The sequence below is a fragment of the Streptomyces sp. NPDC059092 genome (assembly GCF_042756365.1).
In the GTDB taxonomy this organism is placed as follows: domain Bacteria; phylum Actinomycetota; class Actinomycetes; order Streptomycetales; family Streptomycetaceae; genus Streptomyces.
Map to the genome: position 1 here is coordinate 1 of NZ_JBHZEJ010000059.1, position 54685 is coordinate 54685.

Sequence of the window (54685 nt, forward strand, 5' to 3'; positions counted from 1 at the left end):
GACCAGGTCCGCGCGGGGCGCCTCTTCTCGTTACCGGGGCGTTCAGTCCTCGCCGATGTCCTCGTGCCACAGCCCGGGGCTCCGCGCGATGAACTCCCGCATCAGCGCCACGCACTCCGCCGAGTCGAGCAGCACGATCTCCACCCCGTGCTCCGCGAGCCAGTCATGGCCGCCGTGGAAGGTCTCCGCCTCCCCGATCACCACCCGCGAGATCCCGAACTGCCGCACCAGCCCGCTGCAGTACCAGCACGGCGAGAGCGTCGTCACCATCGTCGTGCCCCGGTACGAGCGCTGCCGCCCCGCCGCGCGGAACGCGGCCGTCTCGGCGTGCAGGGACGGATCGCCGTCCTGGACACGCCGGTTGTGGCCCCGGCCCAGCAGCGTCCCGTCCGCGCCGTACAGCGCCGCGCCGATCGGGATGCCGCCCTCGGCCAGCCCGGCCCGCGCCTCCTCGACGGCGGTCGCCAGCCACGCCCGCGCCCGCGCCTCGCCTTCGCCGTTCCCGTACATGAGCCGTCAGGGCTTCGGCGGGGTGTCGTCGGCGCTGCCGCCGCCCTTCTCGCGCCGCTCGATCTCCTCCTCGCGGCGGCGCAGGTCCGCCTCCCACCGCTGGAGGTGCCCGGAGTCGTCGTCCCCGGCGGTCTTGTCCTTGTCCTTGGTCTTGTCCTGGGTCTTGTCCTGGGCGGTCGTGTCGCCGTCGTCGCCGTCGTCCTTACGGTCCTTGAGGGACTTCAGGAAGTCGGGGTTGTCGTCCGGGGCCACCCAGCCGCCGCCCCGCGCCGCCGCCGTACGCTCCCGTCCCACGATGAGCCAGGCCACCGAGCCGACCAGCGGGAAGAGCAGCACCAGAATCGCCCAGACGGGCTTCGGGAGGTACTTGACCTCCTTCTCCTCGGTGGTGATGCAGTCGATGAACGCGTAGATGCTGAGAGCCAGCGGCACCAGAATCATCAGCACCCGAAGCATGGAGCTCCCCCTGGTCGTGGAGTTCGAGACCGGATCGCGGCCCCCGTGACAGGTCCAGCGTACCGAGTAGCAGATACTGGACGGCATGGCTTACGACGATCTTCGCTCGCTCCTCCGGGCGCTGGAGCGCGACGGCGACCTCAAGCGCATCAAGGCCGAAGTCGACCCCTACCTGGAAGTCGGGGAGATCGTCGACCGGGTGAACAAGGCCGGCGGGCCCGCGCTGCTCTTCGAGAACGTGCGCGGCTCCTCGATGCCGCTCGCGATGAACGTGTACGGGACGGACCGCCGGCTGCTCAAGGCGCTCGGGCTGAAGGCGTACAGCGACATCAGCGACAAGATCGGCGGGCTGCTCAAGCCCGAGCTGCCGCAGGGCTTCATCGGGGTGCGCGAGGCGTTCGGGAAGCTCGGCGCGATGGCCCACGTACCGCCGAAGAAGATCAAGGAAGCGCCCGTCCAGGAAGTCGTCCTCACGGGTGACGACGTCGATCTGGACCAGTTGCCCGCGCTCTTCACCTGGCCCGAGGACGGCGGCTCCTTCTTCAACCTCGGGTTGACGCACACCAAGCACCCCGAGACCGGCATCCGCAATCTCGGGCTCTACCGGCTCCAGCGTCACGACCGGCGCACCATCGGGATGCACTGGCAGATCCACAAGGACAGCCACAACCACTACCAGGTGGCGGCCAGGCGCGGTGAGCGGCTGCCGGTCGCCATCGCGTTCGGGTGTCCGCCCGCCGTCACGTACGCCTCCACGGCGCCGCTGCCCGGTGACATCGACGAGTACCTGTTCGCGGGGTTCGTCCAGGGGCGGCGGATCGAGATGGTCGACTGCAAGACCGTGCCGCTCCAGGTACCGGCCAACGCCGAGGTCGTCATCGAGGGGTGGCTGGAGCCGGGGAAGACGCTGCCGGAGGGCCCGTTCGGGGACCACACCGGCTTCTACACCCCGCAGGAGGAGTTCCCCGCGCTCACCATCGACTGTGTGACGATGCGGAAGAGGCCGCTGCTCCAGTCGATCGTGGTCGGCCGGCCACCGACGGAGGACGGGCCGCTGGGGCGCGCGACGGAACGGTTCTTCCTGCCGCTGCTGAAGATCATCGTGCCGGACATCGTGGACTACCACCTCCCGGAGTCGGGCGGTTTCCACAACTGTGCGATCGTTTCGATCGACAAGAAGTACCCCAAACACGCGCAGAAGGTGATGCACGCCATCTGGGGCGCGCACATGATGTCGCTGACCAAGCTGATCGTGGTCGTGGACGCGGACTGCGATGTGCACGATCTGCACGAGGTGTCCTGGCGGGCGCTCGGCAACACCGACTACGCGCGCGACCTCACCGTCGTGGAGGGCCCGGTCGATCATCTCGACCACTCGTCCTACCAGCAGTTCTGGGGCGGCAAGGCGGGGATCGACGCGACGCGCAAGCTCCCCGAGGAGGGGTACACACGGGACGGCGGCTGGCCGGAGATGGTCGAGTCCGACCCGGAGACGGCGGCGAAAGTCGACCGCCGGTGGAGGGAGTACGGGCTGTGACCAGCGCAGCGGCGGCAGTACCGCAGCCGGGCCGGACGAAGGCGTTCCTGCGGCTCGTGATGATCGAGCACTCGGTCTTCGCGCTGCCTTTCGCCTACATCGCCGCACTGACCGCGATGTTCCAGCTCGACGGGAACGTCCACTGGGGCCGGCTGCTGCTGGTCACGGTCGCGATGGTCGGGCTCCGTACGTTCGCGATGGCGTGCAACCGGATCATCGACCGCGAGATCGACGCCCGTAATCCGCGTACGGCGGGGCGCGAACTGGTGACGGGCGTGGTGTCCGTACGGTCCGCGTGGACGGGCGCGCTGATCGCCGTCGTCGTCTTCCTGGGGGCCGCGGCGGCGCTCAACCCGCTCTGTCTGGCGCTCGCGCCGATCGCCGTGATCCCGATGGTGGTCTATCCGTACGGGAAGCGGTTCACCCACTACCCGCACGCCATCCTCGGTCTCGCCCAGGCCATCGGCCCTGTCGGCGCCTGGCTCGCCGTCACCGGGTCCTGGTCGTGGGACGCGGTGATCCTGGGCCTGGCGGTCGGGATCTGGATCGGTGGCTTCGACCTGATCTTCGCCTGCCAGGACGTGCGGGCGGACCGGGCGCACGGGGTGATGTCCGTACCGGCGCGCTTCGGGATCCCGGCGGCGCTGTACGGGGCGCGCGCGTGCCATGTGGTGACGACGGTGCTGCTGGTCTGGTACGCGCTGGCCACCGGCGCCGGGGCGTTCTTCTGGACCGGGCTGGTGATAGTCGTGGGCGCCTTCCTCTACGAGCACACGATCGTGAAGCCGCACGACCTGTCGCGCCTGAACCGGGCGTTCTTCTCGGTGAACGGGTTCATCGGGATCGCGCTGTTCGTCTGCGCGCTGCTGGACCTGCTGGTGCGGGGCCTCACGCTGTGAGGTGAGCGGCCTGCGAGGTGAGCGGTCTGCGAGGTGAGCGGGCCTGTGAGGTGAGCGGGCCTCAGCCTATGAGTTCGTTCATGGGCGGCTTCCTGCGGAACATGAAGGCGGCCATGACCCCGCCGATCAGCCCGAAGAGATGGCCCTGCCAGCTCACGGCCGGGTTGGTCGGCAGGACGCCCCAGAGCGCCGAGCCGTACACCGCGAGCACCAGCAGGCCGGTCACCATGTCCACCGCGCTGCGGTCCACGAAGCCGCGGACCAGCAGATAGCCGAGCAGGCCGAAGACCACGCCCGAGGCGCCCGCCGTGACCGAGTGGTCGGCGGCGGTGAGCCAGACGCCGAGACCGCCGACGACCATGATCGTCAGTACGACGGCGGCGAACCGCCGCAGCCCGTTCAGCGCGGCGAGGAAGCCGAGGATCAGCAGCGGCACGGTGTTGGACGCGAGATGGTCGAAGCCGTGGTGCAGGAACGCCATCGGGATGACGTCCCGCAGCTCACCGAAGTCGCGCGGGCTCAGCCCGTACGTGCTCAGCGAGCCCGTCGCGGTGTTGACCGCCTCCAGGATCCAGAGCAGCGCGACCCAGCCCGCCATCAGCGCGGCGGCGCCCTTCACGCGGTCGCCGCGGGTGCGCGGGGTCGAGGCGGTCGAGGTGGTCGGTCCGACGGGCGGGTACGACATCGCAGGCCCCCTGTGGTCCACGGTGATCCATGTGCTCCCTTCTGCGGAGAACGTCCGGGACCCGGCCGTCGGTTCCTGACCGGGGCCGCCGGATAGGCTCGGATGCGTGAAGCCCGGATCGTACGCAGACCACCACAGCCCGCCCCGGCCGAGGCGGCCCTGGGTCGTCGGGGTCTCCGGCGCGTCCGGGACGCCGTACGCCGCGGCCGTGCTGCGCGGGCTGCTGGCGGCCGGAGAGAGCGTCGATCTCGTCGTCAGCAGGGCGTCACGGCTGACGCTGCTCGACGAGACGGGCATCGCCTTCCGGGACGCGCACTGGCGGGAGGACCTGGCCGCCTGGCTGGCACGCGGCGCGGACGGCGAGCCGGAGACCTTCACGGGCGGGCTGGCGCCCGACCTCTCTGACGTGCGGCACTGGGCCGCCGGGGACCTGGCCGCCGGGCCGTCGTCCGGTTCGTACCCCGCGAAGGGGATGCTGATCGTGCCCGCCTCGACGGCGTGCGTGGCCGGGGTGGCGCTCGGGCTCTCGAAGGACCTGCTCCAGCGGGCGGCGAGCGTCATGCTGAAGGAGCGCAGGAAGGTGGTCGTCGCCCTGCGGGAGACGCCGCTGAACGGGCAGACGCTGGGGCACCTGGTGACGCTGGATCAGGCGGGCGCCGTGGTGCTGCCCGCCTCCCCGGCGTTCTACGCGGGGGCGACGCACATCCAGGACCTGGTCGACTTCGTCGCCGGGCGGGTGCTGGACGCGGCCGGGGTGGAGCACGGGCTGTACCGCCGTTGGGAGGGGGAGCTGGGGGGCTCCCGCGAGCGGTGACCGGTGGGCCGGGCGGTGGCGTGGGCAGGGGCCGGGCGGTGGGCCGAGTCGTGAGCCGAGCCGTGGGTCGGGCGGCTGACAGTGGCCGATCATTCTTTTGATCATTTGGCAAATTCGCAGGACTTCACCTCTTCATGCCTTAGATTCTCTCTATATCTTTGCGAGATCACTGAATAATGGAAGGTTCCAGGCATATGGACGCCGTGGACAGGCAGCTCATCCAGGCCCTCAGGGAGAACGGCAGAGCCTCGTACGCCGAGCTGGGCCGGCTCGTCGGGCTCTCCGGGCCCAGCGTCACCGACCGCATCAACCGTCTCGAAGCCGCGGGCGTCATCATCGGCTACCGCGCCACCGTCGACTCCGCCTCGCTCGGCCTCGGCGTCACCGCGCTGATCGGGATCTCGCTCTCCGACGCCGCCGACCACGAGGACGTGGCGCGCCGGATGCGCGACCTCGGCGAGATCGAGGACTGCTGGTTCATCGCGGGCGACGACTCGTACATGCTCAAGGTGCGCGCGAGCGACGTCGACGGCCTGGAGAAGACGATCGGGCGGCTCAGCGGTACGAAGGGCGTCTCCCGGACCCGTACGACCATCGTTCTCTCCACGAAGTGGGAGAACAGGGTGGGCGAACTCCCCGAGGACTGACAGCCGGGGGCGGCACCCCGGGGGAGGGCGGTGACCCGGGACGCGGGCGGAGGGCCGCCTCGGGTTCTGTCGGTCGGGGGGCGTAGGCTCGACCAGCCCGATTGGTAGACGTATGGGAGGCGGCCTGATGACTGCATCTGTTCTGGATGTGGGTCTCAAGCGCGAGCTGGAAGCCAAGGTTCTGGCCGGTGAGCGGCTGACGCGCGAGGACGGCATCGCCCTGTACGAGTCGGACGACCTCGCCTGGCTCGGCGGGCTCGCCCACGAGGTGCGGACCCGTAAGAACGGCGACGTGGTCCACTTCAACGTCAACCGGCACCTCAACATGACGAACGTGTGCACCGCGTCGTGCGCGTACTGCTCGTTCCAGCGCAAGCCGGGCGAGAAGGACGCGTACACGATGCGCATCGAGGAGGCCGTCCGCCTCGCCAAGGCGATGGAGGGCGAGAGCCTCACCGAGCTGCACATCGTCAACGGCCTCCACCCGACGCTGCCGTGGCGTTACTACCCGCGGTCGCTCAGCGCGCTGAAGGAAGCCCTCCCGGAGGTCTCCCTCAAGGCGTTCACCGCCACCGAGATCCACCACTTCGAGACGATCTCGGGGCTCTCCGCCTCCGAGATCCTCGACGAGCTGATCGACGCCGGCCTGGAGTCGCTGACCGGCGGCGGCGCCGAGATCTTCGACTGGGAGGTCCGGCAGCACATCGTCGACCACGCCACCCACTGGGAGGACTGGTCGCGCATCCACCGCCTCGCGCACGAGAAGGGGCTCAAGACCCCGTGCACGATGCTGTACGGGCACATCGAGGAGCCCCGGCACCGGGTGGACCACGTCCTGCGGCTGCGTGAGCTCCAGGACGAGACCGGCGGCTTCCAGGTCTTCATCCCGCTGCGCTACCAGCACGACTTCGTGGACATGAAGGACGGCAAGGTCCGCAACCGCCTCCAGGCGCGTACGTCGATGGCGACCGGCGCCGAGGCGCTGAAGACCTTCGCGGTCTCCCGGCTGCTCTTCGACAACGTGCCCCACGTCAAGGTCTTCTGGGTGATGCACGGCGTGCAGACGGCGCAGCTCGCCCTCCAGCACGGCGCGGACGACATGGACGGCTCGGTCGTCGAGTACAAGATCACGCACGACGCGGACAACTACGGCACGCCGAACAAGCTGGGCCGTGAGGATCTGCTCGACCTCATCCGTGACGCGGGCTTCCGCCCCGTCGAGCGGAACACCCGCTACGAGATCATCCGCGAGTACCCGGGCCCGGACCAGGACCGCCGCGAGACCCCGCAGGCGATGCGGCTCTGAGACAGGGCCTTGGCACAGCGGATTTGAGGTACGGGAAGGACGAGCGGGGTATGGCGCTCATATTCGAGCTGGATCCGGCGGTCGACCGCGCCCTGCGCGACGGGATCCTCGCCCTGTGGACGGATGTCTCCAACGCCGGCGGCGCGGTGGGATTCGTCCCGCCGGTGACGGCCGAGGACATCCGGCCCGAGGTGGTCAGGCACTTCGCGGCGATGGCCGAGGGCCGTACCCGGCTGCTGGTCGGGTACGACGAGGAGGGCGCCGTCGCCGCGGTGGCGTTCCTCACCCTCAACACCCACCGGCTGATGCGCCACTGGCTCTGGCTCTACACGGTGATGGTCCACCCCCGCCACCAGGGCCGGGGGTACGGCCGCGACCTGATGGCCGCGGCGGCCGACGCGGCGCGCTCCGCCGAGGGCATCGAGGCGATACGGCTCACCTGCCGGGGCGGTACGGGCGCGGACGCGTTCTACGCGGCCTGCGGCTACAAGGAGGTCGGCCGGGTACCGGACGCGATCAGGGTCGCCCCGGGCGACGACCGCGACGACATCACGATGCTGCTCCCGCTGGACCGGCACTGACCGGTGCGTGCTTCACTGTTCGTACGCCTTTAGCCCCTATGGCACCCACGGAAGAAGAGAGAAGGCCCGCTGTGACCGCTGTGAAGACAGGCGCCACCCTCCGGTACACCGCGATGCGCCTGGGTATCTTCGTCGCCAGCTTCGTCGTCGTCGCCGGACTGGTCCAGGTCGGCGTGCTGCCCAAGGGGCTCGGGGACTCGAACTTCATCTGGGTGCTGCTGCTCGCCGTCGTCATCTCGGCGCCGCTCAGCTTCATCCTGCTGCGCAAGCAGCGCGACGCCATGTCCGAGCAGATCGTGGACAAGGTCGACACAGCGAAGGCCCGGCTGGAGGCCAACCGGGCGCAGGAGGACGGCGCCGTCCGGTAACGGCCGTCCAGTGGCGTCATCCGCCCTGCCGACCCGTGTCGCCGGGGGCGACGAGCCCCGTCTCGTAGGCGAGGACGACCGCCTGGGCGCGGTCGCGCAGGGCCAGCTTGGCGAAGATCCGGGCCACGTGCGTCTTCACGGTGGCCTCGCTGAGCGTCAGCGTCCGCGCCAGTTCGGCGTTGGAGAGCCCCCGGCCCAGCAGTGTCAGCACCTCGTGCTCACGGGGCGTCAGCGCCGCGAGACCGCGGTGGACGGCCGGGGCACGCACGGCCGGGGGACTTAACGCCGGGGAGCCGGGGAGCCGGGCGCCGGTTCGCGGCGTGCCGGACGCGAAGCGTTCCACCAGGCGGCGGGTGATCGACGGCGCGAGCAGCGCGTCACCCGTGTCGACGAGGCGTACGGCGGCGGCGAGATGCGCCGGGGTGACGTCCTTGAGGAGGAAGCCGCTGGCACCGGCGGCGAGGGCGGCGTAGACGTAGTGGTCGAGGTCGAAGGTGGTCAGCATGATCACCCGGCACTCCGGAACTCGCGCGAGTACGCGGCGGGCGGCCTCCAGCCCGTCCATCACGGGCATCCGGATGTCCATCAGCACGACGTCGGGCCGTAGTTCGCCCACCGCCTCCACCGCTTCGGCCCCGTCGGCCGCCTCGCCGACGACTTCGATGCCGCGCGCCCGCAGGATCAGGCCGAAGCCGGTGCGGACCAGCTCCTGGTCGTCGGCGATCACGACGCGGGGGCCGCGCCCACCCGATGTCGCCGTGCCCGGCCCCGTCCCGCCCGGCCCCGTCACGGCCGGCCCCGTCCCGCCCGGTGCCGTCACGGCCGGTCCAGCGGGATCCGGGCGCGGACGCGGTAGCCGCCGCCGAGCCGGCGCCGGGCGTCCAGGTCGCCGCCGTAGACCGCCACCCGTTCCCGCAGGCCGATCAGTCCGCGCCCCGCGCCGTCCGCCGGGACCACGGCCGGCCGCTCCCGGGGCGCCGCCCCGCCGCCGGAGAGCGCGCTCGGCCCGCTGTTCAGCACTTCGACCCGCAGAGAGTGGTCCGCGTAACGCACCGTCACCTCGGCCTTCGCCCCCTCCCCGTGCTTGAGCGCGTTGGTCAGCGCCTCCTGGACGATCCGGTAGGCGGTGGCGTCGATGCCGGCCGGGAGGGGGCGCGGCTCACCGGAGATCCGTACCTCCACGGGCAGCCCGGCGAAGGCGATCCGGTCGATCAGCGGGCTGAGCCGGCGCAGACTCGGCTGCGGCGACAGGCCCGTGCCGTACGGCGCGTCCTCGCCGTCCTGTGCCGGGGCGAGCAGCCCCAGCAGATGCCGCAGCTCGGTCATCGTGTTCCGCCCGGCGGTCTCGACGGCGCCGAGCGCGGTCGCGGCCTCGTCGGGCAGCGTGGCCAGCACCTCGCGGGCGGCCCCGGCCTGAACGACCATCAGGCTCACGTTGTGGCTGACGATGTCGTGCAGTTCCGCCGCGATCCGGGACCGCTCGGCGTCCACCGCGGTACGGGCCGCGCTCTCCCGTTCACGCTCCAGCAGCCAGCCCCGCTCCTCCACGGCCGCCCGGTGCGACCGCCGGGCGCGGCCGAGCAGCACCCCCAGCCACGCCACGGCCGCGCCCGCCACCGTCAGGGCCGCGACCAGCCATCCCACCACCACCCGCCGCCCCTCCCCGTTCTCCGCTCCCAGGCATCAGCCCTCAGCCATCAGTCCTCGCCCCTCAGCCTCACAGCAGTCGGCGCGTTCCGCGTCATTCTCCCGGTGCAGCTTCGTACATCGCCGGGATGACGGCCCTGGACGGATACATCCCGCGCGTGACGCCGGGGTCCTGAGACCGCTTCTAGGTTCGTGCCATGACAACTGATGACGGCAGTGCGCCGAGGATCGTCGTCCGGCTGGACGGCGTGCACAAGGAGTACGGCGAGGCGAAGGCCCTGGATGGCCTGTCGATGGAGATCCGCGCGGGCGACGCGGTCGCCGTCATGGGGCCCTCCGGCTGCGGCAAGTCCACCCTGCTCAACCTGATCGCCGGACTCGACCGTCCGACCTCGGGCACCGTCGAGGTGGGCGGCCAGGACCTGGGGAAGCTGAACGAGACGGGGCTGGCGCTGTTCCGGCGCCGCCAGATCGGGATGATCTTCCAGTTCTTCAACCTCATCGACGACCTGCCCGCGCTGGACAATGTGGCGCTGGCCGCCCAACTGACCGGCACCCCGGCCCGGCAGGCCCGGCCGCGCGCGCTGGAACTCCTCGACGAACTGGGGGTCGCCGACCGCGGGAACAGCTATCCGGCCACCCTCAGCGGCGGCGAGCGCCAGCGGGTCTCGGTGGCCAGGGCGCTCATGAACCGCCCGGCGCTGCTCCTGGCCGACGAGCCGACCGGCGCCCTCGACAGCCGCTCCGGCGAGCAGGTGATGGACCTGCTGATCGATCTCAACCAGATGGGCCAGACCCTGCTGATCGTCACCCACGACCCGCGTCTCGCCACGCGCTGCGCCAGTCTCCTGGTCGAGGTCGCCGACGGCCGGGTGGCCCGTACGAGCGCACTGGAGGCGGCAGGATGAGCGCCGTATGGCGGGCCTCGCGCGGGGCCGTGAAGCGCCGCGGGCTCCAGACCTTCGTGATCGGTCTCGTCGTCCTGTGCTCCACTGCGACCGTGCTGCTGGCGATGGTGGTGCTCGACGCCACCTCCGCCCCCTTCGACCGGGCCTTCGCCGAGCAGCGGGGCGCCCACGCGGTGGTGAGCTTCGACGCGGCGAAGGCGTCGGACGCGCAACTCGCCCGGACCGCCGGGCGGCCGGGGGTCGCCGCTGCCGCGGGCCCCTTCGGCCAGGCCGTTCTCCAAGTGCCCGACAGCTGGCTGGGGAGGCCGAGCGGTCCGCTCACCGTGGTGGGCCGGGCCGATCCGGCGGGCCCGGTGGACCGGATCCGGCTGCTGACCGGCCGCTGGGCCACCGCGCCCGGGGAACTCGTCGTCGAATGGCCCATCCAGGGCACGCCCAGCTCCGACATGCTCGGGACCGAGCTGAAGACGCCCGGGGCGCCGACGCTCACCGTCGTCGGGTTCGCGGCCGGTATGAGCCGGTCCGCCGGCGGCTGGGTGACGCCAGGACAGATGGCCGCGCTGCACCCGCCCTCGGCCCAGATGCTCTACCGCTTCTCGGATGCGGGAACAGGGACGGAGGCGCGGCTCCGGACCGCTCTGGACACCGCGACCGCCGGGCTGCCCGCGGGCGCGCTCACCGGCGCGCAGTCGTATCTCACCCTCAAGCAGGCCTTCTCCGCGCAGGCCGACGCGTACCTCCCGTTCATGACGCTCTTCGGGGTACTCGGGCTGCTGGTCTCGGTCCTGATCGTCGGGAACGTGGTCAGCGGGGCGGTGGTCTCCGGGTACCGGCACATCGGCGTGCTCAAGGCGCTCGGGTTCACCCCGAACCAGGTCCTCGCCGTCTACCTGACGATGGTCTCCGTGCCCGCGGTCGTCGGCTCCGTCCTCGGGACCGCGCTCGGCACCGTACTGGCACCGCCCATCCTGAAGCTGGCCTTCGGCGGGATCGAGACCGGCACCGCGTCCATCGGCGTCAGCCCCTGGCTCTCCGCCGGGTGCCTGGTGGCCATGCCCGCCCTCGTCGTCCTCGCCGCGCTGATCCCCGCGCTCCGCGCCCACCGGCTGCCCGCCGCGCAGGCGATCAGCGCGGGCAGCGCACCACGGACCGGGCGCGGACTGCGGGTGCAGCGGTGGCTCGGCGGTACGCGGCTGCCGCGGCCGGTGAGCCTGGGGCTCGGCCAGCCGTTCGCCCGCCCCGGCCGGACACTGCTGACCATGGCGGCCATCGTCCTCGGGGTCACCACCGTGACCCTGACCACCGGTCTGACCAGCACGATGGTCGCGTACGCGGACCGAGCGCGGGGCGACGGCGCGGAGCGGATCGCCGTGGACATGAGGGAGCCCGAGGGCGACGAGGCGGCGTCGAAGCTCAGTGACCGGCAGATCGAGGCGCGGCTGCGCGCGCTGCCCGGCACCGACCGGATCACGGTCCGCGCGCTCACCGAGGTGCGTCTCGCGGGGTCCGCCGCCACCACCCGCTTCCTCGACTTCTACTGGGGGGACACCCGGCCCCTCGCCGACCGGATCGTCACGGGGCACTGGCCGGACGGGCCGCGCGAGGTCGCGGCGGGGCCCGCGTTCCTGAAGGAGAACGGGCTCACGGTCGGCGACCGGACCACCCTGCACCTGAACGGGCGGCAGCTCCCCGTGACCGTGGTCGGCGAGGTCATCGACGGCGACGCCCGGTCCCTGGAGACGGGGCGGCGGACCATGGCCGAACTGGCCCCGGACACACCGGTCTTCGGCTACACGATCCGGCTCGCCCCCGGCACCGGCAGCGGGCCCTACCTCAAGGCCGTCGAGGCGCTCGATCCGGCGCTCCGCCCGTCGCCGCTCTCCGTGAGCGGCGGCGCCGTCGTGGCCGTCGTCACCTTCTCCACGGTCTTCACCGTGCTGCTGACCGTCGTCGCGGCGCTCGGCGTCTTCAACACCGTCCTGCTGAACACCCGGGAGCGGCGGCGGGACCTGGGCATGCTCAAGTCGATCGGCATGACACCGCGCCAGACGGTCGCGATGACGGTGACGTCGGTCGCGGGGCTGGGCGCGGTCGGCGGGGCGCTCGGCATCCCCCTCGGGATCGTGGCGCACCGGCTGGTCGTGGACAACGTCGGGGTGATCGCGTTCCCGGAGTCGATGAAGAGTGTATGGCACCTGCCGCAGTTGACCGGTCCGGTGCTGGCGGGCGTCACGATCGCCGTCCTCGGTGCGCTGGTCCCGGCGCGGTCGGCGGCGCGTCTCACCATCGCGGAGGTGCTGCGCAACGAGTAGCCGGGGGCGCCGCCAGGACCGGGCCGTAGGCTGGGGCCGGACGGGGGCCGGGGTCCGGGTCCCGGCTGGGAGGAAAGCGTGGGGCGGGAGCAGGAGTTGGACGTGGCCGCGGTGGGCGGGCCGGTTGCGGCGGGGTCCGCGGGGGCCGCGCTGTCCGGCAAGCGGGTGCCGCGTGCGGTGCGGGAGCGGATGATGATGGACGCCGCCGTACGGACCTTCGGGCGGCGCGGCTACCGCGCCTCCTCGATGGACGACATCGCCGAAGTCGCGGGGGTGTCCAAGCCGTTGGTCTACCTGTATCTGAACTCCAAGGAAGACCTCTTCACCGCCTGTATCCGCCGGGAGGCCGCCGCCCTGCTCGCCGCCGTGACCGCGGGCGCCCGGCCCGGGGTGTCGGCCGACCGCCAACTACGGGCGGGGCTCGGCGCGTTCTTCGCGCATACGGCGGAGAACCCGGACGGCTGGTCCGTACTGCACCGCCGGGCGCGCACGCACGGGGAGCCGTTCGCGGGCGAGGCGGCGGCGATGCGGGACGAGCTGGTCGCGGTCGTGACGGCGCTCATCGGGGCGGCGGCCCGCGAGGCGGTCGACGGCTCGGTCGGCGGTACGGAAAGCGGTACGGACAGCGGTACGGACGGTGGCGGCGACGCGGGTGAGCTGGCCGACCGGGACATGGCCGGGCTGGCGCAGGCGCTGGTGGGGGCCGCCGAGTCGCTGGCCGACTGGGCCAACGAGACGCCCGGCGTCTCGGCCAAGGAGGCCGCCGCGACGCTGATGAACTTCTCCTGGATGGGCCTCGGCCGGCTCATGGCGGGCGAGCGCTGGCCGACCACTCCTCGCCGGTGACATGGGCGCGCGCACCGGCCGCGGCGCGCGGCTGGAAGGCGACGCCCGAGGGCGCGGGCTCCACCCCGTACGTCACGGTGCCCGGCAGCGGCAGCGGCAGCGGCACCGGCGCCCTGAACTCCGCCCACGCCCCGGGCGTACGAGGCGAGCCCGCGCCGGTCGAGCCGGGTGCCCGGCAGGGCCGCGCCCTCGGCGGGTGGCAGGCGCTTGAGCGGCGAGGCGACCGCGCCACGGACCAGGGTGGGCGGCAGCGAGGGCGGCGCGGCACCCGGGCGGCCCGCTGCGAGGGCGATGACGGGGCCGTCAAGTGCGGGCGTTTCCGGGCGCCACCGGCTGCGGAAGTCCGGGTTTTTCGGTGAGGAATCGGCCGGGTGCTGTGCCGGAGAAGTGCAGATAGCGGTCGGCCGTTGTCGTGGCTCCCTGCGCGGTCGTAGCGTAACCATCAGTAAGGTTACTGAAGGGTCAGGAGCTGGTCGAGATGATCCCCCTCAGCCCGCCGCGACCCCGCCGGGTGGCTCTCCTCGGCGGCGTCCGCGCCCCCTTCGTGCGCGCCGGCGGCCCGTACGTGACCGCCTCCGGCCAGGAGATGCCGGCGGCCGCCCTGGACGGGATCACCGAACGCCTCGGGTTGCGCGGGGAGTTGGCCGGCGCGTTCGTCGCGGGGGCCGTTCTCGAACACAGCCGGGACTTCAATCCCGCCCGCGAGAGCGTGCTCGGCTCGGCGCTGGATCCGCGTCGCCCGCGTACGACATCCAACAGGCGTGCGGGACCGGGCTCCAGGCCGTCATCGCGGCCGCGAACAAGATCGCGCTCGGCGCCGTCGACTCCGCGATCGCGGGCCGGGCGGACACGGCGAGCGACGCACCCCTCGGCGTCAACGACGAGCTGCGGCTGCTGCCGCCGCGGGCGCGCCGGGCGAACGCGGCGGGCGGCCAGGGCGTGACGGCGGTCCTCGAACGCGTCTGACCCGCGCATCATCAGTACAGCCAGAACAGCAAGGTTGAACGAGGAGCACGCCCGTGTCCGACGCCCTGCCCGCCGACGCCCTGCCCACCACCGCCGTGCCCGTACCGCTGCCGGTGCCCCCGTCCGTACCGCCACTGGTCGAGCCGGCGAGGAAGTGGCAGGACGGGGTGGTCAGGGAGGTGTCCGTACCGCCGCTCGCGCGGCCCGTACGGCGCGGCTCGCTCGCCGGGATCCCCTTCGACAACGCCCGTGAGGCGCCGGACGCGGTCGTCATCAGCCGCAAGCGGACGGGGCCCGGCCCGACGGCGAAGTCGAAGCCGTCGCGCGGCAGGAGCGGCAGCGGCCCGGAGTGGCAGGACATCACGGCCGCCGCCTTCGCCGCCGAGGTGCTGGCCGTCGCCAAAGGGCTGATCGCGGAGGGGCTGCGCCCCGGCGACCGGCTCGCGATCATGTCCCGTACGACCTACGAGTGGACGCTCCTGGACTTCGCCGCCTGGGCCGCCGGGCTGGTCACCGTACCCATCTACCCGACCTCCTCGGCCTTCCAGGTCCGCTGGATCCTCCAGGACTCGGGCGCCGTGGCCTGCGTCGTCGAGGACGGGATCCAGGCGCGGCTGATCAGTCAGGAACGGGACCGGCTGCCCGGGCTCACCCGGCTGTGGACGGTGGAGCGTGGGGCCGTGGACACCCTGTGCGCGGCAGGGCGTGACATCCCGGACGAGGACGTCACCGTACGGCGCGCGGCCCTCGGCCCCGACTCCGTCGCGACGGTCAGCTACACCTCGGGGACCACCGGACGCCCGAAGGGCTGCGTCCTCACGCACGGCAACTTCTTCACGGAGGTGGACAACGCGATCGAGTTGCTGCACCCCGTCTTCAAGGCACCGGGCCAGGCGCGCTACGCCCCGGCGACCTCGCCGGCCACCTCCCCGGACGGGCCCGCCTCCCCGGAGGGATCCATCTCTCCGGACGGATCCGTCGCGACGGACAGGTTCGCCTCCGTCGTCCCCCTCGTCCCGTCCATCCCGTCCGACGCGTCCGGCACGCTCTCCACGCTCCTCTTCCTGCCGCTCTCCCACGTCTTCGGCCGGATGGTCGCGATCGCCTGTCTGCGCGCACGGGTACGGCTCGGCCACGCGCCCTCCATCAGGACGGAGGACCTGCTCGCGGATCTGGCGGGGTTCCGGCCGACGTTCCTGCTGGCCATCCCGTACGTCCTGGAGAAGGTCTACAACACCGGCCGCGCCACGGCGGAGCGGATGGGGCGCGGCGCCTCCTTCGACCGGGCCGCGCGGATCGCCCAGGCGTACGGCGCCGCGGTGGAGGCGGCGGGGCACGGCGAGGGCCCTGGCCCGTCGTTCGGGCTGCGGGCCCTGCGGGCGCTCTACGAACCGCTGGTCTACCGGCGGATCCGGGCGGCCCTGGGCGGCCGGGTGAAGTACGTGATCTGCGGCGGCTCCCCGCTCGGGCACCGGCTGGCCGCGTTCTACTCGGGCGCCGGGGTGGTGACCTTCGAGGGGTACGGGCTGACGGAGACCACGGCGGCGTCGACCGTGACCCCGCCGCTCAAACCCCGGCTGGGCACGGTCGGCTGGCCGATGCCGGGCACCTCCGTACGGATCGCGGAGGACGGGGAGGTGCTGCTGCGCGGCGGCCATGTCTTCGCGGGCTACTGGGACGCGGAGCGCGGCGAGGCCGTACGGACCCTGGAGCCGGGCCCCGGGGCCGGTTCCGGCGCGGCGGACGGGTGGCTGGCCACCGGGGACCTGGGGGCGCTGGACGAGGGCGGCTATCTGACGATCACCGGGCGCAAGAAGGACGTCATCATCACGTCCAGCGGCAAGAACATCGTGCCGGCGCCGCTGGAGGACTGGCTGCGTGCCCACCCGCTGGTCAGTCAGTGTCTGGTGGTCGGTGACAACCGCCCGTACGCCTGCGCCCTGATCACCCTGGAACCGGAGGGGCTGGCGCACTGGCGGCTGATGCGGGGGAAGCAGGGCGCCCCGCTCGCCGCCCTCGTCCACGACAAGGAGTTGCGCGCCGCGCTCCAGCGGGCGATCGACGAGGCGAACCGGCTGGTCTCCCGCGCCGAGTCGATCCGCCGCTTCCGGGTCCTCGAACGGGACTTCACGGAGGCGGGAGGCCATCTCACGCCCACGCTGAAGCTGCGGCGTGCGGCGATCGCCGAGGACTTCGCGGCGGAGATAGCCGGGCTGTACACGTGAACGGGTTGTATACGGCGAAACGGCGAAACGGCGAACAAGCGTTCCATTTGAATCGTGGGGGGAATTCAAGGACGCGGCCCGGGTAGGGGCGGGAAAAGGCAGGAGCCCCGCCTTCCCCCACCCGAGTGGGAGAAGCAGGGCTCCTTGGGTACTGCGTGTAAGACGTCCGCGATCGCCGGACCTGGCAACTAGGCCGGGGTGACGTTCTCCGCCTGCGGGCCCTTCGGACCCTGAGTGACGTCGAAGGTCACTACCTGGTTCTCCTCAAGGGCACGGAAGCCGCTTGCGTTGATCGCGGAATAGTGGACGAAGACATCCGGGCCGCCGCCGTCCTGGGCGATGAAGCCGAAGCCCTTTTCAGCGTTGAACCACTTGACGGTTCCGGTAGCCATAAGCCCTCCTTGGGCCAAAGGGTTGCCCTGCTCCAGAACCTGCAAAGAAGTCTGAAAACTACAAAAGCCTGCGGGTTACATGCTCCGCAGGCTCTGTACTGCAAGGGAAACCAAACTGCAACTTGCGGCGAGCCTAGCACGCACCATGTGCGCAGCGGTAGAGGGAAAGATCACTTCACCCGGACGTTTGTATAAGGGCCTCACAGGCTGACGAAACGGGGTCGCCAACGTGGCCGGGCGGGCGACACCGGACCGGCTCTCCGCCCCCGGAGCACTTCCCCGTACGCCACGGGTCTAGCCTCACGCTGTGGACAGTCCAGAAGAAAAGTCAGCGGCAGAAGCGACAGCAGAGGCACCGGCAGAGGCCCCGGCGGGGACAGTCGCGGAGACAGCGGCGGCGGGTGCGCCCGGCCCCGCCGGGGGCGACGGCGACGGCGACGGCAAGGACGGCGGAAGCGGCGGCCACGGCACCCGGCCGCGCGTCGGCCATATCCAGTTCCTGAACTGCCTGCCCCTCTATTGGGGGCTCGCCAGGACCGGATCCCTTCTCGATCTGGAACTGACCAAGGACACTCCCGAGAAGCTCAGCGAACGGCTCGTGCGCGGGGAGCTGGATATCGCCCCCGTCACCCTCGTCGAATTCCTCCGCAACGCCGACGACCTTGTCGCGTTCCCCGATCTCGCGGTCGGCTGCGACGGCTCCGTCATGTCCTGCGTGATCGTTTCGCAGGTGCCGCTCGATCAGCTCGACGGCGCCCGCGTCGCCCTGGGCTCCACGTCCCGTACGTCGGTACGGCTGGCCCAGCTCCTGCTGAGTGAGCAGTACGGCGTACGGCCCGACTACTACACCTGCCCGCCGGACCTCGGCCTGATGATGCGGGAGGCCGACGCGGCCGTCCTCATCGGCGACGCCGCCCTCCGCGCGTCCCTCCACGACGCGCCCCGGCTCGGCCTCCAGGTCCACGACCTGGGCCAGATGTGGAAGGACTGGACCGGGCTGCCGTTCGTCTTCGCGGTCTGGGCGGCGCGCAAGGAGTACCTGGCGCGCGAGCCGGAACTCGTCCGGGACGTCCACCGGACGTTCCTCGCGTCCCGGGACCTCTCCCTGGTGGAGGTGGCGAGGGTCGCCAAGCACGCCGCCCGCTGGGAGACGTTCGACGCGGAGCTGCTGGAGCGGTACTTCACGACGCTCGACTTCCGCTTCGGTCCCGACCAGCTCGCCGGTGTGGCGGAGTTCGCGCGCCGCACGGGACCGACGACCGGATTCCCCGCCGACGTACACGTGGAACTGCTGACCGCCTGACTCCTAAGGTGCTTCCCACAGGAACGAAGGGCACGCCGTGAGGCACGCCTTCGGACAGGGGGACGGTCCATGCAGCCGCTCGACAGAGGCGATCCGCCGGCCATCGGCCCGTACCGGCTGCTCGGGCGGCTGGGCGCCGGCGGGATGGGCCGCGTCTACCTCGGGCGCTCGGCGGGCGGCCGTACGGTCGCGGTCAAGGCCGTCCACCCGCGCTATGCGGCGGACGAGGAGTTCCGGGCCCGCTTCCGGCGCGAGGTGGACGCGGCGCGGCGGGTCGGCACCGGCCCCGGCGGGCCGCGCTGGTCGGCGCCGGTGCTGGACGCCGATCCGGAGGCGGACGTTCCGTGGGTGGTCACGGGCTATGTGGCGGGCCCCTCGCTGACCCAGGCCGTCGCGGGCCACGGGCCGCTGCCCGAGACCTCCGTACGCGCGCTGGGCGCCGGTCTCGCGGAGGCGCTGGCGGCCGTCCACGCCCTCGGGCTGATCCACCGGGACGTCAAGCCGTCGAACGTGCTGCTCGCCCTGGACGGCCCCCGGCTGATCGACTTCGGCATCGCCCGCGCCACCGACTCCACCAGCTCGCTCACCTCGACGGGCGTCTCGGTCGGCTCGCCGGGCTACATGGCGCCCGAGCAGATACTCGGCCGGGCCGTCACCGGCGCGGCCGACGTGTTCTCGCTGGGCGCGGTCCTCACGTACGCCACGACCGGCGCGAGCCCCTTCCCCGGCGACGCCTCGGCCGCCGCGCTGCTCTACAAGGTGGTGCACGAGGAGCCCGATCTCGGCGCGCTGCGGGGCGAGTCGCGGGACGTCGTCGCGCGCTGCCTGGCCAAGGACCCGGCGGCGCGGCCCGCTCCCGCCGAGGTCGGGCGGCTCCTCGCCCCGGACGGGGCGGGGGCGCTGGTGGCGGGCGGCTGGCTGCCGGGGCCGCTGGTCGAGGAGATCAGCCGGGCGGTGGTGCGGCTGCTGGACCTGGAGACGACCGGGCACGGTCCGGACGCGGCCGGGCGTCCCGGCCCGGACCGGGCCGCCGCGCCCGTCCCCGGGCAGACCGGTCCTGTGCCCTTCAGCAGCGCCTCGGTCGGCGGCCCGCCCCTCGGGCCCCTCGGCCCTCTCGGAACCTTCGGCCCGCCCGTACCCCTGCCCGTGCCACCGTCCCCCGTGCCACCGTCCCCCGTGCCACCGTCCCCCGTGCCACCGTCCCCCGTGCCACCGTCCCCCGTACCACCGTCCCCCGTACCTCCGTCCCCCGTACCTCCGTCCGCCGTACCGGAGTCGTCCGTACCGCCGCCCGCCGGGCCGCCCACGGTGGGCCAGGAGGCCCGGCGGCTCTTCTCCGTCTCCGCCGATCTGCGGACGGACACGGCCCCGGGCCGGGGACACGGACACGGAAGCGGCTCCGGTACGGGCACCACGCACGCGCCGGGCGCCGCCACTCGCCGCCCCGTCCGCAGGGTGAGCTGCACCGTCGCCCTCGCCGTGGCGGGCGTCCTCGCCGCCGTGGCGGTCGGCGGCTCGCTCCTCCTCGGCCAGCTGCGCGGCGCCACGTCCGGCGACGAGAGCGGCGACGCCGCGAGCCGCCCGTCACAGACGACCCCCGCCACCCGCGACCCCGCCGACGGCATCCCCTCGGGCCGGCCCTCGGAGGCGGCCCCCGCCGGGGTCCCCAAGACCTTCGTCGGCACCTGGAGCGGGCCGCTCACCGAACGCGGCGGGCTCCCGCACGGCACGCTCACCGCCGTGTTCGTCCCCGGCGTGAAGGGCGAGGACATCGTCAGGACGACGACCAGGATCACCGTCCTCGGCACCACCGTGGAGTGCTTCGGCGTCGGCGAGCTCGTCTCCGCCACCGCCGACGTGCTCCGGGTCGAGGAGCGTACGGATCCGTCGAAGCGCAGTACGCGGTCGCTGTGCACCACGGGCGGTACGGCCGAACTGACCTTCACGCGCACCTCCGGCACCACCCTGCGCTACGAGTCCGCGGAGGACGCCGCGGGCACCCCGAAAGGCACCCTCACCAAGGAGTGAGCGGGAGGCGCCGTCACCCGTCCGCCATGGGTGCCCGCCGACCACCGCACCCCCTGGCGTAGGCTGAATCGGTCGTGACAACCCCTTGGGAAGGACCCGCCCCGGTGACCGAGAAGGCCGACCTCACGTCCGTTCTGGCCCGTGCCGCCGCGGGTGGGCGCATCACCTCCGAGGAGGCCCTCGACCTCTACCGGTCGGCGCCGCTCCACGCGCTGGGCGCCGCGGCCGACGCCGTACGCCGCCGCAGGTACGCCGGTACGGAGCACATCGCGACGTACATCATCGAGCGGAACATCAACTACACCAACGTCTGTGTGACGGCCTGCAAGTTCTGCGCCTTCTACGCCGCGCCCAAGGACACCGCCAAGGGGTGGACCCGCGACCTCGACGACATCCTGCGCCGCTGCGCGGAGACCGTCGAGCTGGGCGGCACGCAGATCATGTTCCAGGGCGGGCACCACCCGGACTTCGGCGTCGAGTACTACGAGAAGCACTTCGCGGCGATCAAGCAGGCGTACCCGCAGCTCGTCATCCACTCCCTCGGCGCCTCCGAGATCGAGCACATGGCCCGGATCTCCAAGGTCTCCGTCGAGGAGGCCATCCAGCGCATCCACACCGCCGGTCTCGACTCCTTCGCCGGCGCGGGCGCCGAACTGCTGCCCGCGCGGCCCCGCAAGGCGATCGCGCCGCTCAAGGAGTCCGGCGAGCGCTGGCTGGAGATCATGGAGGCCGCGCACGGGCTGGGCGTCGAGTCCACGTCCACGATGCTCATGGGGACGGGCGAGACCAACGCCGAGCGCATCGAGCACCTGCGGATGATCCGCGACGTACAGGACCGGACGGGCGGCTTCCGCGCGTTCATCCCGTACACCTACCAGCCCGAGAACAACCACCTGAAGGGCCGCACGCAGGCCACGCTCTTCGAGTACCTGCGGATGATCGCGATCGCCCGGCTCTTCCTCGACAACGTCGCCCACATCCAGGGCTCCTGGCTGACCACCGGCAAGGAGGTCGGCCAGCTCTCGCTGCACTACGGGGCGGACGACCTCGGGTCGATCATGCTGGAGGAGAACGTCGTCTCCTCGGCCGGCGCGAGGCACCGCTCCAACCGGCTGGAGATCATCGACCTGATCCGCAAGGCGGGCCGGGTCCCGGCGCAGCGCGCCACGACGTACGAGCACCTGGTGGTGCACGACGACCCGGCGAACGACCCGGTCGACGACCGGGTGGCCTCCCACATCTCGTCGACGGCGATCGAGGGCGGCACGGCCCACCCCGAGCTGAAGCTCATCGCCACCAACTGACGCCGTCGCGACGGCTCTCCGACTTCCTGTGAGGCGCTGAGGTGGAGACCCTGCACGCGGCCGACGTGCTCCGGTACACGTGGGACGACGACGGTGCCGGTGAGGGCGGGAACGACGGCGACGGCGCGGGCGGCGGCGAGCCCGTCGCGGGCGGCGCGGTGGTGGTCGGCCGGGACCGGATCCTCGCGGTCGGTACGTACGAGGAGCTGCGGGTACGGTTCCCGGGCGCGCGGGTAAGGACATGGGCCGGTGTGCTCGGACCCGGGCGCGTCCACGAGGGGCCCCTGCCCGACGCCCCGAGCCCGCGCGAGCGGATCCACGAAGTGCTGAAGCGGGGCGGGGTCGCGGTGCTCGACGCGTACGTCTCGGAGGACCCGGCGCTCCGCGCCGCCGCCGCGCGGGTGGGCGTCGTCGTGCTGCCGGCCGCCCGGCGCGCCGCGCTCGCCGGGCCGGGGGGACGCGCGGACCTCGCCGTGTTCGACGCGGACGGGCGCTGTATCGCCACGGTGTGCGCGGGACGGCTGGTACACCGCCGCGCCTGACGCACCGCCGCGCCTGACACCTCCCGCTGTGGAGGGGCGCGTACGTATGCACCCTTGACATGTACCTGTTTGAAACTGTCAGAATCCGTGCGCTGAACCCAACAGGCCGATCAAAGGGGATCGCATGGGCGTCACTCGCAGGTCGTTACTGATCGCAGGAGCTGTCGCCCCCGTGGCGGGCGCGCTCGCCACGGCCACGGCCACGCCCGCCCAGGGTGCCACCGCGCGCTCCGCCACCGCGCCCCTCGGCGGGCCGGGAAGGCGCGACGTCCCCCTCACCGACGGCTGGCGCTTCGCCCTCGTCGACCCCGGCGGGATCACCGACCCGACCGGCGCCTACGACGACGCCCAGGACCCCGGCCACGACGACTCCGGCTGGCGTACGGTCACGGTGCCGCACGACTGGAGCATCGAGCTGACCCCGACGACCGGGTCGGGCACCAGGAGCCACACCGGGTTCCTGCCCGGCGGCCTCGGCTGGTACCGCAGATCCTTCACGCTGCCGCCGGAGTCCGCCGGCCGGCGGATCTCCGTCGAGTTCGACGGCGTCTACATGGACTCGTCCGTCTACTGCAACGGGCGGCTCGTCGGCGAACACCCCTACGGCTACACCGGCTTCGCCCTCGACCTCACCGGCCTGCTGCACACCGACGGCTCCACCCCGAACGTCCTCGCCGTCCGGGTACGCAACCAACTGCCCAGCAGCCGCTGGTACTCGGGCAGCGGCATCTACCGGCACGCCCGGCTGGTCGTCACCGACCCGGTGCATGTGGCGCGCTGGGGAACCCGGGTGACCACCCCGGAGCTGGCCGCCACCCTGCGCGCCGGGCGCGCGACCGTACGGGCGGTGACGGACGTCGTCAACGCGTCGGAGACCGGGGAACGGGTCACCGTCATCTCCACCGTCAAGGACCCCGAGGGCCGCACCGTGGCCAGGACGAGTTCCCCCGTCACCGTCGGAGCCGCCACCACGCGGGCCGCCACGCACGAACTGACGGTCGCCCGACCCCACTTGTGGTCGTTCGAGGCTCCGCGGCTGTACGTGCTCGAAACGGAGCTGCGCGTCGACGGCAGGACCGCCGACACCTACCGCACCACCTTCGGCTTCCGCCACTTCACGATCGACCCCGACCACGGGTTCTCGCTGAACGGCGCGTACGCCAAGATCCAGGGCGTCGACCTCCACCACGACCTCGGCGCGCTCGGCGCCGCCGTCAGCACCGATGCCCTGATGCGCCAGATGACCATCATGAAGTCCATGGGCGTCAACGCCTTCCGCACGTCGCACAACCCGCCCTCGCCGGAGATGATCGCGGTCTGCGAGCGACTGGGCATCTCCATGCTGGTGGAGGCGTTCGACTGCTGGCGGAGAGGCAAGAACACCTACGACTACGGCCGCTTCTTCGACGAGCACTGCGAGGCGGACGTCACCGAGATGGTGAACGCGGCCCGTAACTCCCCGGCCGTCGTCATGTGGTCCATCGGCAACGAGATCACCGACTCGACCAGCACCGAGGGACTGGCCATGGCCCAGCGGCTCATCGACGCGGTGAGGGAACGCGACGACACCCGGCCCGTGGTGATCGGCTCCGACAAGTACCGGGACCTGCCCGCCGTCGGTTCCCCCGCCGACCTCATGCTCGCCAAGGTCGACGGCCTCGGGCTCAACTACAACACCGCCGGCTCGGTGGACGCCCTCCACGCCCGCTACCCGCACCTGTTCCTCTTCGAGTCCGAGTCCTCCTCCGAGACCTCCACGCGCGGCAGTTACCAGGAGCCCCAGCACCTCAACACGGGCGAGAACCACACCCCCGGGAAGCGCGAGCCGTCCTCGTACGACAACAACCTCGCCGCGTGGACGATGAGCGGCGAGTACGGCCTGAAGAAGGACCGGGACCGGCGGTTCTTCGCCGGACAGTTCCTCTGGTCGGGCATCGACTACATCGGCGAGCCCACCCCGTACGACGTCTTCCCGGTCAAGGCGTCGTTCTTCGGCGCGGTGGACACGGCGGGCTTCCCCAAGGACATGTACCACCTCTTCCGGAGCCAGTGGACCGCCGCACCGATGGTCCATCTGCTGCCCATGGACTGGACCGGTCACAAGGCGGGCGAGACCGTCGAGGTGTGGGCGTACTCCAACGTCGGGGCCGTGGAACTCTTCCTCGACGGCACGTCGCTCGGGGTCCGCCGCTTCGACGCCAAGACGACCGCCGACGGCCGCGCGTACCTGGAGACCACCGAGGCGACGGGCGACGACAGGACCGTCACCTCCGGTCCGTATCCCGGCAGTTACACCAGTCCGGGCGGCAGCGCGGGGAAGCTCCACCTCACCTGGAAGGTGCCGTTCGCGCCCGGCGAGCTGAAGGCGGTGGCCCGGCAGGGCGGCCGGGTCGTCGCCACCGACGTGCTGCGCACCGCGGGGCCCGCGCACTCCGTACGGCTCACCCCGGACCGCACGACCTTGAAGGCCGACGGTACGTCGCTGTGCTTCGTGACGGCGGAGATCACCGACCGGCACGGTGTCCCGGTGCCCGACGCCGGCCACCTGATCTCCTTCCAGGTCACCGGCGGCCGGCTGGCCGGTGTCGACAACGGGCGGCAGGAGAGCGCCGAGCGCTACCAGGCGAGCACGCGCACCGCCTTCCACGGCAAGGCCCTGGCCATCGTCCGCTCCGGCACGACGGCGGGGCCCCTCACCGTCACGGCCCGCTCGGCGGGGCTGCGCAAGGCCACCGTCACCGTACGGACCACCGGCGGAACGGGCAGGCCGCTCCCGCCGGCCCCGCCCTTCGAGCCCGACCCGGGGCCCGGCACCCCGGCGTACCCGCTGGCGGACGCCAGTTACGCGGGGGCGCCGGGGACGCTGCCCGCGGCGATGCTGGACGGCGATCCGGCCACCGGCTGGTCCAACGCCTTCCACAAGCCCGCCACGCGGTTGCTGCCCGCCTTCAGCGGGGCCAGAGCGGCCGACTGGGTCTCGGTGACCTGGGCCCGCAAGCGCCGGTTCCGTCGCGTGGAGGTCTCCTTCACCACCGACGCGACACACACCCTGCCCGCCACCGTCGAGGTGTCCTGCTGGGACGGGCGCCGCTACGTCCCGGTGCGCGGGACGGCGATCACCTGGGCCACCGCCCCGGACGCGCCCACCGTCATCACCTTCGACCCCATACGCGGCTCCCGGCTGCGCCTGGACCTGACGAGCCGCCACCCGGGCGCGGCCGACGGAGCCCAGCGGATCAGCGCGCTCACCGCCCCGGAGGCCTGAGAGACGGCGCGGGGCGCTCCGACGGGGCGCCGGGCCGGTACGGGGGAGGTGCCGGCCCGGCCCCGCGGTGACGTCGGTCCGGCGTCGGGCCGGTCAGTCCGACGCCAGCGCCTCGGCGAACGCCCCCGCCGTCTGCTCGACCCCGCTGCACGTGTCGGACGCCGTGGCCGTCGACACCCCGTCCGCGCACGCCCGGTCCCGGAACGTCGCCCACATCGAGAGCGCGCCCACGCCCTCCTCCCGGGCGAAGCGGCGCAGCCGCGCCGCGTCCGCGAGGGTGAAGGTCTCGCCCGCGACATCGTTGACACCGGCCATCGCCGTGATGTGGAGCGACGCCCACGCCCGCGCCGACGACAGCTTCAGCGTGGCCGCGATCTGGCCGTGCGCAGCCCGCGCCGCCCGTACCGCGTAGTCGCCCATGTTCCCGGTGTACGAGGCGCCGTAGTTCATCGCCATGATGTTGACGGCGGAGAGCCGCACGCCGCGCTCCGCCGCGTCGGCGAGAAGGGCGGTGCCGCTCTTCTCCAGCCCGTCGGGCATCACCGGCAGGGTGTACGTGACGTCCAGCTCCCGCTCCTCCTGGAGCTGGACGATCGCCTTGTTCCGCAGTGCGACCGACGCGCTGTCGGTCAGCGCGTCGCCCTCGATGTCGAAGTCGGCCTTCGTCGCGCCGACCGCGTCGAGCGCCTTCGTATAGGCGGCCACGAGGTCGTCGACGCTGCCGCAGGCGAGCGCCGGTTCGGTGCCCGCCGCGCCGCCGAAGGAGACCCGGACGTCGGCGCCCGACGCCGTCAGCTTCGCGACACGGGCCTTGACCGCCGCGCTGTCGTACGCCGCCGTACCGCCCCAGGCCGGGGTGCAGCTCCCGGTGCCGCCGGTGACGACGAAGGCCAGGTTGTACGTGTCGGGGGAGCCGGATCCGTCGGTGCCGGCGGCGGTGGTGGCGCTGACGTAGGGGGCGAACGCCGTCGTCGCGGCGGCGGCGCGGTCGGGCGGGGAGCCGGCGTTCCGGTCGGTGCCGGCGTCGGCGGCGGTGCCCGTCGCGCACGACGTACAGGCCAGCGCGAGCGCGGCCAGCACCGCCGGCCAGGTGACCGGGCGTCGCCGGTGGCGCCGCGTACGTCCGTAACCACGCGAACCACGCGAACCAAGTGAACTCGGTGAACTCGGCATGGAGAAATACCCCGCTCTCGTGTGTTCCCGGAACAAGGTGCCGGACGGAAGGAGCCTCCCACACGGGAATGTGGTGACGGAGCACACAGTTCGAAGAAGGCGGTTCGGTGGACATATTCAACCCCCCATTCCCAGCAGCGCTTTCATGGGCCGATCACCACCTCCGGATGATCGTCGGACCGTACATCTCTCAGCTCACTGACAGGAAAAGAAAGAATTCATAGGAACGCGTCCTCGGAGCCACAGGTTTCGCACATAAAGGATGGCCAATCTGCTCGCATGCATTCTGACCCCGCCCTTGAGGAACGCCCGGTAGCGCCGGTGCAGCCGGTAGGCCCGGCCCGGCCGGACCGGCGCCGTAAACGTGGTGCCGGCCGCCCCCAGGAAGGCCCCGTCTTCGTGGACGCCTCCGGGCGCAGGGCCCGCCTGCTGCGCCGCGCCGGGATGGTGCTGGGCGTCGTCACCCTCGGGTACGTCGCCGTCCTCGGGCTCGCGTTCATGGGCGGGATCTCCCTGAGCCCGTCGCAGATGCTGCCGTTCGACGGCGGACCGGCCGCCGCCGAGGGCGGAACGGGATACGGCCCGCCGGGCGGCGCCCCGCCGCCCGGGGCGGGGGAGGCCCCGCCCACGGCGCAGACGACCCTGTCGCCCTCGCCCTCGGCCTCCGCCTCCACCGGCAGCGACGGCTGAGCCGATGCCCCAGAACCCCACCAGCCCCGCCACGGGCAAGCGCCGGCACGCCACCCCCTCCCGCATCGAGCGCGTCGGCCGGCAGGCGATGCCCAAGCCCCGGGTGATCGTCGCCCTGCTTCTCCTGGTCGGCCTCGTCAGCGTGCTGCTGCTCGACGGCTATCTGCGCTCCGAGGTCGGCGGCGACCAGCGGATCCGCTCCGACGCGAGCAACAGCGAGGTCCCCGACAGCGTGGTCGACGGCGGCCCGATCCTGAGCTTCGCCGACGGCCGGGCGCGTACGCGGTCCGTCGCGGACAGGACCATCGTGCTGACCTTCGACGACGGGCCCGATCCCGAGTACACGGCGAAAGTCCTCAAGATCCTGAACGACCAGGACGTGCCCGGCACGTTCTTCCTCATCGGTTCGATGATCTCGCGCTATCCGGGCGTGGTGAAGGACATGGTCGACCAGGGGAACGAGGTCGGTGTCCACACCTTCACGCATGTCGACCTCTCGTACCAGAGCGCTTCCCGCGTCAAGCGGGAGATCGCCCAGACCCAGCTCGCGCTGGCGGGCGCCGCGGGGATCACGACGACGCTGTTCCGGGCCCCGTACTCCTCGAAGAACGACGCGATCGACAACGAGAGCTGGCCCATCTACCAGCGCCTCGGCGCGATGGGGTACACGAGCGTCTTCATCGACACCGACAGCGAGGACTGGCAGGAGCCGGGCGTGTCCAAGATCGTCACGTGGGCCACGCCGAAGGACGGCGACGGCGCGGCCGTGCTCTTCCACGATGCGGGCGGCGACCGTACGGAGACGCTGAAGGCGCTGCCGCGGTACATCAAGAAGATGAAGGCGAAGGGCTACACCTTCACGACGGTCAGCGGCGCCCAGCGCACCGATCAGCAGGCCGCCCAGTCGTCCGACGAGCAGACGGGCACGGCCCCGGGCGGCGACGGACCCGCGACCCAGCCGGGAACCGCGGCCCAGCAGGGATCCGTGGCCCCACCGGGATCCGCGGCCTCCGGCGTCGACGTCGAGCAGATGGCCCACCGCAAGGCCACCGGCGCCATCCTCTGGGAGGGCAAGGCCCTCATCGCCGCCGTGGCCGTCGCCGAGTGGTCCGTCCCCGGCCTCGCCACCGGTCTCGCGGTCGTCGGCGTCGCCGTGATGGTGCGGTTCGGGCTGATGCTCGTCCTCGCCCGCCGCCACCACCGGCAGCGCAGCAGACGCCGCTTCACGTGGGGGCCACCGGTGTACGAGCCGGTGAGCGTGATCGTGCCCGCGTACAACGAGAAGGAGTGCATCGCCAACACGCTCCGCTCCCTCGCCGCGAGCACCCACCCGATCGAGATCGTCGTCGTGGACGACGGCTCCACGGACGGCACCGCCGAGATCGCGGAGTCCCTGGGGCTGCCCAACGTCCGCGTCATCCGCCAGGAGAACGCGGGCAAGTCCGCCGCCCTCAACAACGGGGTGCGGCAGGCCGCGTACGACATCGTCGTGATGATGGACGGCGACACCGTCTTCGAGCCCGACACGGTACGGGAGCTGGTGCAGCCGTTCGGCGACGAACGCGTCGGCGCGGTCGCGGGCAACGCCAAGGTCGGCAATCGCGACACCGTCATCGGGGCCTGGCAGCACATCGAGTACGTGATGGGCTTCAACCTCGACCGCCGCATGTACGACCTGCTGCGCTGCATGCCCACCATCCCCGGCGCGATCGGCGCCTTCCGCCGCCAAGCCGTCCTCGAAGCCGGCGGCATGAGCGAGGACACCCTGGCCGAGGACACCGACATCACCATCGCCCTGCACCGCGCGGGGTGGCGGGTCGTGTACGCGGAGCACGCGCGCGCCTGGACCGAGGCCCCGGCGAGCGTCGGGCAGCTCTGGCGTCAGCGCTACCGCTGGAGTTACGGCACGATGCAGGCGCTGTGGAAGCACCGCGGCTCGGTCGTGGACAAGGGACCCTCGGGCCGGTTCGGACGGGTCGGCATGCCGCTGGTGGTGCTCTTCCAGATCGTCACCCCCGTCTTCGCCCCGCTCATCGACGTGTTCACCGTCTACGCGATGGTCTTCGTGGACTTCAAGGCGTCGCTGCTGGCCTGGCTGGCCGTCCTCCTCGTCCAACTGCTCTGCGCGGCGTACGCGTTCCGGCTCGACAAGGAGAAGTACCGGTATCTGCTGATGATGCCGTTGCAGCAGATCGCCTACCGGCAGTTGATGTACCTGGTGCTGATCCACTCCAGCGTCACGGCGCTCACGGGCGGCCGATTGCGCTGGCAGAAGCTCAAACGCACCGGCGAGGTCGGCGCACCACGCCCCGGCGCGGGGCGGGCCTGATGGCGGGCGCGCACCGCAGAGGGGCGCTGCCGCCGGAGACGGTACGGCCGAAGGCGCCGCCAGGGGTGGAGGCGGTACGGCCGAAGGCGCCAGGAGCGGAGGCGGTACGGGAGGAGCCGGTACGGGAAGAGCCGGTACGGGAAGGGCACGCCGCTCCCGTACCGCTGCCGCCCCCGGACGGACCCGCCACGTCCGGCGGCCGGGACCGTTACGTCGACGCGCTGCGCGCCTTCGCGCTGGTCCGCGTCGTCACGTACCACACCTTCGAATGGCCCTGGCTGGGCCTGGTCTTCCCCTCCATGGGGGTGATGTTCGCGCTCGCGGGGTCACTGATGGCGCGCTCCCTGGAGCGGCCCGCCGGAAAGGTGATCCGGAGCAGACTGCGGCGACTGCTGGTGCCGATGTGGGTGTTCGGGGCCGTCCTCGTCGTGGCCATGGCGAAACACGGCTGGCTGCCGGGCGCCGACGCCGTCTACTGGGTGCTGCCGGTCGGGGACCCGCCCGGCGACGCCTGGGGCGAGCAGGCGTGGGCGGTGCTCTGGTACCTGCGGACGTATCTCTGGTTCGTCCTGCTCTCGCCCCTCCTGCTCGGACTCTTCCGGCGCGCCCCGCTCGCCGTACTGCTGCTGTCGCTCGTCCCGGTCGTGGTCTTCGAGACGCTGTGGACCCTGCCGGACGGGCGGCTCGGCGCGGCGCTCAGCGACCTGTCCGTCTTCCTCTTCTGCTGGCTGCTCGGCTTCGCGCACCGCGACGGGCTGCTCGACCGGCCGCGCCCGGGGCGCGTGGTCGCGGCGGCGCTCGTGCTGATGGCGGTCGGCGGGTGGTGGGCGTTCCACCACCAGGTGGACGGTACGTACGACCTGGACGACATCCCGCTCGCGCAGGCGCTGTGGTCGGCGGGGTTCGTGCTGCTGCTGTTGCGGTTCCGGCCGGACTTCGGGTGGCTCGCGCGCCGTCCCGTGGCCGACCGTGTCGTCAGGATCTTCAACGCCCGCGCGGTGACCGTCTACCTCTGGCACGAGGTCGCGCTGATGGTGAGCGTGCCGCTGATCGATGTGATGTGGAACATCCCCGCCTTCGAGCGGGACCTGCCGCTCGACAGCGCGTGGTTCCAGTTCGGGATCGCGTGGGTGCTGATCGCGGCGGCCGTGGCGCTCTTCGGGTGGGTGGAGGACGTGGCGGCGGAACGGCGGCCGAGGCTGCTGCCCTGAACCGGGGTGGCGGGGCATGCCCTGCCACAGGTGATCGGGCACGCCCTGCCACAATGGAGGGCGTGACCCGAGCCTCCCTGGACAAGCAGCCGCACGAAGTCGCCTCGATGTTCGACGGCGTGGCGGAGAACTACGACCTGACGAACGACGTGCTCTCGCTCGGCCAGGACCGGCGGTGGCGCAAGGAGGTCGCGAAGGCGGTGCACGCGCGCCCGGCCGAGAAGGTCCTCGACCTGGCGGCCGGCACGGCCACCTCCTCCCAGGCGTTCGCCGCGACCGGCGCGTACGTCGTGCCGTGCGACTTCTCCCTGGGCATGCTGCGGGAGGGCAAGAAGCGGCACGCGTGGATGCCGTTCACGGCGGGCGACGCGATGAGGCTGCCCTTCGCCGACGAGGTCTTCGACGCGGTGACGATCTCCTTCGGCCTCCGCAACGTCCAGGACACCGACGCGGCGCTGCGCGAGCTGTACCGGGTGACGAAGCCGGGCGGCCGGGTCGTGATCTGCGAGTTCTCGCATCCGACCTGGGCGCCGTTCCGGACCGTCTACACGGAGTACCTGATGCGGGCGCTCCCGCCGGCCGCGCGCGCCGTGGCGTCCAACCCGGACGCGTACGTCTACCTCGCCGAGTCCATCCGCGACTGGCCCGACCAGCCCGCGCTGGCGGCCCGGCTCCAGGGGGCCGGCTGGTCGAAGGTGGCGTGGCGGGACCTGACGGGCGGGATCGTGGCGCTGCACCGGGGCGTACGGGTCTGACGGGCGGGCGGGTCTGACCGGCGTACGAGTCTGACGGGCGGTACGAGCCTGACGGGCGTACGAGCCTGACCGGTGGGCGGACAGGCGGGTGGGCGGACGGCGCGCCCCCCACCCGGCCACCCACCGGAGGCTCTACAACTCCAGCCGGAAGCAGTACGCCTCCTGCTGGGACACCGGCCCCACATACGTCTCCGCCAGCTCCATCCCCAGCCGCCGCGTCACCGCGACCGAGCGGGCGTTACGGGAGTTCACCATCGCCACGACCCGGCCGACGCCCGCCGCCCGTACCCGCTCCAGGGTGGTCCGCGCGGCGGCGGTCACATACCCCTGGCCCCAGTACGCCCGGCCCAGCCGCCACCCGATCTCGATCTCGCCCACCGGCCCGAACGACGCGTGCGGCCAGGGCTGGGCGCCCGTGAATCCGATCACCTCCCCGGAGCCGTCCAGCATCGTCCAGAGGCAGAAGCCGCGCTCGGCGTCGTGGCGGCGCTGCCGGGCGGTCAGCTCCTCGTACACGGACATCTCGGCCGGCGTACCGCCGTGGAACTCCATCACCTCGGGGTGATCGAAGAGACGGTGCCAGGCGAAGGCGTCCTCCTCGGTGGGGACGCGGAGCTGCACCACGGGGAGCGGTTCGGTCACATGGGTCATGGCGGCAGCCCTTCACTGGGGGGATCAGTACGCACCCATAGACTGCACAGGACCAGTGCCGTCCGGTACACGATTTCGAGTCTTCGGGAGAACCCGCTGTGACCGAGCCCCTCTCCGAGAACACCGCGGACGTCATCGTCGTCGGCGCCGGCCCGGCCGGCTCCACGACCGCGTACTACCTCGCCAAGGCGGGCCTGGACGTCCTGTTGCTGGAGAAGACCGCGTTTCCGCGCGAGAAGGTGTGCGGTGACGGGCTCACCCCGCGCGCCACCAAGCAGCTCGTGTCGATGGGCATCGACATCTCCGAGGAGGCCGGCTGGCTGCGCAACAAGGGGCTGCGGATCATCGGCGGCGGCTCGCGGCTCCAGCTCGACTGGCCGGACCTGGCGGCGTACCCGGACTACGGCCTGGTCCGCAAGCGCGACGACTTCGACGAGCAGCTCGCCAGGCAGGCGCAGAAGGCCGGCGCCCGGCTCCACGAACGCTGCAACGTCGGCGCCCCGATCACCGACGCCCGCACGGGCCGGATCATCGGCGTCCACGCCAAGATGGGCGAGGAGAAGACCCCGGTCACCTTCCACGCACCGCTCGTCGTCGCCGCCGACGGCAACTCGACCCGGCTGTCGCTCGCGATGGGGCTGCACCGCCGCGAGGACCGCCCGATGGGCGTGGCCGTACGGACGTACTTCACCTCGCCCCGCCACGACGACGACTACCTGGAGTCCTGGCTGGAGCTGTGGGACCGGCGCGGCCCCGGCCCCGACAAGCTGCTGCCCGGCTACGGCTGGATCTTCGGCATGGGCGACGGTACGTCCAACGTCGGCCTCGGCATCCTCAACTCCTCCTCCGCGTACAAGGAGCTGGACTGGCGCGAGGTGCTGAAGGCGTGGTGCGCGTCGATGCCGGAGGAGTGGGGCTACACCCCTGACAACATGACGATGCCGATCCGCGGCGCGGCCCTCCCGATGGCGTTCAACCGCCAGCCGCACTACACCAAGGGTCTCCTGCTGGTCGGCGACGCGGGCGGCATGGTCAACCCGTTCAACGGCGAGGGCATCGCGTACGCCATGGAGTCGGGCCAGATCGCGGCGGACGTCATCGTCCAGGCCCACGCCCGCGCGACCCCCGCCCAGCGCGAACTCGCCCTGCTGCACTACCCGAAGGTGCTCAAGGAGACCTACGGCGGGTATTACACGATGGGCCGCGCGTTCGTGAAGCTCATCGGCAACCCGAAGATCATGAAGCTCGCGACGGAGCGCGGCCTGACGCATCCGCTCCTGATGAAGTTCACCCTGAAGATGCTGGCGAACCTGACGGACCCGACGGGCGGCGACGCGATGGACCGCATCATCAACGGCCTTTCGAAGGTGGCGCCGAAGGCGTGACGCCGGGGCACTCACCCGGAGGTGTGGGGTGTTGGCTCGTTGTGTCCTTACTGCCGGGTCGGTGGATTTCCTAGGATCGAGGCCACTTCAGTGTGAATCGATGCCTGTCGAAAGGGTATTCACATGGTCCGCCCTTGGGAGGCCGATCCGTCGGCGTTAAGCGGCGACAAGCTGAAGGAGCTGGAGGCCTCCGCCCCGCTGCCTGAGATCGTCGTTCTGGGGAACCAGGTTCTGTACGAGGTCGTCCACACCGAGGCGGGAGTTCTGGACGGGGGAATTCGTTTCGCCGATTCCGGTCTCATCGGGCGCTGGGAAGGCTTCATCAAGGAGCTGTACGAGGACGGCGAGGACATCATTTCCTACGTCGATCGTCATGTGGCACATCTGCCTCCTCCTCGTCGGGAAGGGGAGCAGAAGATCACCAGGAGCGGTGAGGGCGAAGAAGACCCGAGATCCACGGGAACCGACCGGCAGGCGAACCCCGGCGGGACACGTTCCGGTCTGTCGGGGTCCGCTCGCGATGTGGTGCAGGCCGGCCAGGTCACCGGCGATATCCACTTCGTCGCGGAGGGCTGGTGGCTGATCGCCCTCGGCAACGCGCAACGGGCGCTGTCGCGGTACGGCGATGCGCTCACGGCCTACCAGCGCTCGGCGGTGCTGCACGGGCGGCTGGGCGACCGAAGCCGTGAGGCACTGGCCTGGCAAGGGGCGGGGGAGACCTACGACCTGCTCGACCGCCCCGACGAGGGCATCGGCTTCCACCGTGCGGCCGTCGCGGTCCACCGTGAGCTGGGCGACGGGTGGAACGAAGCGGTGGCGCTTGAGGGGCTGGGCTCGGCGCTGCATCACGCGGAGGCAGGCGCGCCTGCGGATACCGCTGGGCAGCACTGGGCGAGGGCGCTCGAACTCCTCGCCGAATACGACGACCCGCGCGCCGTGGCGGCACGTGAACGCGTCGCGCGGCGGCTGACCGAGGCGAGGTAGGACGGCATCGCGGCGCAGGGACCAGGGGGCAGCGGGAAGCGAGCGGGCCGGTCCCGGGGCGGGGGCCCGGACCCGGCAGGGCCCCTCAGGCCTTCCTGGCCCACTTCTTCAGCGCGGCACGGTCGGCGAACTTACCGACGTTCGTGTCGAGCGGGCTGTCGGTGTACTGGTGGAACTTCCACGCGGCCTTGATCCGGGGCTTCCCGGCGGTCACGTAATCCGCGATCCAGAGGGCGTCGCCCGCGTTGCTGGTGGTGTCGCGGTTCAGCCAGTAGTCCTGGTTGCAGTACAAACCGACCCGATGGGTCTCCCCGCGCAGCCGCTTCACCTCGGCGAGGAACGAGTCCTTCTGCCCGTTGGAGACGTCGCTGTCCTCCCAGTCCGCGAAGAGCGGGTCGTAGGCGATGCTGGAGCACTCCTCGACGAAGTACCTGGCCTGGGCCTTCATGTCCCCGGCCCGCAGGAAGTGGTAGAACCCGACCACGAGCCCGGCCGCCCGGCCGTGGGCGGCCTGGGCGGACATCCTCGGGTTGATGTACGAGGTGCCCTCGGTGGCCTTGACGAAGACGAAGTCGAAGCCGGCGGTGGTGTAGTTCGAACTCTGATGCGACGAGACGTCGATGCCTTTTATGGTCATGGGGGGAGCTTCCTCCTGGCCAGAAGATGTGGGGACCGTCTGGCGTGTGGTGCGGATGTGCGTAAGTCTCTTCTACCCAGGAGGAGTTAGCTTGCCATCACTCGATCGGGTCAAGTGCGAGTTTGATCAGATCTTGAGGCTGCTGATGAAGACGCCCCAGACGCCCCAGACGCCCCAGACGCCCCAGACGCCCCAGACGCCCCAGCCGTCCGAGCTGAAGCGGACGGCCGGTCCGTCGGGCCGCTTGCTGTCACGGACGGGGACGGCGCTGCGGAGGCTGTCGGAGACCTCGACGCAGTCCCCACCCCCGGGGTCGCTGTAGCTGGACTTGCGCCAGGCGATGGCGCTGGGATCGGGTCGGGACGCGTGTATCGAAGTAGTCGTCCTCCACCGTGGCGCGGATCATGTCGAGGGACATGCCGGGCGGCAGATCCAGAGCCTGGAGGTGGTGGTAGGACAACGCATGCGTTTTCACATCGTCCGGGTCGTCCAGGAGCAGACCCCGATCCGCACTCTCGATGTATGCCAATTCCGCCCCCTTCGGCATGGTCGGAGCCGTCAGGGATCCACCCATGGACGGATGTTGTCCGGAACTGAAGGGGAGCACCTGAAGGGTGACACGTGGACTCTCGGCGGCATCGAGAAGCCGGGCGAGTTGGGCGCGCATCACTGCCCTGCTGCCTGCCGGTCGCCTCAGGACGGCCTCGTCGAGGTGGGCGACCCGCGTGGCGAGCGGCTGTCGGCCGTCCGTGTGCTGGGTTTCATGCCGCGCTGGTCACTGCTCGTTCCCGGGGTGCGGGTTCGGGCGGGGCTGTTCGGGGCGGCCCCAAGGTTCCTCAAAACGGGCGGCCCCGGCCGCCACGACGCACCACCCGCCCACCCCGAACAGCCCCGCCCGAACCTGCGACCCGACCCCTGACAGGGAGCAGCGGGCCAGGCGTCGCCCCAACGACGGAAGCCCGCATCCCCTGGGCGGGGTGCGGGTCTTCGCCGTGAAGTCGTCAGGCGTGGAGAGGTGTCGGTACGGGTCTCAGAGGACGCGGACCGCGCCGCTCGGCGGGTCGTAGTCGAGGGAGGCCTGGACGACGCCCTTGCTCGGGTTCTGCGCGCCGACGAACTCGCCGCCGCCGATGTAGATCGCCGTGTGGTAGGCGCTGCCCGCGCCGCCCCAGTAGAGGATGTCGCCCGGCTGGAGGTTGTCCAGGGAGACCTGTGTGCCGGCCACCGACTGGTCCTGCGAGACGCGGGGGAGGTCGACGCCGATCTGGCTGAACGCGGCCTGGACGAGGCCGGAGCAGTCCCAGGCGTTCGGGCCCGTGGAGCCCATGATGTACGCGTCGCCGACCTGCGCCTGGGCGAAGGCGACCACGGACGCGGCCGAGCCGGTCGCCTGCGACGTGGCCTTGGAGACCGTGTTCGAGGCGGACGAGGAAGAGGACGAGCTCGTGCCGGAACTGGAGCCCGAGTCCGAGGAGGAGGCGAGTGCCGTGCGCTCGGCGGAGCGGGAGGCGCGCTCCGCGGCCTCGGCGGCCTTGGCGGCCTTCACTCTCGCCTCTTCGGCCTTCCGCTTGGCCTCGGCCTTGCGTTCGGCCTCCGCCTTCGCCGTCTTGGCGGTCTTGGCCGCCTTCGCGGCGGCGACGTCCTGCTGGGCCCGCAGGTCGAGGGTGTTGGCCACCTGCTGGGTCGCCTCGGCGGACCGGGCGAAGTCACCGGCGAGGCCGGCGGTGAGGGTGGGCATTTCGATGGTCTCGGTCACCGGCTCGGCATTCGCCGGCGCGGCGGCACCTGCGACCGCGATCGTACTGAGGACGCCACCGGCGACTCCGGCACGAAGGCTGACGCGCGGGGTGCTCCGGCGGGGTTTCCGGTGGCTGGGTATCTGAGCGGTGTGGGACATGAGACCAACGGCTATCAGGTCGGACCGGGTTCGCGTCAAGAAACGTGGGGTGCGCCACAGTTGTGTCCGGAATCTGTGAATCCGCTTTCCGGACGCCTTTATTGACGCCGTAACGGTCAAACCGGGCATGGGTGATCATGGCCGTGATCATGGGCTTTTCGATAAACGTCCGAATTGCCTGTCACCTACCATCGCTTCGCACTCATGGCCAAGCCCCCTTCTTTGGGTGGTTGAGTGAAGTGACGCAGGTCACTTTTTGGACTCGCAGGTAACAGGTCGGTCACCGTTCGGCCGTCGGTCTGGTCACGTGAGGTGTAGGACGCTCCCGGATGGGGTCTTTCCGGCGTCCCCGCGAGGCCGTTCCGCCCCTCGCGCGCTCGCGCGAGGGGTTCTTCCGTGTCCGCGTCGAGCCCGATTCCGGTTGCTCGTGAATGCGTGCACATATCCCTATCGGTCCGTCCGGGGTCCGTCGGCCCCTCTCCCGGGTGACCTTCGGCGGCTGTATCACTCGAAAGTGTCTCATCGCCAATTTGCTTGTACGGTGCATCTCTTGATAGAGCAACAGGCCCCTGGCCAGCATGAACCGGCTCGAATGTCACGTCTGGTGATCACGTGGCCGCTTCGCGTATGAAGATCACCTCTCATCCGGCTTCATGATCCTTCGTCAGGTGGTGGAGATCACAAACTCACCGCTGTACCCCGTGTCGCAGATCACAGGTCGCCGGGCATAGGATGCGGGGCAGCCGGGCTTGTGAACTGCCTCACATGTACGCGATCTTCGGTGATCCGCGGCGAGGCGGCGAGGCGGTCCGCCCGGTGCGATCCAACGGTCAAGGACGACTGGAAGGAGCTGAGGGGCGTGAATGCCTACGCACCGATCCTCGTGCTCGGCGCCCTCGGGGCCGGGTTTGCGATCTTCTCCGTGGTCATGGCCACGCTTATCGGCCCAAAGCGCTACAACCGGGCGAAAGTCGAAGCGTACGAGTGCGGCATCGAGCCCACACCGACGCCGGCCGGGGGCGGCCGATTCCCCATCAAGTACTACCTGACGGCGATGCTCTTCATCATTTTCGATATTGAGGTCGTCTTCCTTTACCCCTGGGCGGTCACCTTCGACTCCCTGGGGATTTTCGGGCTCGTGGAGATGCTGCTCTTCGTGCTCACCGTCTTCGTCGCCTACGCGTATGTGTGGCGACGCGGCGGTCTGGAATGGGACTAAAGGGGCTGAGGGGCCACCAATGGGACTCGAAGAGAAGCTGCCGAGCGGTTTCCTGCTGACCACTGTCGAACAGGCGTCGGGCTGGGTGCGGAAGTCATCCGTCTTCCCCGCGACGTTCGGTCTCGCCTGCTGCGCCATCGAGATGATGACGACCGGCGCCGGGCGGTACGACCTGGCGCGGTTCGGCATGGAGGTCTTCCGCGGCTCGCCGCGCCAGGCCGATCTGATGATCGTGGCGGGGCGGGTGAGTCAGAAGATGGCGCCCGTCCTCAGGCAGGTCTACGACCAGATGCCCAACCCCAAGTGGGTGATCTCCATGGGGGTCTGTGCCTCGTCGGGCGGGATGTTCAACAACTACGCGATCGTGCAGGGCGTCGACCACGTCGTTCCTGTCGACATCTATCTGCCCGGCTGCCCACCACGTCCCGAGATGCTGATGGACGCCATCCTCAAGCTCCACCAGAAGATCCAGAGCTCCAAGCTCGGGGTCAACGCGGAGGAAGCGGCCCGCGAGGCGGAGGAGGCGGCCCTCAAGGCGCTCCCGTTGATCGAGATGAAGGGGCTGCTGCGGTGAGCGACGAGCAGCGATCCGGAGACGACGAGCAGCGATCCGGAGACGACGGGAAGAACGTTCCCTCCGCGCGGGACCGGGCCGCCGAGCCCGTTCGCGTACAGAAGGGCATGTTCGGCGCCAACAACGGCGGGGACACCTCCGGCTACGGCGGTCTCGTACGGACCGTGACGCTGCCGGGCGCCTCCTCCCGGCCGTACGGCGGCCCCGGCGGCGTCTTCGACGAGATCGCCGACGAGCTGGAGGGTGCGCTGGAGGAGCAGGGTCTCGTCCCCTCCCACGCCATCGAGAAGACGGTCGTCGACCGCGCCGAGCTGACCTTTCACATCGACCGTGAGCACCTCGTCCAGGTGGCCCGCACCCTGCGGGACGATCCGGCCCTGCGCTTCGAGCTGTGCACGGGGGTGTCCGGCGTCCACTACCCCACCGACAAGGGCCGCGAGCTGCACGCCGTCTACCACCTGCGCTCGCTCACCCACGGCCGGCTGATCCGCCTGGAGGTCTCGGCCCCGGACGCGGATCCGCACGTACCGTCGCTGGTCGCGGTCTACCCGACCAACGACTGGCACGAGCGCGAGACGTACGACTTCTTCGGCCTGATCTTCGACGGCCACCCCGCCCTGACCCGGATCATGATGCCGGACGACTGGCAGGGCTTCCCGCAGCGCAAGGACTACCCGCTCGGCGGTATCCCCGTCGAGTACAAGGGCGCCCAGATCCCGGCTCCGGACCAGCGGAGGTCGTACTCCTGATGACCACTTCACACGCCTCCGCCCCGCAGGACTCCGCCCCGGACGCCTTCGACGCGCTCGGCTCCGGCCGGGAGACCACCGAGGGCACCGTCTACACGGTCACCGGCGGCGACTGGGACGAGGTCGTCCAGTCCGCCGCCAAGGCCGACGACGAGCGGATCGTCGTCAACATGGGTCCCCAGCACCCGTCCACCCACGGGGTGCTGCGGCTGATCCTGGAGATCGAGGGCGAGACCGTCACCGAGGCCCGCTGCGGCATCGGCTACCTGCACACCGGCATCGAGAAGAACCTCGAATTCCGCAACTGGACGCAGGGCACCACCTTCGTCACGCGCATGGACTACCTGACGTCGTTCTTCAACGAGACGGCGTACTGCCTGGGCGTCGAGAAGCTGCTCGGCATCGAGGACGACATCCCGGACCGCGCCACGCTCATCCGCGTCCTGCTGATGGAGCTCAACCGGCTCTCGTCGCACCTCGTCTGTCTCGCCACCGGCGGGATGGAGCTGGGCGCGACCACGATCATGATCTATGGATTCCGCGATCGTGAACTGATTCTCGATGCCTACGAGATGATCACCGGGCTGCGGATGAACCACGCGTTCATCCGTCCCGGCGGACTCGCCCAGGACCTCCCCCCGGGCGCCGTCGACAAGCTGCGCGAGCTGCTGAAGACGCTGCGGAAGAACCTGCCGGAGTACGACAAGCTCGCCACCGGCAACCCGATCTTCAAGGCCCGCATGCAGGACGTCGGCTATCTCGACCTGACCGGCTGCATGGCACTGGGCGCCACCGGCCCGATCCTGCGCTCCGCCGGGCTCCCGCACGACCTGCGCAGGAGCGACCCGTACTGCGGTTACGAGACGTTCGAGTTCGACGTCCCGACCGCCGACACCTGCGACTCGTACGGCCGTTTCCTCATCCGTCTGGAGGAGATGCGCCAGTCGCTGCGGATCGTCGAACAGTGTCTGGACCGGCTGGAGCCGGGCCCGGTGATGGTCGCCGACAAGAAGATCGCCTGGCCCGCGCAGCTCGCGCTCGGCCCGGACGGCCTCGGCAACTCCCTCGACCACATCAAGAACATCATGGGCACGTCCATGGAGGCTCTGATCCATCACTTCAAGCTGGTGACGGAGGGCTTCCGGGTCCCGGCCGGTCAGGCGTACGCCGCCGTGGAGTCGCCCAAGGGCGAACTCGGCGCGCATGTCGTCTCCGACGGGGGCACCCGCCCGTACCGCGTGCACTTCCGTGATCCGTCCTTCACCAATCTCCAGGCCATGGCGGCGATGTGCGAGGGCGGCCAGGTCGCCGACGTCATCGTCGCCGTCGCGTCCATCGACCCCGTGATGGGAGGCGTCGACCGGTGACCACCACACCGCCCAAAGCCGAGGTCAGCCTCGGAATGCCGCAGCTTCCCGCCCCCGCCTACCCGGACGAGGTGCGCGCCCGGCTCGAACCGGACGCCAAGGAGATCATCGGCCGCTACCCGGACTCCCGTTCCGCGCTGCTGCCGCTGCTCCACCTCACGCAGTCGGAGGAGGGGTTCGTCTCCCGTACGGGGATGGCCTTCTGCGCCGAACGGCTCGGCCTGACCACCGCCGAGGTCACCGCCGTCGCCACCTTCTACTCCATGTACCGGCGCGGACCCGGCGGCGAGTACCAGGTCGGCGTCTGCACCAACACGCTCTGCGCGGTGATGGGCGGCGACGCCATCTTCGAGGAGCTGAAGTCGCACCTCGGCGTGGACAACCACGGGACGACCCCCGACGGCAAGATCACCCTCGAACACATCGAGTGCAACGCGGCCTGCGACTTCGCGCCCGTGGTGATGGTCAACTGGGAGTTCTTCGACAACCAGACGCCGGCCACCGCCCTGCGGCTCGTCGACGACCTGCGTGACGGACACACGGTCGCCCCCACCCGGGGCGCGCCGTTGTGCACGTACAAGGAGACCGCGCGCATCCTGGCCGGCTTCCCCGACGAGCGCCCCGGCGCCGTCGAGGCCACCGGCGGCGCGGGGCCCGCCTCGCTGGTCGGGCTGCGGCTCGCCAGGGGCGAGGCGCCGCAGCGGGTCGTACGCCCCCGGGACGGCGCGGACCCCCAGGACAAGGGCCCCCAGGACCGGCCGCCGCAGGACCGGGCCCCCCAGGACCGGCCGCCGCAGGACGCGCCGCCCCGCGACGCCGCCCCGCAGGACGCTCGGCACGACGCGCCGCAGCCGGGCGCCGAGCACCTCAGCTCGCATGCCCACCCGTCGCCCGACCACCACCCCACAACGAGTCCCTCCGGGACACCGGAGACATCGCCGCAGCAGACCTCGGCCTCCGACCCGGACCACCCGGCCGGACCGGTGAACCCGTCGCGGCCCGAAGCCGAGGAGGAGGAGTGATGACCATGGCCACCGAGCTCAACGAGAACGGGACCAGCCCGGAAAAGCTCCTCGCGCCCGTCCTGTCCGCCTTCTGGGACCAGCCCGAGTCCTGGACGCTGGCCACCTACGAGCGGCACGAAGGGTACGAGGGGCTGCGCAAGGCCCTGGCCATGACGCCCGACGACCTCATCGCGTACGTCAAGGACTCCGGCCTGCGGGGGCGTGGCGGCGCCGGCTTCCCCACCGGGATGAAGTGGCAGTTCATCCCGCAGGGCGACGGCAAGCCGCACTACCTGGTCGTCAACGCGGACGAGTCGGAACCCGGCACCTGCAAGGACATCCCCCTCCTCTTCGCCAACCCGCACTCCCTCATCGAGGGCATCGTGATCGCCTGTTACGCGATCCGCTCGCAGCAGGCGTTCATCTATCTGCGCGGCGAGGTCGTCCCCGTACTGCGCAGGCTCCACGAGGCGGTGCGCGAGGCGTACGCGGCGGGGTATCTCGGCAAGAACATCCTGGGCAGCGGGCTCGATCTCGATGTCGTGGTGCACGCGGGCGCGGGCGCGTACATCTGCGGTGAGGAGACCGCGCTGCTCGACTCCCTGGAGGGGCGTCGCGGACAGCCCCGGCTGCGTCCTCCCTTCCCGGCGGTGGCGGGCCTGTACGCCTGCCCCACTGTGGTGAACAACGTCGAGTCCATCGCGTCGGTTCCCGCGATCCTCAACCGCGGCAAGGACTGGTTCAAGTCCATGGGCAGCGACAAGTCCCCGGGCTTCACCCTCTACTCGCTCAGCGGGCACGTCACCAACCCCGGCCAGTACGAGGCCCCGCTCGGCATCACACTGCGCCAGCTCCTCGACATGAGCGGCGGCATCCGGGCCGGGCACCGCCTCAAGTTCTGGACACCGGGCGGCTCCTCGACCCCGATGTTCACCGAGGAGCACCTCGACGTCCCGCTCGACTACGAGGGCGTCGGCGCCGCCGGTTCCATGCTCGGCACCAAGGCGCTCCAGTGTTTCGACGAGACGACCTGTGTCGTACGGGCCGTCACCCGCTGGACCGAGTTCTACGCCCACGAGTCCTGCGGCAAGTGCACACCGTGCCGCGAAGGGACGTACTGGCTGGTCCAGTTGCTCCGCGACATCGAGGAGGGCAAGGGCGAGCTGTCCGACCTCGACAAACTCAACGACATCGCCGACAACATCAACGGCAAGTCCTTCTGCGCGCTCGGCGACGGCGCCGCCTCCCCGATCTTCTCCTCGCTCAAGTACTTCCGCGCGGAGTACGAGCAGCACATCACCGGCAAGGGCTGCCCCTTCGACCCCGCGAAGTCCACCGTGTGGGCAGACCAGAACCCGCACCTGGAGGTGAACGCGTGACGGTGACGACGAATGCTCCCTCCGGGGGCGGTGAAGCCGCGGTTCCGCCCGAAGATCTCGTCTCGCTGACGATCGACGGCATCGAGATCTCGGTCCCCAAGGGGACGCTGGTGATCCGCGCCGCCGAACAGCTCGGCATCGAGATCCCGCGCTTCTGCGACCATCCGCTCCTCGACCCGGCCGGCGCCTGCCGCCAGTGCATCGTCGAGGTGGAGGGCCAGCGCAAGCCGATGGCATCCTGCACGATCACCTGCACCGACGGCATGGTCGTCAAGTCGCAGTTGACGTCACCGGTCGCCGAGAAGGCACAGCGCGGGGTGATGGAGCTGCTGCTCATCAACCACCCGCTGGACTGCCCGGTCTGCGACAAGGGCGGCGAGTGCCCGCTCCAGAACCAGGCCATGCAGGTCGGTGACCCCGACACCCGCTTCGAGGGCAAGAAGCGTACGTTCGAGAAGCCCGTGCCGATCTCCACGCAGGTGCTGCTCGACCGGGAGCGGTGCGTGCTCTGCGCCCGCTGCACCCGGTTCTCGAACCAGATCGCCGGCGACCCGATGATCGAACTGATCGAGCGCGGCGCCCTCCAGCAGGTCGGCACCGGCGAGGGCGACCCCTTCGAGTCGTACTTCTCCGGCAACACCATCCAGATCTGCCCGGTCGGCGCGCTCACCTCGGCGGCGTACCGCTTCCGCTCCCGCCCCTTCGACCTGGTCTCCTCGCCGAGCGTGTGCGAGCACTGCGCGGGCGGCTGCGCGACCCGTACGGACCACCGGCGCGGCAAGGTCATGCGGCGGCTGGCGGCCAACGCGCCCGAGGTCAACGAGGAATGGCTCTGCGACAAGGGCCGCTTCGGTTTCCGGTACGCGCAGAAGCCCGACCGGCTCACCACCCCGCTGGTACGGAACGCGGACGGCGTCCTCGAACCGGCGAGCTGGCCGGAGGCGCTGGAGGCCGCGGCGCGCGGTCTGGGCGCGGCCCGGGGCAGGACGGGCGTCCTGACGGGCGGCCGGCTCACGGTCGAGGACGCGTACGCGTACGCCAAGTTCGCGCGCGTCGCCCTCGACACGAACGACATCGACTTCCGCGCGCGCGTGCACAGCGGTGAGGAGGCCGACTTCCTCGCCGCGCACGTCGCGGGCCGGGGCCATGACCTCGACGGTACGGGGATCACGTACACCACGCTGGAGGCCGCCCCCGCGGTGCTGCTCGCGGGCTTCGAGTCCGAGGAGGAGGCGCCCGGCGTCTTCCTGCGGCTGCGCAAGGCGCACCGCAAGCACGGCCAGCGGACGTTCGCCCTGGCCACGCACGCCACCCGGGGCCTGGAGAAGGCGGGCGGCACGCTGCTGCCCGCCGCGCCCGGCACGGAGACCGAGTGGCTGACGGCGCTGACTCAAGAGGGCCTGGCCTCGGAGACCGGGCTCGACGCGGACGGTACGGCCGCCGCGCGGGCGCTGCGCGAACCCGGCGCCGTGATCGTCGTCGGGGAACGGCTCGCGGCCGTGCCCGGCGGGCTCACCGCGGCGGCGCGCGCCGCCACCGCGACCGGCGCCCGGCTGGTGTGGATCCCCCGGCGGGCCGGCGAGCGCGGAGCGCTGGAGGCGGGCGCGCTCCCGTCGCTGCTGCCCGGCGGCCGGCCGGCCACGGACCCGCGGGCCCGCGAGGAGACCGCGGCGGTGTGGGGCGTACGGGAACTGCCGCACCGGTACGGCCGGGACACCGGCCAGATCGTGCGGGCCGCCGCCAACGGCGAGCTGGCCGCGCTGCTGGTCGCGGGCGTCGAGGTCGCGGACCTGCCCGACCCGGCGGCGGCGCGGACCGCGCTGGACGAGGTCGGCTTCCTGGTCTCGCTGGAGCTGCGGCCCAGCGAGGTCACCGAGCGGGCCGATGTGGTCTTCCCGGTCGCGGCGGTCGCGGAGAAGCCAGGCACCTTCCTCAACTGGGAGGGCAGGGCGCGGCTGTTCGAGGCGGCGCTGAAGCCGGAGCAGATGACGCGGCGGCTCGCGCCGGGCGACGCGCGGGTGCTGCACATGCTCGCGGACACACTCGACGTCCACTTCGCGCTGCCGGACCTGCGTGCCGTACGGGCGGAACTCGACCGGCTCGGCGGCTGGGACGGGCCGCGCGCCACCGAACCGCTGGAATCGGCGCGTCCGGTGCCCCGGCCCGGTGACGGCGAGGCGGTCCTCGCGGGCCACCGGATGCTGCTGGACCAGGGCCTTCTCCAGCAGGGCGACGAGGCGTTGGCCGGTACGCGCCATGCGGCGGTGGCCCGGCTGTCCGCCGCGACGGCCGCCGAGACGGGCGTCAAGGACGGCGACGACCTGACCGTCAGCGGTCCCGCGGGCACGGTCACCCTCCCGCTGACGGTGACGGCGATGCCCGACCGGGTGGTCTGGCTGCCGCTGAACTCCACGGGAGGCGGCGTCCTCGCGGACACAGGATCGCAGCCGGGGACGCTCGTACGGATCGGCCCCGCGGAACCGGCCGGCACCGCGCAGGATGGCACATCGCATCCCCGGCCCTCGCGGTCCGGTCCCGCCGACGCAGCACCGGAGGTGCGCGCATGACCGCCTTCGCCCACATCGCGGCGGCCCCGGGGAGCGTCCTCGCCGCCGAGGACCTGTCGATGTTCGGCCGTGACCCCTGGTGGCTCGTGGTCGTCAAGGCCGTGTTCTGCTTCGCGTTCCTGATGCTGACCGTGCTCTTCTCCATCGTGTGGGAGCGCAAGGTCGTCGCGTGGATGCAGTTGCGCATCGGCCCCAACCGGCACGGTCCCTGGGGCATGCTCCAGTCGCTCGCCGACGGCGCGAAGCTGATGTTCAAGGAAGACATCATCGTCAAGCGCGCCGACAAGGCCGTCTACGTCCTCGCGCCGATCATCGCGGCGATCCCCGCGTTCATGGCGATCGCGGTGATCCCCTTCGGGCCCGCGGGCAACGAGGTCTCGATCTTCGGCCAGCGCACCACGATGCAACTCACCGACCTGCCCATCGCGATGCTCTACATCCTCGCGGTCGCCTCGGTCGGCATCTACGGCATCGTCCTCGCCGGCTGGTCGTCGGGGTCGACGTATCCGCTGCTCGGCGGCTTGCGTTCGTGCGCGCAGATGATCTCGTACGAGATCGCCATGGGCGCCGCGTTCGCCTCGGTCTTCCTCTACTCCGGGTCGATGTCGACCTCGGCGATCGTCGAGGCGCAGGCGGACCGCTGGTACGTACTGCTGCTGCCGGTCTCCTTCATCATCTACATCATCACGATGGTGGCGGAGACCAACCGCAACCCGTTCGACATGCCGGAGTCCGAGGGCGACCTGGTCGGCGGCTTCAACACCGAGTACTCGTCCATCAAGTTCGCGATGTTCATGCTGGCCGAGTACGTCAACATGGTGACCGTCTCGGCCGTCGCGACGACGCTCTTCCTCGGCGGCTGGCGCGCCCCGTGGCCGATCTCCACCTTCTGGGAGGGCGCGAACCACGGCTGGTGGCCGATGCTCTGGTTCGTCCTCAAGGTCCAGCTGCTGCTCTTCTTCTTCATCTGGCTGCGCGGCACGCTGCCCCGCGTGCGCTACGACCAGCTCATGAAGCTCGGCTGGAAGGTCCTGATCCCGGTCTCGCTGGTCTGGCTGATGCTCGTCGCGACCGTACGGGCGCTGCGCAACGAGAACTACTCCTTCCAGACGATCCTGCTGTACGTGGCCGGAGCGATCATCACGCTCCTGCTGCTCTCCTTCATCGCGGACATCTTCCGCGACAGGAAGGACCGTTACGAGGCGGAGCACGAACCGGAGCCACCGGCCTTCGACCCGATGGCGGGCGGTTTCCCCGTACCGCCGCTGCCCGGACAGACGCTGCCGCCGGTGCCGCGCAGGCAGCCGCGACGCGAGCGGGAGCTGATTGTCAGTGGCGGGGCCAATACTGTGAGTGACGGTACCGAGAGTGACGGAAAGGAGGCCGGCAGTGTCTGACTCTTCGCAGGAGAACCTCCCGCAGCGGAGCGAACCGCAGGGGGGCGCCGAGCAGGCGGACGCTCCTCGGAGCGACATCCCGCGTCCGCCGCGGAATCCGGTGGCCGGCTTCGGTCTGACCTTCAAGGCCATGTTCAAGAAGCGGCTGACGGAGCAGTATCCGGAGACGCCGAAGGTCACCGCGCCGCGCTTCCACGGCCGGCACCAGCTCAACCGCCATCCGGACGGCCTGGAGAAGTGCATCGGCTGCGAGCTGTGCGCGTGGGCCTGCCCGGCGGACGCGATCTATGTGGAAGGCGCGGACAACGCGGAGGAGGAGCGCTACTCCCCGGGGGAGCGTTACGGCCGCGTCTACCAGATCAATTACGCGCGCTGCATCTTCTGCGGACTGTGCATCGAGGCGTGCCCGACCCGGGCGCTCACGATGACCAACGAGTTCGAGCTGGCCGACAGCTCCCGCGAGAGCCTCATTTATACGAAGGAGCAGCTTCTCGCGGGCCTGGAGGAGGGCATGGTCGAGTCGCCGCACTCGATCTTCCCCGGCACGGACGAGCAGGACTACTACCGGGGTCTGGTCACGGAGGCCGCGCCCGGCACGGTCCGGCAAGTGGCCGTCAGCAAGGGCGAGAAGCCGCAGGACGAGGGGGCCGAGGCATGAGCCTCCTGGCAAGCTCCCTGGCAGGACCCGCGGGTGGTCAGCTGTCCGGCACGCTGGCGCCGGCGCTCGCCGCCGGGTCGCTCACCTCGACCGGTGAGGCCGTCCAGTTCTGGATCCTCGGCACGGTCGCCGTGGTCGGCGCGCTCTGCACGATCCTGATGAAGAAGGCCGTGCACAGCGCGCTGTGCCTCGCCGCCACCATGATCATCCTGGCGGTCTTCTACCTCGCCAACGGGGCCTACTTCCTGGGTGTCGTCCAGATCGTCGTCTACACCGGCGCGATCATGATGCTGTTCCTCTTCGTGGTCATGCTGGTCGGTGTCACCGCGGCCGACTCCCTGAAGGAGACGCTGAAGGGCCAGCGCTGGTGGGCCGCCGCCTGCGGGCTCGGCTTCGGCGTGCTGCTCATCGCCGGGATCGGCAACGCCTCGCTGAACTCCTTCACGGGGCTCGCCCAGGCCAACGCGGGCGGCAACGTGGAGGGCCTGGCCGCCCTGATCTTCACGAAGTACGTCTTCGCCTTCGAGATCACCGGCGCGCTGCTGATCACCGCGGCGGTCGGCGCGATGGTGCTCACGCACCGGGAGCGCACCGAGCGGGCCAGGACCCAGCGGGAGCTGGCCGAGGCGCGGGTGCGGAGCGGCCAGCTGCCGCCGCTGCCCGCCCCCGGTGTCTACGCCCGGCACAACGCGGTGGACATCGCGGGCCTGCTGCCGGACGGCACCGCGTCCGAGCTGACGGTCAGCAGGACGCTGAAGGACCGGGGCCAGATCCGCGACGTGTCGGACGAGGCCATCGCGGACCTGAGGGCGCTGGAGCAGCGGTCGTCGGAGCGGCTGGGCCGCCGCGGCCTGGACCCCGCGGATTCAGGCCGTACGGATCCTGACGGTACGGATTCCGGCCGTACGGGTTCGGGGCACGTGGACAAGGAGGTCAAGCGGTGAATCCGGTCAACTACCTCTACCTCGCCTCCCTGCTGTTCACCATCGGCGCCGCCGGTGTGCTGATCCGGCGGAACGCGATCGTGGTCTTCATGTGCGTCGAGCTGATGCTCAACGCCTGCAACCTGGCGTTCGTCGCCTTCGCCCGGATGCACGGCAATCTCGACGGCCAGATCATCGCGTTCTTCACGATGGTCGTCGCCGCCGCGGAGGTCGTGGTCGGGCTCGCGATCATCGTCTCGCTGTTCCGTTCCCGCCACTCGGCCTCGGTCGACGACGCCAGCCTGATGAAGCTCTGAGGGGTCGCTGAATCGTGGAGAACTTGATTGCGCTGCTCGTCGCGGCGCCTCTGCTCGGAGCGGCGGTCCTGCTGTGCGGCGGTCGCCGGCTCGACCGCGCGGGCCACTGGCTCGGCACACTGCTGGCCGCCGCGTCCTTCGTGATCGGCGTGGTGCTCTTCGGCGACATGCTCGGCAGGAGCGGCGAGGACCGCTCCCTGCACCAGCACCTGTTCTCCTGGATCCCCGTCGAGGGCTTCCAGGCGGACGTCGCCTTCCAGCTCGACCAGTTGTCGATGACCTTCGTCCTGCTGATCACCGGTGTGGGCACCCTGATCCACATCTACTCGATCGGGTACATGGAGCACGACGAGCGGCGGCGCCGCTTCTTCGGCTACCTGAACCTGTTCCTGGCGGCGATGCTGCTGCTGGTCCTCGCGGACAACTACCTGCTGCTGTACGTCGGCTGGGAGGGCGTGGGCCTCGCCTCGTACCTGCTCATCGGGTTCTGGCAGCACAAGCCGAGCGCGGCGACGGCGGCGAAGAAGGCGTTCCTCGTCAACCGTGTCGGTGACATGGGTCTGTCGATCGCGATCATGCTGATGTTCACGACATTCGGCACGTTCGCCTTCGGCCCGGTCTTCGCCGCCACCGGCGACGCGACCGAGGGCAAGCTGACGGCGATCGGCCTGATGCTGCTGCTGGCCGCCTGCGGCAAGTCGGCCCAGGTGCCGCTCCAGTCCTGGCTGGGCGACGCGATGGAGGGCCCGACCCCGGTCTCGGCCCTGATCCACGCGGCGACGATGGTCACCGCGGGCGTCTACCTGATCACCCGCTCCTCCGCGATCTTCAACCTGGCCCCGGACGCCCAGTTGGCGGTCGTGGTGGTCGGCGCGGTGACGCTGCTCTTCGGTGCGATCGTCGGTTGCGCGAAGGACGACATCAAGAAGGCCCTCGCGGGTTCGACGATGTCGCAGATCGGCTACATGATCCTGGCGGCGGGCCTCGGCCCGATCGGCTACGTCTTCGCGATCATGCACCTGGTGACGCACGGCTTCTTCAAGGCCGGTCTCTTCCTCGGCGCCGGTTCGGTCATGCACGGCATGAACGACGAGGTCGACATGAGGAAGTACGGCGGCCTGCGGACGTACATGCCCGTCACCTTCGTCACCTTCGGCCTCGGCTACCTCGCGATCATCGGCTTCCCCGGCCTCTCCGGCTTCTTCTCCAAGGACAAGATCATCGAGGCGGCCTTCGCCAAGGGCGGCACGGAGGGCTGGATCCTCGGCGCCGTCACCCTGCTGGGCGCCGCGATCACCGCGTTCTACATGACACGCGTGATGCTGATGACCTTCTTCGGCGAGAAGCGCTGGCAGCCGGACGAGAAGGGCAACCCGCCGCACCCGCACGAGTCCCCGAAGTCCATGACCATCCCCATGATCGTCCTGGCGTTCGGCTCGGTCTTCGCCGGCGGGTTCTTCTCCATCGGCGACCGCTTCCTGCACTGGCTGGAGCCCGTCACCGGACACGACCACGGAGACGCGCCGATCAGCGCGGGCGCCGTCACCGGCGCCACCATGGTCGTCCTGGTCATCGGGGTCGCCGTCGCCTGGTTCCTGTACGGCCGCCGGCCCGTCCCGGTGGTCGCTCCGCGCGGCTCGCTCGCCACCCGCGCCGCCCGCCGCGACCTGTACCAGGACGACTTCAACCACGTGGTCCTGGTGCGCGGCGGCGAACACCTCACCCGCTCCCTGGTCTACGTCGACCACACCCTGGTCGACGGGGTGGTCAACGGCACCGCGGCCTCGTTCGGCGGGCTCTCAGGACGGCTGCGCAAGCTGCAGAACGGCTATGCCCGCACCTATGCGGTCTCGATGTTCGGAGGTACGGCAGTGCTCATCGCCGCGACCCTGCTGATGAGGGCGGTGTAACCGGATATGTCGTTCCCCCTTCTGACCGCGACGGCGGCGCTGCCCGCGATCGGGGCGATCGCCACGGCGGCCGTCCCGGCCGCCCGGCGCACCGCCGCCAAGTGGCTGGCGCTGCTCTTCTCGCTCGCCACGCTCGTGCTGGCCGCCGTGGTGCTGGTCCGCTTCGAGCCCGGCGGCGCCCGCTACCAGCTCACCGAGTCCCACGCCTGGATCGCGGACTTCGGCGTGCGGTACGAACTGGGCGTCGACGGCATCGGGGTGGCGCTCCTCGCGCTCACCGCGCTGCTGGTCCCGTTCGTGATCCTGGCGGGCTGGCACGACGCCGACCCGCTGGAAGAGGTGAACCCGAACCGCCGCTGGCGGCCGACCCAGGGCTTCTTCGCGCTGATCCTGATGGTCGAGGCGATGGTGATCCTCTCCTTCGAGGCCACCGACGTCTTCCTCTTCTACATCCTCTTCGAAGCCATGCTCATCCCGATGTACTTCCTCATCGGCGGCTTCGGTGACCGCGCCGCACCTGCTCAGTTCGCCGCCACCGCGGCGGGGGGCGGCGATGAGGCGGCGGCGACGCAACGCTCCTACGCGGCCGTCAAGTTCCTGCTCTACAACCTGGTCGGCGGGCTGATCATGCTGGCCGCCGTCATCGGCCTCTACGTGGTCGCGGGCACCTTCTCGCTCTCCGAGATCGCGGAGGCGCGGGCCAACGGCACCCTGTCCATCGCGACGAACACCGAACGCTGGCTGTTCCTCGGCTTCTTCTTCGCCTTCGCGGTGAAGGCCCCTCTCTGGCCGCTGCACACCTGGCTGCCCAACGCCATGGGAGAGGCCACCGCGCCCGTCGCCGTACTGATCACCGCGGTCGTCGACAAGGTCGGCACCTTCGCGATGCTCCGCTTCTGCCTCCAGCTCTTCCCCGAGGCGTCCAAGTGGGCCACCCCCGCGATCCTCGTACTGGCGCTGATCAGCATCATCTACGGGGCGCTCCTCGCGGTCGGCCAGCGCGACATGAAGCGGCTGATCGCCTACGCGTCGATCTCGCACTTCGGCTTCATCATCATGGGCATCTTCGCGATGACCAGCCAGGGCCAGTCGGGCGCCACGCTCTACATGGTCAACCACGGGATCTCCACGGCCGCGCTGATGCTGGTGGCCGGCTTCCTGATCTCCCGGCGCGGCTCCCGGCTCATCGCGGACTACGGCGGGGTGCAGAAGGTCGCCCCGGTCCTCGCCGGGACGTTCCTGATCGGCGGGCTCGCCACGCTCTCGCTGCCGGGGCTCTCCCCGTTCGTGAGTGAATTCCTCGTCCTGGTCGGCACGTTCAGCCGGTATCCGGTGGTCGGCATCATCGCCACCCTCGGCATCGTGCTCGCCGCGCTCTACGTCCTGGTCCTCTACCAGCGCACGATGACCGGCGCGGTCAGGGCCGAGGTCAGGACCATGCCGGATCTGCGGATCCGGGAGCTGGTGGTCGTCACCCCGCTGATCGCGCTGCTCCTCTTCCTGGGCGTCTACCCGAAGCCGCTGACCGAGATCGTCAACCCGGCGGTGGAGCACACGATGTCCGACGTACAGAAGACCGATCCCAAGCCCGAGGTGGAGGCCGCTCCGTGAGTGCGACTGTCGTCCACAACCTGTGGACAACGACGGCGGCCGAGGGAATCGCCAAGATCCCGGCCCCGAAGATCGAGTACGCGCAGCTCTCGCCCGTGCTGATCGTGCTGGCCGCCGCGGTCCTGGGCATCCTGGCCGAGGCGTTCGTCCCCCGCAAGGCGCGCTACCACGCGCAGCTCTTCCTCTCCGTCGTCGCCCTGGCCGCGTCCTTCGCGGCGGTGGTCGGACTCGCGGCGGGCGGATACGGCACGACGAAGAAGCACATCGCCGCGATGGGCGCCATCGCCATCGACGGCCCGACGCTCTTCCTCCAGGGCACGATCCTGCTGGCGTCGGTCGTCGCCGTGTTCACCTTCGCCGAGCGCAGGCTCGACCCGGAGACACACGGCAACCGCGTCGACTCCTTCGTCGCGCAGGCCGCCGCCGTACCGGGGAGCGACAGCGAGAAGGCCGCCGTCAAGGCCGGGTTCACCACCACCGAGGTGTTCCCGCTGCTGATGTTCGCGGTGGCCGGCATGCTGGTCTTCCCGGCCGCCAACGACCTGCTGACGCTCTTCATCGCGCTGGAGGTCTTCTCCCTCCCGCTCTACCTGCTCTGCGCCCTCGCCCGCCGCAAGCGGCTGATGTCGCAGGAAGCCGCCGTCAAGTACTTCCTGCTGGGCGCCTTCTCGTCGGCGTTCCTGCTCTTCGGGGTCGCCCTGCTCTACGGGTACGCGGGCTCCGTCTCGTACGCCCGGATCGCCGAGGTCGTCGACGGCACCGTCCAGAGCGTCGACCCGGCGCTCGCCGACACCATGGGCAACGACGCGCTGCTGCTCATCGGCGGTGCGATGGTCCTGATGGGGCTGCTCTTCAAGGTCGGTGCCGTCCCGTTCCACATGTGGACCCCGGACGTCTACCAGGGCGCGCCCACCCCGGTCACCGGCTTCATGGCGGCGGCGACGAAGGTCGCCGCGTTCGGCGCGCTGCTGCGCCTGCTGTACGTGGTGCTGCCCGGCCTGCGCTGGGACTGGCGGCCGGTGATGTGGGGCGTCGTCATCCTCACGATGCTGGGCGGCGCGATCGTCGCCATCACCCAGACCGACATCAAGCGGCTGCTGGCGTACTCCTCGATCGCCCACGCCGGGTTCATCCTGGCCGGTGTGATCGCGGGGACCAGTGAGGGGATCTCGTCCGTCCTCTTCTATCTGGCGGCGTACTCCTTCGTGACGATCGGCGCGTTCGCGGTCGTCACCCTGGTCCGCGACGCGGGCGGCGAGGCCACCCACCTCTCCAAGTGGGCGGGGCTCGGCCGGCGTTCGCCCCTGGTGGCGGCGGTCTTCGCGGTCTACCTGCTCGCCTTCGCGGGTATCCCGCTGACCTCGGGCTTCTCGGGGAAGTTCGCGGTCTTCAAGGCGGCGGCCCAGAGCGGCGCGGGCGCGCTGGTGGTGGTCGGTGTGATCGCCTCGGCCATCGCGGCGTTCTTCTACATCCGGGTCATCGTGCTGATGTTCTTCAGCGAGCCGAAGCCGGACGGCCCCACGGTCGCCGTGCCGTCACCGCTCACGATGACGGCCATCGGCGTGGGCGTCCTGGTCACCCTGGTCCTGGGCGTCGCCCCGCAGTACTTCCTCGACCTGGCGAGCCAGGCGGGAGGCTTCGTACGGTAGCGGTGGCTGTCGTACACGGAACAGCGGGCCCACAGTGGTGCCCCGGAGGCCGGTCGGGCGGATTCTCGGCCTCCCGGGGGCCCCCGAGGGGCCGCGGGCGCGGCTACG

The 54685-nt window shown here is 70.9% G+C and carries 48 protein-coding genes and 2 pseudogenes; 38 read left to right on the forward strand and 12 right to left on the reverse strand.

The window, feature by feature from the left end; translation table 11 throughout:
- Positions 1-42: 42 nt before the first annotated feature.
- The gene (locus ACFXPL_RS27620; protein WP_384924606.1) at positions 43-510 is read right to left on the reverse strand and encodes a nucleoside deaminase; all 468 of its coding nucleotides are present in this window, start codon (positions 508-510) and stop codon (positions 43-45) included.
- 6 nt (positions 511-516) lie between these two features.
- The gene (locus ACFXPL_RS27625; RefSeq protein WP_384924608.1) at positions 517-966 is read right to left on the reverse strand and encodes a PLD nuclease N-terminal domain-containing protein; all 450 of its coding nucleotides are present in this window, start codon (positions 964-966) and stop codon (positions 517-519) included.
- Positions 967-1051: 85 nt separating this feature from the next.
- Here ACFXPL_RS27625 and ACFXPL_RS27630 point away from each other — a divergent pair, with 85 nt between their 5' ends.
- Together ACFXPL_RS27630 and mqnP are read left to right on the forward strand one after the other, a co-directional pair.
- Positions 1052-2503 (forward strand): menaquinone biosynthesis decarboxylase, encoded by a 1452-nt coding sequence (locus ACFXPL_RS27630; RefSeq protein WP_384924610.1) that lies wholly within the window; start codon positions 1052-1054, stop codon positions 2501-2503.
- Entirely contained in the window at positions 2500-3402 is a 903-nt protein-coding gene (gene mqnP / locus ACFXPL_RS27635) for a menaquinone biosynthesis prenyltransferase MqnP (protein ID WP_384924612.1), read from the forward strand. Before ACFXPL_RS27630 ends, mqnP begins: the two co-directional genes overlap by 4 nt.
- A gap of 61 nt (positions 3403-3463) precedes the next feature.
- Here the strand turns inward: mqnP and ACFXPL_RS27640 are convergent, their stop codons facing one another.
- Positions 3464-4087 carry a rhomboid family intramembrane serine protease gene (locus ACFXPL_RS27640; protein WP_384924614.1) on the reverse strand — a complete coding sequence of 208 codons (624 nt, stop codon included), beginning with the start codon at positions 4085-4087 and terminating at the stop codon, positions 3464-3466.
- Positions 4088-4193: 106 nt separating this feature from the next.
- Here ACFXPL_RS27640 and ACFXPL_RS27645 point away from each other — a divergent pair, with 106 nt between their 5' ends.
- The 5 genes from ACFXPL_RS27645 (at position 4194) to ACFXPL_RS27665 (ending at position 7803) form a co-directional block, all read left to right on the forward strand.
- Positions 4194-4901 carry a UbiX family flavin prenyltransferase gene (locus ACFXPL_RS27645; RefSeq protein ID WP_384924616.1) on the forward strand — a complete coding sequence of 236 codons (708 nt, stop codon included), beginning with the start codon at positions 4194-4196 and terminating at the stop codon, positions 4899-4901.
- A 194-nt stretch (positions 4902-5095) separates the two neighbouring features.
- Positions 5096-5548, forward strand: a complete 453-nt coding sequence (locus ACFXPL_RS27650; protein WP_384924618.1) for an Lrp/AsnC family transcriptional regulator — start codon at positions 5096-5098, stop codon at positions 5546-5548.
- A gap of 142 nt (positions 5549-5690) precedes the next feature.
- Positions 5691-6854 (forward strand): aminofutalosine synthase MqnE, encoded by a 1164-nt coding sequence (gene mqnE / locus ACFXPL_RS27655; protein ID WP_384924681.1) that lies wholly within the window; start codon positions 5691-5693, stop codon positions 6852-6854.
- A 50-nt stretch (positions 6855-6904) separates the two neighbouring features.
- Positions 6905-7435 carry a GNAT family N-acetyltransferase gene (locus ACFXPL_RS27660; protein ID WP_384924620.1) on the forward strand — a complete coding sequence of 177 codons (531 nt, stop codon included), beginning with the start codon at positions 6905-6907 and terminating at the stop codon, positions 7433-7435.
- A 38-nt stretch (positions 7436-7473) separates the two neighbouring features.
- A complete protein-coding gene (locus ACFXPL_RS27665; protein ID WP_384924622.1) occupies positions 7474-7803 on the forward strand; it encodes a DUF4229 domain-containing protein in 330 nt (109 codons plus the stop codon).
- Between the two features lie 16 nt (positions 7804-7819).
- Here ACFXPL_RS27665 and ACFXPL_RS27670 read toward each other — a convergent pair whose 3' ends face one another.
- Positions 7820-8593, reverse strand: a complete 774-nt coding sequence (locus ACFXPL_RS27670; RefSeq protein ID WP_384924683.1) for a response regulator — start codon at positions 8591-8593, stop codon at positions 7820-7822.
- Between the two features lie 26 nt (positions 8594-8619).
- Positions 8620-9453 (reverse strand): sensor histidine kinase, encoded by an 834-nt coding sequence (locus tag ACFXPL_RS27675; RefSeq protein WP_384924623.1) that lies wholly within the window; start codon positions 9451-9453, stop codon positions 8620-8622.
- Positions 9454-9647: 194 nt separating this feature from the next.
- Here ACFXPL_RS27675 and ACFXPL_RS27680 point away from each other — a divergent pair, with 194 nt between their 5' ends.
- From ACFXPL_RS27680 to ACFXPL_RS27705, 6 genes and pseudogenes are all read left to right on the forward strand, one after another.
- On the forward strand, positions 9648-10358 hold the full coding sequence (locus ACFXPL_RS27680) for an ABC transporter ATP-binding protein (RefSeq protein ID WP_384924625.1): 711 nt from the start codon (positions 9648-9650) through the stop codon (positions 10356-10358).
- A complete protein-coding gene (locus tag ACFXPL_RS27685) occupies positions 10355-12670 on the forward strand; it encodes an FtsX-like permease family protein (protein WP_384924627.1) in 2316 nt (771 codons plus the stop codon). The genes ACFXPL_RS27680 and ACFXPL_RS27685 overlap by 4 nt, the downstream gene beginning before the upstream one ends.
- A gap of 189 nt (positions 12671-12859) precedes the next feature.
- On the forward strand, positions 12860-13516 hold the full coding sequence (locus ACFXPL_RS27690) for a TetR/AcrR family transcriptional regulator (protein WP_384924685.1): 657 nt from the start codon (positions 12860-12862) through the stop codon (positions 13514-13516).
- Complete coding sequence (locus tag ACFXPL_RS27695) at positions 13513-13875, forward strand: hypothetical protein (protein ID WP_384924629.1); 363 nt, start codon at positions 13513-13515, stop codon at positions 13873-13875. Before ACFXPL_RS27690 ends, ACFXPL_RS27695 begins: the two co-directional genes overlap by 4 nt.
- A 119-nt stretch (positions 13876-13994) precedes the next feature.
- Positions 13995-14452 (forward strand): annotated as a pseudogene (locus ACFXPL_RS27700) (acetyl-CoA C-acyltransferase); the annotation flags it as partial.
- Between the two features lie 83 nt (positions 14453-14535).
- The gene (locus ACFXPL_RS27705) at positions 14536-16707 is read left to right on the forward strand and encodes an AMP-dependent synthetase/ligase (RefSeq protein ID WP_384924630.1); all 2172 of its coding nucleotides are present in this window, start codon (positions 14536-14538) and stop codon (positions 16705-16707) included.
- Between the two features lie 188 nt (positions 16708-16895).
- Here ACFXPL_RS27705 and ACFXPL_RS27710 read toward each other — a convergent pair whose 3' ends face one another.
- Entirely contained in the window at positions 16896-17099 is a 204-nt protein-coding gene (locus ACFXPL_RS27710; RefSeq protein ID WP_365814426.1) for a cold-shock protein, read from the reverse strand.
- Positions 17100-17589: 490 nt separating this feature from the next.
- Here ACFXPL_RS27710 and ACFXPL_RS27715 point away from each other — a divergent pair, with 490 nt between their 5' ends.
- The 5 genes from ACFXPL_RS27715 (at position 17590) to ACFXPL_RS27735 (ending at position 25541) form a co-directional block, all read left to right on the forward strand.
- Complete coding sequence (locus ACFXPL_RS27715; protein WP_384924687.1) at positions 17590-18402, forward strand: menaquinone biosynthetic enzyme MqnA/MqnD family protein; 813 nt, start codon at positions 17590-17592, stop codon at positions 18400-18402.
- 69 nt (positions 18403-18471) lie between these two features.
- Entirely contained in the window at positions 18472-20430 is a 1959-nt protein-coding gene (locus ACFXPL_RS27720) for a serine/threonine-protein kinase (protein ID WP_384924632.1), read from the forward strand.
- Between the two features lie 104 nt (positions 20431-20534).
- Positions 20535-21734, forward strand: coding sequence for a cyclic dehypoxanthinyl futalosine synthase (gene mqnC, locus ACFXPL_RS27725; RefSeq protein ID WP_384924634.1), 1200 nt, complete (start codon positions 20535-20537; stop codon positions 21732-21734).
- 41 nt (positions 21735-21775) lie between these two features.
- A complete protein-coding gene (locus tag ACFXPL_RS27730; RefSeq protein ID WP_384924637.1) occupies positions 21776-22276 on the forward strand; it encodes a hypothetical protein in 501 nt (166 codons plus the stop codon).
- Positions 22277-22400: 124 nt separating this feature from the next.
- A complete protein-coding gene (locus tag ACFXPL_RS27735) occupies positions 22401-25541 on the forward strand; it encodes a glycoside hydrolase family 2 TIM barrel-domain containing protein (protein ID WP_384924638.1) in 3141 nt (1046 codons plus the stop codon).
- A 93-nt stretch (positions 25542-25634) separates the two neighbouring features.
- Here ACFXPL_RS27735 and ACFXPL_RS27740 read toward each other — a convergent pair whose 3' ends face one another.
- Positions 25635-26618, reverse strand: a complete 984-nt coding sequence (locus tag ACFXPL_RS27740; protein WP_384924688.1) for a chitinase — start codon at positions 26616-26618, stop codon at positions 25635-25637.
- Between the two features lie 375 nt (positions 26619-26993).
- On the opposite strand from ACFXPL_RS27740, the gene ACFXPL_RS27745 reads away from it, so the two are divergent.
- The 4 genes from ACFXPL_RS27745 to ACFXPL_RS27760 all read left to right on the forward strand — a co-directional run bounded on the left by ACFXPL_RS27745 (position 26994) and on the right by ACFXPL_RS27760 (position 31699).
- Positions 26994-27404, forward strand: a complete 411-nt coding sequence (locus ACFXPL_RS27745; RefSeq protein WP_384924640.1) for a hypothetical protein — start codon at positions 26994-26996, stop codon at positions 27402-27404.
- A 4-nt stretch (positions 27405-27408) separates the two neighbouring features.
- Positions 27409-29733, forward strand: coding sequence for a bifunctional polysaccharide deacetylase/glycosyltransferase family 2 protein (locus ACFXPL_RS27750; RefSeq protein WP_384924642.1), 2325 nt, complete (start codon positions 27409-27411; stop codon positions 29731-29733).
- The gene (locus ACFXPL_RS27755) at positions 29733-30944 is read left to right on the forward strand and encodes an acyltransferase (protein ID WP_384924644.1); all 1212 of its coding nucleotides are present in this window, start codon (positions 29733-29735) and stop codon (positions 30942-30944) included. Before ACFXPL_RS27750 ends, ACFXPL_RS27755 begins: the two co-directional genes overlap by 1 nt.
- A 62-nt stretch (positions 30945-31006) precedes the next feature.
- Positions 31007-31699 carry a demethylmenaquinone methyltransferase gene (locus ACFXPL_RS27760; RefSeq protein WP_384924646.1) on the forward strand — a complete coding sequence of 231 codons (693 nt, stop codon included), beginning with the start codon at positions 31007-31009 and terminating at the stop codon, positions 31697-31699.
- Between the two features lie 132 nt (positions 31700-31831).
- Here ACFXPL_RS27760 and ACFXPL_RS27765 read toward each other — a convergent pair whose 3' ends face one another.
- Positions 31832-32350, reverse strand: coding sequence for a GNAT family N-acetyltransferase (locus ACFXPL_RS27765; RefSeq protein WP_384924648.1), 519 nt, complete (start codon positions 32348-32350; stop codon positions 31832-31834).
- A 98-nt stretch (positions 32351-32448) separates the two neighbouring features.
- On the opposite strand from ACFXPL_RS27765, the gene ACFXPL_RS27770 reads away from it, so the two are divergent.
- Together ACFXPL_RS27770 and ACFXPL_RS27775 are read left to right on the forward strand one after the other, a co-directional pair.
- Positions 32449-33735 carry a geranylgeranyl reductase family protein gene (locus tag ACFXPL_RS27770; RefSeq protein ID WP_384924650.1) on the forward strand — a complete coding sequence of 429 codons (1287 nt, stop codon included), beginning with the start codon at positions 32449-32451 and terminating at the stop codon, positions 33733-33735.
- 123 nt (positions 33736-33858) lie between these two features.
- Positions 33859-34719, forward strand: a complete 861-nt coding sequence (locus ACFXPL_RS27775; protein WP_384924652.1) for a hypothetical protein — start codon at positions 33859-33861, stop codon at positions 34717-34719.
- Between the two features lie 85 nt (positions 34720-34804).
- On the opposite strand, the gene ACFXPL_RS27780 is transcribed toward ACFXPL_RS27775, so the two are convergent.
- The 4 genes and pseudogenes from ACFXPL_RS27780 to ACFXPL_RS27795 all read right to left on the reverse strand — a co-directional run bounded on the left by ACFXPL_RS27780 (position 34805) and on the right by ACFXPL_RS27795 (position 37253).
- Positions 34805-35356 (reverse strand): glycoside hydrolase family 25 protein, encoded by a 552-nt coding sequence (locus ACFXPL_RS27780; RefSeq protein ID WP_384924654.1) that lies wholly within the window; start codon positions 35354-35356, stop codon positions 34805-34807.
- 126 nt (positions 35357-35482) lie between these two features.
- Positions 35483-35698, reverse strand: a complete 216-nt coding sequence (locus ACFXPL_RS27785) for a DUF397 domain-containing protein (RefSeq protein ID WP_384924690.1) — start codon at positions 35696-35698, stop codon at positions 35483-35485.
- Positions 35607-36062: pseudogene (locus tag ACFXPL_RS27790) on the reverse strand (DUF5753 domain-containing protein); the annotation flags it as partial. The gene ACFXPL_RS27785 and the pseudogene ACFXPL_RS27790, both read right to left, overlap by 92 nt.
- 324 nt (positions 36063-36386) lie before the next feature.
- Positions 36387-37253 (reverse strand): C40 family peptidase, encoded by an 867-nt coding sequence (locus ACFXPL_RS27795; protein WP_384924656.1) that lies wholly within the window; start codon positions 37251-37253, stop codon positions 36387-36389.
- Positions 37254-38112: 859 nt separating this feature from the next.
- On the opposite strand from ACFXPL_RS27795, the gene ACFXPL_RS27800 reads away from it, so the two are divergent.
- From ACFXPL_RS27800 to nuoN, 14 genes are all read left to right on the forward strand, one after another.
- Complete coding sequence (locus tag ACFXPL_RS27800; RefSeq protein ID WP_329828472.1) at positions 38113-38472, forward strand: NADH-quinone oxidoreductase subunit A; 360 nt, start codon at positions 38113-38115, stop codon at positions 38470-38472.
- A gap of 19 nt (positions 38473-38491) precedes the next feature.
- The gene (locus ACFXPL_RS27805; protein WP_313944763.1) at positions 38492-39046 is read left to right on the forward strand and encodes an NADH-quinone oxidoreductase subunit B family protein; all 555 of its coding nucleotides are present in this window, start codon (positions 38492-38494) and stop codon (positions 39044-39046) included.
- Positions 39043-39795 carry an NADH-quinone oxidoreductase subunit C gene (locus ACFXPL_RS27810; protein WP_384924659.1) on the forward strand — a complete coding sequence of 251 codons (753 nt, stop codon included), beginning with the start codon at positions 39043-39045 and terminating at the stop codon, positions 39793-39795. Before ACFXPL_RS27805 ends, ACFXPL_RS27810 begins: the two co-directional genes overlap by 4 nt.
- Positions 39795-41162 carry an NADH-quinone oxidoreductase subunit D gene (locus ACFXPL_RS27815; RefSeq protein WP_384924661.1) on the forward strand — a complete coding sequence of 456 codons (1368 nt, stop codon included), beginning with the start codon at positions 39795-39797 and terminating at the stop codon, positions 41160-41162. The genes ACFXPL_RS27810 and ACFXPL_RS27815 overlap by 1 nt, the downstream gene beginning before the upstream one ends.
- Complete coding sequence (gene nuoE / locus ACFXPL_RS27820) at positions 41159-42184, forward strand: NADH-quinone oxidoreductase subunit NuoE (RefSeq protein ID WP_384924663.1); 1026 nt, start codon at positions 41159-41161, stop codon at positions 42182-42184. The genes ACFXPL_RS27815 and nuoE overlap by 4 nt, the downstream gene beginning before the upstream one ends.
- Positions 42184-43545 (forward strand): NADH-quinone oxidoreductase subunit NuoF, encoded by a 1362-nt coding sequence (nuoF, locus tag ACFXPL_RS27825; protein WP_384924665.1) that lies wholly within the window; start codon positions 42184-42186, stop codon positions 43543-43545. The genes nuoE and nuoF overlap by 1 nt, the downstream gene beginning before the upstream one ends.
- Positions 43542-46112 carry an NADH-quinone oxidoreductase subunit G gene (locus ACFXPL_RS27830; RefSeq protein WP_384924667.1) on the forward strand — a complete coding sequence of 857 codons (2571 nt, stop codon included), beginning with the start codon at positions 43542-43544 and terminating at the stop codon, positions 46110-46112. The genes nuoF and ACFXPL_RS27830 overlap by 4 nt, the downstream gene beginning before the upstream one ends.
- Positions 46109-47509, forward strand: coding sequence for an NADH-quinone oxidoreductase subunit NuoH (gene nuoH, locus ACFXPL_RS27835; RefSeq protein ID WP_384924669.1), 1401 nt, complete (start codon positions 46109-46111; stop codon positions 47507-47509). Before ACFXPL_RS27830 ends, nuoH begins: the two co-directional genes overlap by 4 nt.
- A 76-nt stretch (positions 47510-47585) precedes the next feature.
- Positions 47586-48167, forward strand: coding sequence for an NADH-quinone oxidoreductase subunit NuoI (gene nuoI / locus ACFXPL_RS27840; RefSeq protein ID WP_329829640.1), 582 nt, complete (start codon positions 47586-47588; stop codon positions 48165-48167).
- Positions 48164-49111, forward strand: coding sequence for an NADH-quinone oxidoreductase subunit J (locus tag ACFXPL_RS27845; protein ID WP_384924671.1), 948 nt, complete (start codon positions 48164-48166; stop codon positions 49109-49111). Before nuoI ends, ACFXPL_RS27845 begins: the two co-directional genes overlap by 4 nt.
- Positions 49108-49407 carry an NADH-quinone oxidoreductase subunit NuoK gene (nuoK, locus tag ACFXPL_RS27850; protein WP_384924673.1) on the forward strand — a complete coding sequence of 100 codons (300 nt, stop codon included), beginning with the start codon at positions 49108-49110 and terminating at the stop codon, positions 49405-49407. Before ACFXPL_RS27845 ends, nuoK begins: the two co-directional genes overlap by 4 nt.
- A 14-nt stretch (positions 49408-49421) precedes the next feature.
- A complete protein-coding gene (gene nuoL, locus ACFXPL_RS27855; RefSeq protein ID WP_384924675.1) occupies positions 49422-51317 on the forward strand; it encodes an NADH-quinone oxidoreductase subunit L in 1896 nt (631 codons plus the stop codon).
- A 6-nt stretch (positions 51318-51323) separates the two neighbouring features.
- Positions 51324-52928 (forward strand): NADH-quinone oxidoreductase subunit M, encoded by a 1605-nt coding sequence (locus ACFXPL_RS27860; RefSeq protein WP_384924677.1) that lies wholly within the window; start codon positions 51324-51326, stop codon positions 52926-52928.
- Positions 52925-54577 (forward strand): NADH-quinone oxidoreductase subunit NuoN, encoded by a 1653-nt coding sequence (gene nuoN / locus ACFXPL_RS27865; protein WP_384924679.1) that lies wholly within the window; start codon positions 52925-52927, stop codon positions 54575-54577. The genes ACFXPL_RS27860 and nuoN overlap by 4 nt, the downstream gene beginning before the upstream one ends.
- Positions 54578-54685: the final 108 nt, after the last annotated feature.

Bases quoted from the DNA above. Each gene is read 5' to 3' on its own strand.
- ACFXPL_RS27680 (WP_384924625.1), top strand. From the start codon at position 9,648: ATGACAACTGATGACGGCAGTGCGCCGAGGATCGTCGTCCGGCTGGAC.
- nuoF (WP_384924665.1), top strand. From the start codon at position 42,184: ATGACCATGGCCACCGAGCTCAACGAGAACGGGACCAGCCCGGAAAAG.
- ACFXPL_RS27745 (WP_384924640.1), top strand. From the start codon at position 26,994: ATGCATTCTGACCCCGCCCTTGAGGAACGCCCGGTAGCGCCGGTGCAG.
- ACFXPL_RS27630 (WP_384924610.1), top strand. From the start codon at position 1,052: ATGGCTTACGACGATCTTCGCTCGCTCCTCCGGGCGCTGGAGCGCGAC.
- ACFXPL_RS27845 (WP_384924671.1), top strand. From the start codon at position 48,164: ATGAGCCTCCTGGCAAGCTCCCTGGCAGGACCCGCGGGTGGTCAGCTG.
- ACFXPL_RS27625 (WP_384924608.1), bottom strand. From the start codon at position 966: ATGCTTCGGGTGCTGATGATTCTGGTGCCGCTGGCTCTCAGCATCTAC.
- ACFXPL_RS27620 (WP_384924606.1), bottom strand. From the start codon at position 510: ATGTACGGGAACGGCGAAGGCGAGGCGCGGGCGCGGGCGTGGCTGGCG.
- ACFXPL_RS27765 (WP_384924648.1), bottom strand. From the start codon at position 32,350: ATGACCCATGTGACCGAACCGCTCCCCGTGGTGCAGCTCCGCGTCCCC.
- ACFXPL_RS27780 (WP_384924654.1), bottom strand. From the start codon at position 35,356: ATGACCATAAAAGGCATCGACGTCTCGTCGCATCAGAGTTCGAACTAC.
- ACFXPL_RS27805 (WP_313944763.1), top strand. From the start codon at position 38,492: ATGGGACTCGAAGAGAAGCTGCCGAGCGGTTTCCTGCTGACCACTGTC.
- ACFXPL_RS27650 (WP_384924618.1), top strand. From the start codon at position 5,096: ATGGACGCCGTGGACAGGCAGCTCATCCAGGCCCTCAGGGAGAACGGC.
- ACFXPL_RS27755 (WP_384924644.1), top strand. From the start codon at position 29,733: ATGGCGGGCGCGCACCGCAGAGGGGCGCTGCCGCCGGAGACGGTACGG.
- ACFXPL_RS27660 (WP_384924620.1), top strand. From the start codon at position 6,905: ATGGCGCTCATATTCGAGCTGGATCCGGCGGTCGACCGCGCCCTGCGC.
- ACFXPL_RS27750 (WP_384924642.1), top strand. From the start codon at position 27,409: ATGCCCCAGAACCCCACCAGCCCCGCCACGGGCAAGCGCCGGCACGCC.
- ACFXPL_RS27640 (WP_384924614.1), bottom strand. From the start codon at position 4,087: ATGTCGTACCCGCCCGTCGGACCGACCACCTCGACCGCCTCGACCCCG.
- ACFXPL_RS27710 (WP_365814426.1), bottom strand. From the start codon at position 17,099: ATGGCTACCGGAACCGTCAAGTGGTTCAACGCTGAAAAGGGCTTCGGC.
- ACFXPL_RS27795 (WP_384924656.1), bottom strand. From the start codon at position 37,253: ATGTCCCACACCGCTCAGATACCCAGCCACCGGAAACCCCGCCGGAGC.
- ACFXPL_RS27735 (WP_384924638.1), top strand. From the start codon at position 22,401: ATGGGCGTCACTCGCAGGTCGTTACTGATCGCAGGAGCTGTCGCCCCC.
- nuoH (WP_384924669.1), top strand. From the start codon at position 46,109: ATGACCGCCTTCGCCCACATCGCGGCGGCCCCGGGGAGCGTCCTCGCC.
- ACFXPL_RS27775 (WP_384924652.1), top strand. From the start codon at position 33,859: ATGGTCCGCCCTTGGGAGGCCGATCCGTCGGCGTTAAGCGGCGACAAG.
- ACFXPL_RS27860 (WP_384924677.1), top strand. From the start codon at position 51,324: ATGTCGTTCCCCCTTCTGACCGCGACGGCGGCGCTGCCCGCGATCGGG.
- ACFXPL_RS27815 (WP_384924661.1), top strand. From the start codon at position 39,795: ATGACCACTTCACACGCCTCCGCCCCGCAGGACTCCGCCCCGGACGCC.
- ACFXPL_RS27665 (WP_384924622.1), top strand. From the start codon at position 7,474: ATGGCACCCACGGAAGAAGAGAGAAGGCCCGCTGTGACCGCTGTGAAG.
- ACFXPL_RS27685 (WP_384924627.1), top strand. From the start codon at position 10,355: ATGAGCGCCGTATGGCGGGCCTCGCGCGGGGCCGTGAAGCGCCGCGGG.
- ACFXPL_RS27690 (WP_384924685.1), top strand. From the start codon at position 12,860: ATGATGATGGACGCCGCCGTACGGACCTTCGGGCGGCGCGGCTACCGC.
- ACFXPL_RS27720 (WP_384924632.1), top strand. From the start codon at position 18,472: ATGCAGCCGCTCGACAGAGGCGATCCGCCGGCCATCGGCCCGTACCGG.